General features: G+C 70.5%; 61 protein-coding genes and 1 pseudogene (2 of these 62 only partly in view). 19 read left to right on the top strand and 43 right to left on the bottom strand.

What is annotated here, in order from left to right; genetic code table 11:
• Positions 1-125 carry the start of a lytic polysaccharide monooxygenase auxiliary activity family 9 protein gene (locus ACFPZJ_RS13560; RefSeq protein ID WP_381020944.1) on the bottom strand. The gene continues 958 nt to the left of window position 1, outside the view, so the window shows 125 of its 1,083 coding nt (coding positions 1-125); its start codon is at positions 123-125; the stop codon falls past the left edge of the window.
• A 581-nt stretch (positions 126-706) separates the two neighbouring features.
• Between ACFPZJ_RS13560 and ACFPZJ_RS13555 the strand changes: the two genes are divergently transcribed.
• The 5 genes from ACFPZJ_RS13555 (at position 707) to ACFPZJ_RS13535 (ending at position 7,898) form a co-directional block, all read left to right on the top strand.
• Positions 707-3,244, top strand: coding sequence for a SpoIIE family protein phosphatase (locus ACFPZJ_RS13555; protein ID WP_381020943.1), 2,538 nt, complete (start codon positions 707-709; stop codon positions 3,242-3,244).
• Positions 3,241-4,323: a sugar ABC transporter substrate-binding protein gene (locus tag ACFPZJ_RS13550; RefSeq protein WP_381020941.1), complete on the top strand. Its 1,083-nt coding sequence runs from the start codon at positions 3,241-3,243 to the stop codon at positions 4,321-4,323. Before ACFPZJ_RS13555 ends, ACFPZJ_RS13550 begins: the two co-directional genes overlap by 4 nt.
• A gap of 15 nt (positions 4,324-4,338) precedes the next feature.
• Positions 4,339-5,118, top strand: a complete 780-nt coding sequence (locus ACFPZJ_RS13545; protein WP_381020939.1) for an ATP-binding cassette domain-containing protein — start codon at positions 4,339-4,341, stop codon at positions 5,116-5,118.
• Positions 5,109-6,431 carry a sugar ABC transporter permease gene (locus ACFPZJ_RS13540; RefSeq protein WP_381020938.1) on the top strand — a complete coding sequence of 441 codons (1,323 nt, stop codon included), beginning with the start codon at positions 5,109-5,111 and terminating at the stop codon, positions 6,429-6,431. Before ACFPZJ_RS13545 ends, ACFPZJ_RS13540 begins: the two co-directional genes overlap by 10 nt.
• Positions 6,432-6,542: 111 nt before the next feature.
• Complete coding sequence (locus ACFPZJ_RS13535; RefSeq protein WP_381020936.1) at positions 6,543-7,898, top strand: ABC transporter substrate-binding protein; 1,356 nt, start codon at positions 6,543-6,545, stop codon at positions 7,896-7,898.
• A 126-nt stretch (positions 7,899-8,024) separates the two neighbouring features.
• Here the strand turns inward: ACFPZJ_RS13535 and ACFPZJ_RS13530 are convergent, their stop codons facing one another.
• On the bottom strand, positions 8,025-10,823 hold the full coding sequence (locus tag ACFPZJ_RS13530) for an aconitate hydratase (RefSeq protein ID WP_381020934.1): 2,799 nt from the start codon (positions 10,821-10,823) through the stop codon (positions 8,025-8,027).
• A 317-nt stretch (positions 10,824-11,140) separates the two neighbouring features.
• Between ACFPZJ_RS13530 and ACFPZJ_RS13525 the strand changes: the two genes are divergently transcribed.
• Positions 11,141-11,341, top strand: coding sequence for a DUF4236 domain-containing protein (locus tag ACFPZJ_RS13525; protein WP_359188469.1), 201 nt, complete (start codon positions 11,141-11,143; stop codon positions 11,339-11,341).
• A 64-nt stretch (positions 11,342-11,405) separates the two neighbouring features.
• Positions 11,406-12,935 carry a helix-turn-helix domain-containing protein gene (locus ACFPZJ_RS13520; RefSeq protein ID WP_381020933.1) on the top strand — a complete coding sequence of 510 codons (1,530 nt, stop codon included), beginning with the start codon at positions 11,406-11,408 and terminating at the stop codon, positions 12,933-12,935.
• A gap of 190 nt (positions 12,936-13,125) precedes the next feature.
• Here the strand turns inward: ACFPZJ_RS13520 and ACFPZJ_RS13515 are convergent, their stop codons facing one another.
• Positions 13,126-13,923, bottom strand: coding sequence for a VOC family protein (locus ACFPZJ_RS13515; RefSeq protein ID WP_381020931.1), 798 nt, complete (start codon positions 13,921-13,923; stop codon positions 13,126-13,128).
• Between the two features lie 264 nt (positions 13,924-14,187).
• On the opposite strand from ACFPZJ_RS13515, the gene ACFPZJ_RS13510 reads away from it, so the two are divergent.
• Positions 14,188-14,382: a DUF5999 family protein gene (locus tag ACFPZJ_RS13510; RefSeq protein ID WP_381020930.1), complete on the top strand. Its 195-nt coding sequence runs from the start codon at positions 14,188-14,190 to the stop codon at positions 14,380-14,382.
• Positions 14,383-14,480: 98 nt separating this feature from the next.
• Here the strand turns inward: ACFPZJ_RS13510 and ACFPZJ_RS13505 are convergent, their stop codons facing one another.
• On the bottom strand, positions 14,481-14,879 hold the full coding sequence (locus tag ACFPZJ_RS13505; RefSeq protein WP_381020929.1) for a RidA family protein: 399 nt from the start codon (positions 14,877-14,879) through the stop codon (positions 14,481-14,483).
• Positions 14,876-16,024 carry an acyl-CoA dehydrogenase family protein gene (locus ACFPZJ_RS13500; RefSeq protein WP_381020927.1) on the bottom strand — a complete coding sequence of 383 codons (1,149 nt, stop codon included), beginning with the start codon at positions 16,022-16,024 and terminating at the stop codon, positions 14,876-14,878. The genes ACFPZJ_RS13505 and ACFPZJ_RS13500 overlap by 4 nt, the downstream gene beginning before the upstream one ends.
• Positions 16,025-16,136: 112 nt before the next feature.
• Here ACFPZJ_RS13500 and ACFPZJ_RS13495 point away from each other — a divergent pair, with 112 nt between their 5' ends.
• Together ACFPZJ_RS13495 and ACFPZJ_RS13490 are read left to right on the top strand one after the other, a co-directional pair.
• Positions 16,137-17,735, top strand: a complete 1,599-nt coding sequence (locus tag ACFPZJ_RS13495; RefSeq protein WP_381020925.1) for an AMP-binding protein — start codon at positions 16,137-16,139, stop codon at positions 17,733-17,735.
• Between the two features lie 43 nt (positions 17,736-17,778).
• Entirely contained in the window at positions 17,779-18,591 is an 813-nt protein-coding gene (locus ACFPZJ_RS13490) for a PaaX family transcriptional regulator (RefSeq protein ID WP_381020924.1), read from the top strand.
• A gap of 16 nt (positions 18,592-18,607) precedes the next feature.
• Here the strand turns inward: ACFPZJ_RS13490 and ACFPZJ_RS13485 are convergent, their stop codons facing one another.
• Together ACFPZJ_RS13485 and ACFPZJ_RS13480 are read right to left on the bottom strand one after the other, a co-directional pair.
• Positions 18,608-20,905 (bottom strand): bifunctional salicylyl-CoA 5-hydroxylase/oxidoreductase, encoded by a 2,298-nt coding sequence (locus ACFPZJ_RS13485; RefSeq protein ID WP_381021307.1) that lies wholly within the window; start codon positions 20,903-20,905, stop codon positions 18,608-18,610.
• 2 nt (positions 20,906-20,907) lie between these two features.
• Positions 20,908-21,735, bottom strand: coding sequence for an enoyl-CoA hydratase family protein (locus tag ACFPZJ_RS13480; RefSeq protein ID WP_381020923.1), 828 nt, complete (start codon positions 21,733-21,735; stop codon positions 20,908-20,910).
• 334 nt (positions 21,736-22,069) lie between these two features.
• Here ACFPZJ_RS13480 and ACFPZJ_RS13475 point away from each other — a divergent pair, with 334 nt between their 5' ends.
• Entirely contained in the window at positions 22,070-22,525 is a 456-nt protein-coding gene (locus tag ACFPZJ_RS13475) for an ATP-binding protein (protein ID WP_381020922.1), read from the top strand.
• Between the two features lie 55 nt (positions 22,526-22,580).
• On the opposite strand, the gene argF is transcribed toward ACFPZJ_RS13475, so the two are convergent.
• The 4 genes and pseudogenes from argF to ACFPZJ_RS13455 form a co-directional block, all read right to left on the bottom strand.
• Positions 22,581-23,588, bottom strand: a complete 1,008-nt coding sequence (gene argF, locus ACFPZJ_RS13470) for an ornithine carbamoyltransferase (protein WP_381020920.1) — start codon at positions 23,586-23,588, stop codon at positions 22,581-22,583.
• A gap of 61 nt (positions 23,589-23,649) precedes the next feature.
• Complete coding sequence (locus ACFPZJ_RS13465; RefSeq protein ID WP_381020918.1) at positions 23,650-24,873, bottom strand: arginine deiminase; 1,224 nt, start codon at positions 24,871-24,873, stop codon at positions 23,650-23,652.
• 349 nt (positions 24,874-25,222) lie between these two features.
• Positions 25,223-26,635 (bottom strand): annotated as a pseudogene (locus ACFPZJ_RS13460) (polynucleotide kinase-phosphatase); the annotation flags it as partial.
• A 188-nt stretch (positions 26,636-26,823) separates the two neighbouring features.
• Positions 26,824-27,057 carry a hypothetical protein gene (locus tag ACFPZJ_RS13455; protein ID WP_381020916.1) on the bottom strand — a complete coding sequence of 78 codons (234 nt, stop codon included), beginning with the start codon at positions 27,055-27,057 and terminating at the stop codon, positions 26,824-26,826.
• A gap of 248 nt (positions 27,058-27,305) precedes the next feature.
• On the opposite strand from ACFPZJ_RS13455, the gene ACFPZJ_RS13450 reads away from it, so the two are divergent.
• A complete protein-coding gene (locus ACFPZJ_RS13450) occupies positions 27,306-27,569 on the top strand; it encodes a helix-turn-helix domain-containing protein (protein WP_381020915.1) in 264 nt (87 codons plus the stop codon).
• Positions 27,570-27,622: 53 nt separating this feature from the next.
• Here the strand turns inward: ACFPZJ_RS13450 and ACFPZJ_RS13445 are convergent, their stop codons facing one another.
• The gene (locus ACFPZJ_RS13445) at positions 27,623-27,871 is read right to left on the bottom strand and encodes a hypothetical protein (RefSeq protein WP_381020913.1); all 249 of its coding nucleotides are present in this window, start codon (positions 27,869-27,871) and stop codon (positions 27,623-27,625) included.
• 157 nt (positions 27,872-28,028) lie between these two features.
• Between ACFPZJ_RS13445 and ACFPZJ_RS13440 the strand changes: the two genes are divergently transcribed.
• Together ACFPZJ_RS13440 and ACFPZJ_RS13435 are read left to right on the top strand one after the other, a co-directional pair.
• Entirely contained in the window at positions 28,029-28,289 is a 261-nt protein-coding gene (locus ACFPZJ_RS13440) for a GntR family transcriptional regulator (RefSeq protein ID WP_381020911.1), read from the top strand.
• A gap of 323 nt (positions 28,290-28,612) precedes the next feature.
• Positions 28,613-28,792, top strand: coding sequence for a hypothetical protein (locus tag ACFPZJ_RS13435; RefSeq protein ID WP_381020909.1), 180 nt, complete (start codon positions 28,613-28,615; stop codon positions 28,790-28,792).
• Between the two features lie 34 nt (positions 28,793-28,826).
• Here ACFPZJ_RS13435 and ACFPZJ_RS13430 read toward each other — a convergent pair whose 3' ends face one another.
• Together ACFPZJ_RS13430 and ACFPZJ_RS13425 are read right to left on the bottom strand one after the other, a co-directional pair.
• The gene (locus ACFPZJ_RS13430; protein ID WP_381020908.1) at positions 28,827-29,141 is read right to left on the bottom strand and encodes a hypothetical protein; all 315 of its coding nucleotides are present in this window, start codon (positions 29,139-29,141) and stop codon (positions 28,827-28,829) included.
• A gap of 308 nt (positions 29,142-29,449) precedes the next feature.
• Complete coding sequence (locus ACFPZJ_RS13425; RefSeq protein ID WP_381020906.1) at positions 29,450-30,226, bottom strand: hypothetical protein; 777 nt, start codon at positions 30,224-30,226, stop codon at positions 29,450-29,452.
• 114 nt (positions 30,227-30,340) lie between these two features.
• Between ACFPZJ_RS13425 and ACFPZJ_RS13420 the strand changes: the two genes are divergently transcribed.
• From ACFPZJ_RS13420 to ACFPZJ_RS13405, 4 genes are all read left to right on the top strand, one after another.
• Positions 30,341-30,616: a sigma-70 family RNA polymerase sigma factor gene (locus tag ACFPZJ_RS13420; RefSeq protein WP_381020905.1), complete on the top strand. Its 276-nt coding sequence runs from the start codon at positions 30,341-30,343 to the stop codon at positions 30,614-30,616.
• Positions 30,617-30,710: 94 nt separating this feature from the next.
• Complete coding sequence (locus ACFPZJ_RS13415; protein ID WP_381020903.1) at positions 30,711-31,019, top strand: endonuclease domain-containing protein; 309 nt, start codon at positions 30,711-30,713, stop codon at positions 31,017-31,019.
• Between the two features lie 35 nt (positions 31,020-31,054).
• A complete protein-coding gene (locus ACFPZJ_RS13410) occupies positions 31,055-31,258 on the top strand; it encodes a hypothetical protein (RefSeq protein ID WP_381020902.1) in 204 nt (67 codons plus the stop codon).
• Between the two features lie 251 nt (positions 31,259-31,509).
• The gene (locus ACFPZJ_RS13405; protein ID WP_381020900.1) at positions 31,510-31,665 is read left to right on the top strand and encodes a hypothetical protein; all 156 of its coding nucleotides are present in this window, start codon (positions 31,510-31,512) and stop codon (positions 31,663-31,665) included.
• A 66-nt stretch (positions 31,666-31,731) separates the two neighbouring features.
• Here the strand turns inward: ACFPZJ_RS13405 and ACFPZJ_RS13400 are convergent, their stop codons facing one another.
• From ACFPZJ_RS13400 to ACFPZJ_RS13390, 3 genes are read right to left on the bottom strand one after another with little or no spacing between them, the layout of a single operon-like run.
• A complete protein-coding gene (locus ACFPZJ_RS13400; protein WP_381020898.1) occupies positions 31,732-32,751 on the bottom strand; it encodes a tyrosine-type recombinase/integrase in 1,020 nt (339 codons plus the stop codon).
• Complete coding sequence (locus ACFPZJ_RS13395; RefSeq protein WP_381020896.1) at positions 32,748-32,957, bottom strand: hypothetical protein; 210 nt, start codon at positions 32,955-32,957, stop codon at positions 32,748-32,750. Before ACFPZJ_RS13395 ends, ACFPZJ_RS13400 begins: the two co-directional genes overlap by 4 nt.
• Positions 32,954-33,451 carry a hypothetical protein gene (locus ACFPZJ_RS13390; protein ID WP_381020895.1) on the bottom strand — a complete coding sequence of 166 codons (498 nt, stop codon included), beginning with the start codon at positions 33,449-33,451 and terminating at the stop codon, positions 32,954-32,956. The genes ACFPZJ_RS13395 and ACFPZJ_RS13390 overlap by 4 nt, the downstream gene beginning before the upstream one ends.
• 416 nt (positions 33,452-33,867) lie before the next feature.
• On the opposite strand from ACFPZJ_RS13390, the gene ACFPZJ_RS13385 reads away from it, so the two are divergent.
• Positions 33,868-34,206, top strand: a complete 339-nt coding sequence (locus tag ACFPZJ_RS13385) for a hypothetical protein (RefSeq protein ID WP_381020893.1) — start codon at positions 33,868-33,870, stop codon at positions 34,204-34,206.
• A gap of 58 nt (positions 34,207-34,264) precedes the next feature.
• Here ACFPZJ_RS13385 and ACFPZJ_RS13380 read toward each other — a convergent pair whose 3' ends face one another.
• The 26 genes from ACFPZJ_RS13380 to ACFPZJ_RS13255 form a co-directional block, all read right to left on the bottom strand.
• A complete protein-coding gene (locus ACFPZJ_RS13380; protein ID WP_381020892.1) occupies positions 34,265-34,426 on the bottom strand; it encodes a hypothetical protein in 162 nt (53 codons plus the stop codon).
• Between the two features lie 8 nt (positions 34,427-34,434).
• A complete protein-coding gene (locus tag ACFPZJ_RS13375; RefSeq protein ID WP_381020890.1) occupies positions 34,435-35,142 on the bottom strand; it encodes a collagen-like domain-containing protein in 708 nt (235 codons plus the stop codon).
• On the bottom strand, positions 35,139-35,489 hold the full coding sequence (locus ACFPZJ_RS13370; RefSeq protein ID WP_381020889.1) for a hypothetical protein: 351 nt from the start codon (positions 35,487-35,489) through the stop codon (positions 35,139-35,141). The genes ACFPZJ_RS13375 and ACFPZJ_RS13370 overlap by 4 nt, the downstream gene beginning before the upstream one ends.
• Positions 35,490-35,501: 12 nt before the next feature.
• A complete protein-coding gene (locus ACFPZJ_RS13365) occupies positions 35,502-35,849 on the bottom strand; it encodes a hypothetical protein (RefSeq protein ID WP_381020887.1) in 348 nt (115 codons plus the stop codon).
• A gap of 16 nt (positions 35,850-35,865) precedes the next feature.
• On the bottom strand, positions 35,866-36,405 hold the full coding sequence (locus ACFPZJ_RS13360; protein WP_381020886.1) for a hypothetical protein: 540 nt from the start codon (positions 36,403-36,405) through the stop codon (positions 35,866-35,868).
• Positions 36,402-36,950, bottom strand: coding sequence for a 3'-5' exoribonuclease domain-containing protein (locus tag ACFPZJ_RS13355; protein ID WP_381020884.1), 549 nt, complete (start codon positions 36,948-36,950; stop codon positions 36,402-36,404). Before ACFPZJ_RS13355 ends, ACFPZJ_RS13360 begins: the two co-directional genes overlap by 4 nt.
• A complete protein-coding gene (locus tag ACFPZJ_RS13350) occupies positions 36,947-37,933 on the bottom strand; it encodes a hypothetical protein (RefSeq protein WP_381020883.1) in 987 nt (328 codons plus the stop codon). The genes ACFPZJ_RS13355 and ACFPZJ_RS13350 overlap by 4 nt, the downstream gene beginning before the upstream one ends.
• 66 nt (positions 37,934-37,999) lie before the next feature.
• Positions 38,000-38,620 carry a hypothetical protein gene (locus ACFPZJ_RS13345; RefSeq protein WP_381020882.1) on the bottom strand — a complete coding sequence of 207 codons (621 nt, stop codon included), beginning with the start codon at positions 38,618-38,620 and terminating at the stop codon, positions 38,000-38,002.
• A gap of 8 nt (positions 38,621-38,628) precedes the next feature.
• Positions 38,629-39,231 (bottom strand): hypothetical protein, encoded by a 603-nt coding sequence (locus ACFPZJ_RS13340; RefSeq protein ID WP_381020881.1) that lies wholly within the window; start codon positions 39,229-39,231, stop codon positions 38,629-38,631.
• On the bottom strand, positions 39,228-40,325 hold the full coding sequence (locus ACFPZJ_RS13335) for a DUF5047 domain-containing protein (RefSeq protein ID WP_381020879.1): 1,098 nt from the start codon (positions 40,323-40,325) through the stop codon (positions 39,228-39,230). The genes ACFPZJ_RS13340 and ACFPZJ_RS13335 overlap by 4 nt, the downstream gene beginning before the upstream one ends.
• Positions 40,322-42,544: a hypothetical protein gene (locus tag ACFPZJ_RS13330; RefSeq protein WP_381020878.1), complete on the bottom strand. Its 2,223-nt coding sequence runs from the start codon at positions 42,542-42,544 to the stop codon at positions 40,322-40,324. The genes ACFPZJ_RS13335 and ACFPZJ_RS13330 overlap by 4 nt, the downstream gene beginning before the upstream one ends.
• Positions 42,545-42,554: 10 nt before the next feature.
• Positions 42,555-46,982, bottom strand: a complete 4,428-nt coding sequence (locus ACFPZJ_RS13325; protein WP_381020876.1) for a hypothetical protein — start codon at positions 46,980-46,982, stop codon at positions 42,555-42,557.
• A 27-nt stretch (positions 46,983-47,009) separates the two neighbouring features.
• Positions 47,010-47,480 carry a hypothetical protein gene (locus ACFPZJ_RS13320; protein ID WP_381020874.1) on the bottom strand — a complete coding sequence of 157 codons (471 nt, stop codon included), beginning with the start codon at positions 47,478-47,480 and terminating at the stop codon, positions 47,010-47,012.
• Complete coding sequence (locus ACFPZJ_RS13315; RefSeq protein WP_381020873.1) at positions 47,423-47,758, bottom strand: hypothetical protein; 336 nt, start codon at positions 47,756-47,758, stop codon at positions 47,423-47,425. Before ACFPZJ_RS13315 ends, ACFPZJ_RS13320 begins: the two co-directional genes overlap by 58 nt.
• Before the next feature lie 75 nt (positions 47,759-47,833).
• A complete protein-coding gene (locus ACFPZJ_RS13310; RefSeq protein ID WP_381020872.1) occupies positions 47,834-48,394 on the bottom strand; it encodes a phage tail tube protein in 561 nt (186 codons plus the stop codon).
• 84 nt (positions 48,395-48,478) lie between these two features.
• Positions 48,479-48,901, bottom strand: a complete 423-nt coding sequence (locus ACFPZJ_RS13305) for a hypothetical protein (RefSeq protein ID WP_381020871.1) — start codon at positions 48,899-48,901, stop codon at positions 48,479-48,481.
• Positions 48,898-49,119, bottom strand: a complete 222-nt coding sequence (locus tag ACFPZJ_RS13300) for a hypothetical protein (protein WP_381020869.1) — start codon at positions 49,117-49,119, stop codon at positions 48,898-48,900. Before ACFPZJ_RS13300 ends, ACFPZJ_RS13305 begins: the two co-directional genes overlap by 4 nt.
• Positions 49,119-49,496 (bottom strand): hypothetical protein, encoded by a 378-nt coding sequence (locus ACFPZJ_RS13295; RefSeq protein WP_381020867.1) that lies wholly within the window; start codon positions 49,494-49,496, stop codon positions 49,119-49,121. Before ACFPZJ_RS13295 ends, ACFPZJ_RS13300 begins: the two co-directional genes overlap by 1 nt.
• The gene (locus ACFPZJ_RS13290) at positions 49,496-49,834 is read right to left on the bottom strand and encodes a hypothetical protein (RefSeq protein ID WP_381020866.1); all 339 of its coding nucleotides are present in this window, start codon (positions 49,832-49,834) and stop codon (positions 49,496-49,498) included. Before ACFPZJ_RS13290 ends, ACFPZJ_RS13295 begins: the two co-directional genes overlap by 1 nt.
• A complete protein-coding gene (locus tag ACFPZJ_RS13285) occupies positions 49,834-50,445 on the bottom strand; it encodes a hypothetical protein (protein ID WP_381020864.1) in 612 nt (203 codons plus the stop codon). The genes ACFPZJ_RS13290 and ACFPZJ_RS13285 overlap by 1 nt, the downstream gene beginning before the upstream one ends.
• A 15-nt stretch (positions 50,446-50,460) precedes the next feature.
• Positions 50,461-50,718, bottom strand: coding sequence for a hypothetical protein (locus tag ACFPZJ_RS13280; protein ID WP_381020862.1), 258 nt, complete (start codon positions 50,716-50,718; stop codon positions 50,461-50,463).
• Positions 50,719-50,731: 13 nt separating this feature from the next.
• Positions 50,732-51,694, bottom strand: coding sequence for a phage major capsid protein (locus tag ACFPZJ_RS13275; RefSeq protein ID WP_381020859.1), 963 nt, complete (start codon positions 51,692-51,694; stop codon positions 50,732-50,734).
• 51 nt (positions 51,695-51,745) lie between these two features.
• The gene (locus ACFPZJ_RS13270) at positions 51,746-52,243 is read right to left on the bottom strand and encodes a hypothetical protein (protein ID WP_381020856.1); all 498 of its coding nucleotides are present in this window, start codon (positions 52,241-52,243) and stop codon (positions 51,746-51,748) included.
• Positions 52,236-52,406, bottom strand: coding sequence for a hypothetical protein (locus ACFPZJ_RS13265; RefSeq protein WP_381020853.1), 171 nt, complete (start codon positions 52,404-52,406; stop codon positions 52,236-52,238). The genes ACFPZJ_RS13270 and ACFPZJ_RS13265 overlap by 8 nt, the downstream gene beginning before the upstream one ends.
• A 53-nt stretch (positions 52,407-52,459) precedes the next feature.
• On the bottom strand, positions 52,460-53,431 hold the full coding sequence (locus ACFPZJ_RS13260) for a hypothetical protein (RefSeq protein WP_381020850.1): 972 nt from the start codon (positions 53,429-53,431) through the stop codon (positions 52,460-52,462).
• Positions 53,415-54,130 carry the 3' portion of a phage portal protein gene (locus ACFPZJ_RS13255; protein WP_381020848.1) on the bottom strand. It continues 697 nt past the right edge of the window, so only the last 716 of its 1,413 coding nucleotides appear in the window; the start codon falls outside the window, past its right edge; the stop codon is at positions 53,415-53,417. Before ACFPZJ_RS13255 ends, ACFPZJ_RS13260 begins: the two co-directional genes overlap by 17 nt.

Here is a 54,130-nt window from a genome sequence, read left to right as displayed (position 1 = left end):
CCCGCCGTCATGACCAGCGCGAGGGCCGGGATCGCGGCGAGGAGGGAGACCAGGACGAGGAACACGGCTCTGGCGCGGGTGGGGTGCACTGAGCGACGCGCCGCGTCGTAAGTTGTCATGATCATGACATGCCTGTCCGTTCGTGGGGTACGAACCGTGCGATGCGTGTGCGGATGAGCGGGATGGGAGCGGCGACCCCGGCGGCAGGTTCCGGTCCACCGCTATGGGAGCGCTCCCATCCCGCCTGGAGCGGAAGGTAGCGCCGCACGGCGCCCTTGTAAACGCCCGACGCAGGGAGCGGGCAGGGAGTGGGGATGAACGGGCGCGGCCATGCGGCCACCGCACCGGCCCCGGTGGCCACGCCCGCGCACACCCCCTGGCGCCAGGCGACATCGAGCATCACGCCACTCGCACACCCCGCGACCGGACGACTTCGAGCACCACGCCACTCGCGCACCCCCGACGACCGGACAGCATCGAGCACCACGCCACTCGGGCACCCCCGACGGCCGCACGGCATCCGGCACCGCACCTCGCACACCCCACGGCATCGAGCACCACGGTCGAAGACGACGCCCGATATGCGACGAAGTACCACTATTGGCCTGGTATGCGATTCTGAGTGTGGGTGCCCTGCCGCTCACGGGCGGCGCGGTCCGGCGCCGGCACGTGCCGACGGGCGGCACGGACGGGAGGACGATGCGGAATGCCCCACAACGGCGGGACCCGAGCCGCGGTCCCGGGCCTGCGGGCAGCCGGGGCCGGGGCGGCGGGCTCCGGTCCGTCTCGTCGTACTCCGAAAGCCGCCCCCAGGGAGTGGGTCCTGGCGTTCGCGGGGGCGGCGACGGCGGCCGTCTACGTGCCGGAGGCCCCAGGCGGGGAGCTGGAGCTGGTCGAGTCGGCCGATGCCGACGTGGACACCGTCGGCCACCCGCTGCCGAAGCGGATCCCGGTGACGGACGACTCGCCGGTGGCCGAGGCGTTCCGCGAGGGCCGGCCCCGGTGGCTGAGGGACGCGACGCTCGGCTCCGGCCCCGAGGAGGGGTCCGGGACGTCGCGCGGGGTGGCGCTCGGGGCGTTGCCCCTCGGGTCGGCGGGTGGCGGATGGCTCGGCTGTCTCGTCGTCGTGGGGGACACGGACCGCTTCGGCCCCGAGCAGCGGGACTTCCTGGAGCGGTACGCCGACGCGATCGCCGGCCGGCTCCGCGGCGAGGCCGACCGGGGTGCGCCCGCGCCCCTGCTGGACGCCGCCCTGCGGAGCATGGGGGTCGGCTCCTTCGCCCTGCTGCCGGGCACCGGCGTGGTGCAGACGGACCCGGTCCTGCTGGAGCTGCTCGGCCTGTCCGCGGACGACTTCGACGGCAGGACCGACACCCTGCTCTCCTACGCGGTCCCCGAGGACGCGCCCGCCCTGATGTCGATGGTGGAGCCGTCCGCGCAGCTCTCCGGCTGCCGCGAGCTGGAGTTCCGGATCCGCCGGCCGACCGGTGAGCTGTGCTGGCTGCACCTGTGCTGCCGGGTGCTGACCGGGTCGGACGACAGGCCGCGGCGCGTGGTCGGCGTGGTGACCGCCGCGCCCGTGCTGCGCCGCAGCGCCAGCGACGTCGCCCGGCTGCAGTGGCTGACCGCCGCGCTCGACGACGCCTCGACGGTCCGGGACGTCAGCCGGGTGGTGGTGGCCGCCCTGCGCGAGCCGCTGGGCGCCGACCGGGTGGCGCTGGCCGAGCTGTTGGAGGACCGGCTGGCGGTCACCGTGCTCGATCCGCCGGCGCCCGACGCCTGGCCGGCGCTGTGGCGTGCCGAGTGGCGCTCGGAGTGGCCGGACGTGCCGGTCGGCGCCCTGCCCACGCTGCAGGGGGCGCTGCGGGACGGCCGGATGAGCCTGTGGCCCGCGGGCGCCGCTCTGGAGCCCGGGCTCGCGGGCGTGGGCCCCGGCGGGCTGGCCGTCCTGCCGCTCCCGGCCCGCGGCCGGGTCACCGGGGTGTGCGTGGTGGGCTGGGACGAGCCGCATGAGTTCTTCCCCGAGGAGCGGGCCCTGCTGACCGCTACGGCGGGGCTGGTGGGGCAGGCGCTGAAGCGGGCGCACGCCTACGACGCCGAGCAGGAGCTGGCCACGATGCTCCAGCGCAGCCTGCTGCCGCGCCGTCTGCCCGAGCTGCCCGGGGGAACCGCCGTGGCCCGCTATCTGCCGGCCAGACGCGGGCTCCAGGTGGGTGGCGACTGGTACGACGTGATCGCGCTCTCCGACCGGAAGGTGGCGCTGGTCATCGGTGATGTGCAGGGGCACAGCGCCGGGGCCGCGACGATCATGGGCCAGATGCGCACCGCGGTGCGTGCCTACGCGGTGGAGGGCCATCCGCCCGACGTGGTCGTCTCGCACGCCAACCGTCTGCTCGTCGGCATGGAGACCGACCTGTTCGCCACCTGCTGCTATGTCGAGCTGGACATGGAAGAGGGCGACGCGCTGTTCGTGCGGGCCGGTCATCTCTCCCCGCTGGTGCGCCGTCCCGACGGCGGCATCGAGGAGGTCGAGGTGGAGGGCGGGCTGCCGCTGGGTGTGCTGGCCGACGCGGAGTTTCCGCTGACCTCGGTCGCGCTGGCCCCTGGTTCGGTTCTCGCGCTGCTGACCGACGGCCTGGTGGAGTCCGCCGACCTGCAAGTGGACGAGGGCATGCGGCTCACGGGCGAGGCCCTCTCGGCGGCCGACCCGTCCGATCCCGGACGGATGGCCGACGCGCTGCTCGGCGAGGACGGCCGCCGTGAGGACGACGTGGCGTTGCTGCTGCTGCGCTACGACGGGATGAAGGTCCGCCCGGTGCGGGCCGGCTGGGTGGTGTGGCGGCTCCCCGACGCCGTGATGCACGCCCGCAGGTTCGCCGCGCGCACGCTGCGCTCGTGGCGGGTCACGGAGGACGCCGACGCGGTGCTGCTGGTCGTGTCGGAGTTGGTCACCAACGCGCTGGTGCACACCCAGGGCCCGGTCCGTTTCGACCTCACCCTCGCCGCGGACCGGCTGCGGGTCACCGTCACCGACTCCTCGCCGCGCGCCCCCGCCAAGCCGGTGATCGTGGACTGGGAGGCGACCGGCGGCCGGGGCCTGTTCCTGGTGGAGGCGATGTCGGCGTCCTGGGGCTCCGTGCCGGTCGGCGGGGGCAAGCAGGTGTGGAGCGAGATCGTCCTGTCGCGGCCGGAACCGGGTCCCGGGCGGCCCGGGGACGGGCCGGGCGAGGACGGTGCGCGATGAGGGGCCGCGGGTGGCGTGTGCTGGCGGCCGCGCTGTCGGGGCTCATGGCGGTGTCCCTGGCCGGCTGCGGCGCGGACGGCGGGGACGCCGAGGACGGCCTGACCGTGGGCCTGCTGCTGCCGAGCCGCGCGCTGCCGCGCTGGGAGCAGTCCGACAAGCCGCTGATCGAGAAGCGGGTGAAGGAACTGTGCGCGGAGTGCACCGTGGTGTACGCCAACGCCGAGAACGACGCGTCGAGCCAGCGGCAGCAGATGAACTCCCTGATCACCAGGGGGGCGGCGGCCATCATCCTGGACGCCGTCGACCCCAGGGCGCTGCGCTCCTCGGTCCGGGCGGCGCACTCGGCGGGCATCCCGGTCGTGGCGTACGACCGGCTCGCCGAGGGCCCGATCTCGGGTTTCGTCAGCTTCGACGGCGGCGAGGTCGGCAGGCTCCAGGGCGAGGCACTGCTGAAGGCGATGGGTGACAAGGCGGACGGCGGCCGGATCGTCATGATGAACGGTGACCCGGCCAGCCCGAACGCGGACTGGTTCGAGCGGGGAGCGCTGTCCGTCCTGCGGGGCAAGGTGAGGGTCGTCAAGGCGTACGACACCCTGGGGTGGCGGACGGAGAACGCCCACAGCAACATGTCCGCGGCGATCAGCGCGCTGGGCCCGCGCCGGATCGACGGTGTGCTGGCGGCCAACGACGCCATCGCCGCCGGGGTCATCTCGGCGCTCAAGAGCGCCGGTGTCTCGCCGCTGCCGCCCGTCACCGGTCAGGACGCCGATCTCGACGCCGTGCGGCGCATCGTCCGGGGCGAGCAGTACATGACCGTCTACAAGCCCTTCCGGCAGGAGACCGACGCGGCCTCCGCCCTGGCGGTGGCCCTGGCGCGCGGCAACGACGTCGGCGCCGTCGTCACGACGACGGTGGACAGCCCGACCACGGACGACGTCCCGGCGGTCCTGCTCTCCCCGGTGGCCGTGACGCTCGGCACCATCGGGCAGACGCTCGTGAAGGACGGCGTCTACACGATCGACCAGATCTGCGTCCCGAAGCTCCGGCCTGCCTGTGAGCGGGCCGGCCTCACCCGGTGAGGGGAGGTGGTTCCCGTGGCGTACCCGCCCGTGCTGGCGTTGCGCGGCATCTGCAAGCGGTTCGGCGGCGTACAGGCACTCCTCGACGTCGACCTGCAGGTCCGGGCCGGTGAGGTGGTGGCCCTGGCCGGTGACAACGGAGCCGGCAAGTCCACGCTCGTGAAGGTGATCTCGGGGGTCAGCCCCGCCGACCGGGGCGTCATCGAGTGGCAGGGCCGGCGGGTCCAGATCAGACGTCCCCACGACGCCCACGCCCTGGGCATCGCGACCGTCTACCAGGACCTCGCGATGTGCGACAACCTGGACGTCGTCGGCAATCTCTTCCTCGGCCGGGAGATCGCCCGGGTGGGCGTCCTGGACGAGGTGGAGATGGAGCGCCGTGCCCGTGACCTGATGCGGACCCTGTCCATCCGGATTCCCGACGTTCGGATGCCCGTCTCCGCGCTGTCGGCGGGACAGCGGCAGGCCGTGGCGATCTCCCGCTCGCTCATGGGCTCGCCCAAGGCCCTGCTCCTCGACGAGCCCACCGCCGCCCTGGGGATCGAGCAGACCAGCCACCTTCTCGACCTCATCGAGGAGGTGCGTGACCGCGGCATGGCGATCCTCCTCATCAGTCACAACATGGGCGACATCAAGGCGGTCGCCGACCGGGTCGCCGTGCTGCGCCTCGGCCGCAACAACGGCCTGTTCGACGTGAGCACCGTGTCGCAGGAACAGATCATCTCCTCCATCACCGGAGCGGCGGACAACGCCGTGGCGCACCGCGCGACGGGAGACGGGGAGGGGTGGCCGTGAGCGGGGGCGGCGCACCCGGTGACGCCGGGCCGGGCGGCCGTGCCGGGCCCTCCGCGCCCGGCGGGGGCCCGGCCACCCGGGCCTGGCAGCGGAACCTGGCGGGTCTGAAGGGTTTCAAGAACCTGAGGGGATACACCGGCGGGGTCCGCGAGAGTGTGCGAGGTGCCGAGCGCGGGCCGCTCCCGGTCGTGCTCGGCCTGCTCGTGATCGGTGTCGTCTTCCAGGCGCTCGACGACAACTTCCTCTCGCCGCGCAACCTGTCCAACCTGAGCGTGGACATCGTCGGCACCGGTCTGGTCGCCGTCGGCATCGTGTTCGTGCTGCTGATCGGGGAGATCGACCTGTCGGTCGGCTCGGTGAGCGGGCTGGCGGGGGCCGCGTTCGCCGTGCTGAACGTCAACCAGGGCGTGCCGGAGTGGCTCGCCCTGATCGTGGGGGTGGCCGCGGGAACGGCCGTGGGGGCCTTCCACGGAGCCTTCTTCGCCTGGATCGGCGTTCCCGCGTTCGTCGTGACGCTGGCGGGGCTGCTGGTCTGGAACGGGCTGACGCTCTACCTGCTGGGCGCGAGCGGCACCATCAACCTGATGGAGGAGGGCCTGGTCGCCGACCTGACCGCCACCTACTTCCCCGCCGACGGCATCGCCTACGCCGTGGCCGCGCTCGGCACGGCCGGTTACCTCCTGGCCGCCCGCCGCACCAGCCGGCGGCTCAGGGCCGCCGGGATGCCGTACCGGCCGGAGCGGGACATCTGGGTGCGCGCCGGTGTCCTCGCCGTGGTGGCGTTCGCCGCCGCGTACACGCTGAACCGGTTCCAGGGACTGCCGCTCGCGCTGCTGATCTTCCTGGTGGTCCTCGTCACCTCGGACTACGTGCTGCGCCGCACCCGCCACGGACGGCGGGTGTACGCGCTCGGCGGCGGCGTGGAGGCGGCGCGGCGCGCCGGGATCGCGGTGGAGCGGGTGCGGATCGCGATGTTCATGGTGTCGGGAACGCTGGCCGCGGTCGGCGGTCTGTTCGTGGCCTCGGGGCTCACCTCCGCGAGCCCCACGACGGCCCGCGCCGCCGGCTCGGGCATGCTGCTGATCAACGCCATCGCCGCGGCTGTCATCGGGGGCACGAGTCTGTTCGGCGGGCGGGGCACGCCCTGGTCCGCGCTCCTCGGTGTGCTGGTCATCCAGTCGATCGCCTCGGGCATGGCCCTGCTGGGAGTGCAGGACTCGGTCCAGTTCATGATCACCGGTGGGGTGCTGCTCGTCGCCGTGGCGACCGACGCGCTGTCACGGCCCTCCGGGGCGGTGCGGGGCGGCCCCTGAACAGGGTCGCCCCCGAGCTGGACATATGACCCCATATGGGCAAGAAGTCGTAAAGTCGGATACACGCCCGTGTCCGGCGAAGGGACTTCGCCCCGTGTCCATCGGAACGCCATGAAGCGCAGCAGCCTCGTCCGGGTGGCCGTGACGGCCGTGGTCGTCACCGGCCTCGTGCTCCCCGGCTGCGCCGGCGCCGAGGCGCCCTCCGGCGCCGGGTCGCAGAGCATCAACGTGCTCACCGTGAACAATCCGCCGATGCAGAACCTGAAGAAGCTCACCAAGAGGCACTTCACCGCGGAGACCGGTATCAAGGTCAACTACACGCTGCTCCCGGAGAACGAGGTCCGGGACAGGACGAACCGTGAGTTCGCGACCCAGGCAGGGCACTACGACGTGGCGAGCGTGAGCGCGTACGAGGTGCCGATCTACTCGGAGAACGGCTGGCTCGCCCCGCTGGACTCCTATGTGAAGGCGGACGAGGACTTCCACCAGCACGACATCTTCCCCAACCTCACCGCCTCGCTGACCGGGTCCGACGGCAAGCTGTACGCCGAGCCCTTCTACGGCGAGGGCTCGTTCCTGGCCTACCGCAAGGACCTCTTCCGCAAGGCCGGGCTGACGATGCCGCCCAACCCCACCTGGCAGGAGACCGCCGAGCTGGCGGCCAAGATCGACGGCACGGAGGGCGCGCACGGCATCTGCCTGCGCGGCCTGCCCGGCTGGGGCCAGAACCTCGCTCCGCTCAACACGGTCGTCAACACCTTCGGCGGCGCCTGGTACGACACGGAGTGGAACGCCCGGCTCACCTCGCCCGAGTTCAAGAGGGCCGTGCGGTTCTATGTCGATCTGCTGCGCAGTCACGGTCAGCCGAACGCGCACCGGATGGGCTTCCTTGAGGTCCTCGACACCTTCGTGGCGGGCAAGTGCGCCATGTGGTACGACGCCACCGTCCTGGCGTCGTCGGTCGAGGCCGACGGCTCGGCGGTCAAGGGCAAGGTCGGCTACGTACCGGCGCCGTACGACCGGACCGAGAAGGCCGGCTGGCTGTGGACCTGGGCGTGGGGCATCCAGAAGGCCTGCGAGAAGAAGGACGCCGCCTGGGAGTTCATCTCCTGGGCCTCCTCCAAGGAGTACCAGGAGACGGCCGGCCGGGAACTCGGCTGGACCGCGGCGCCGGCCGGGAGCCGTAAGTCGCTCTACGCCAACCCCGAGTACCAGAAGGCGGCCGCCGCGTGGTACCGGCAGGAGCACACGGCGGTGACGAACTCCGCCGATCCGAAGAACCCGGGGGTCGGCCCGCGCCCCTACACGGGCATCAGCTTCGTCGGCATCCCGGAGTTCGCCGTGATCGGCACGGCGGTCTCCCAGCAGATCAGCGCGGCCATCGCCGGGCAGCAGTCGGTGGACCAGGCTCTGGAGAAGTCCCAGGACATCGCCCACGCGGCGGCGGCGAAGTACCGGGCGGAGTGACGCCGACACCGCCGCCGTGGACGGCGACGAACGTGACGGCAAGGCGGTGGGGAGGCGGCGGCACGGCGAGGGCCGCACCCCCGGCGTGCGGGGGTGCGGCCCTGGACGGCCGTGTCGGCGGTGTGACTACTTGCGGATCAGGCTGCGCAGCACGTACTGCATGATGCCGCCGTTGCGGTAGTAGTCGGCCTCACCGGGGGTGTCGATGCGGACGACCGCGTCGAACTCGACGCCGGTGTCGGTAGTGACCTTCACCGTGCGCGGGGTGCGGCCCTCGTTGAGCTCCGTCACGCCCGTGATGGAGAAGCTCTCCTCACCGGTCAGACCGAGGGACTCGGCGGACTGGCCCTCCGGGAACTGCAGCGGCAGGACGCCCATGCCGATGAGGTTCGAGCGGTGGATGCGCTCGTACGACTCGGCGATGACGGCCTTGACGCCGAGGAGCGCGGTCCCCTTGGCGGCCCAGTCGCGGGACGAGCCGGAGCCGTACTCCTTGCCGGCCAGGACGACCAGCGGGATGCCGGCGGCCTGGTAGTTCTGCGAGGCGTCGTAGATGAAGGAGACCGGGCCGCCCTCCTGCGTGAAGTCGCGGGTGTAGCCGCCCTCGGTGCCCGGCGCGATCTGGTTGCGCAGGCGGATGTTGGCGAACGTACCGCGGATCATCACCTCGTGGTTGCCGCGGCGGGAGCCGTAGCTGTTGAAGTCGCGGCGCTCCACGCCGTGCTCCGTGAGGTACTTGCCCGCCGGGGTGTCGGCCTTGATGGCGCCGGCCGGGGAGATGTGGTCGGTGGTGACCGAGTCGCCCAGCTTGGCCAGCACGCGGGCGCCGGTGATGTCGGAGACCGGCGTGGTCTCCATCGTCATGCCCTCGAAGTACGGGGGCTTGCGGACGTAGGTCGACTGCGGGTCCCACTCGAAGGTGTTGCCGGTCGGGATCGGCAGCGCCTGCCACTGGGCGTCACCGGCGAAGACGTCGGAGTACGACTTGGAGAACATGTCCTCGCCGATGGCGTTGGCGACGACGTCGTTGACCTCGGCCTCGGACGGCCAGATGTCCTTCAGGAAGACCGGGTTGCCGTCCTGGTCGGTGCCCAGGGCGTCCCGGGTGATGTCCACCTTCATCGAACCGGCGATGGCGTACGCGACGACCAGCGGCGGGGACGCAAGGTAGTTCATCTTGACGTCGGGGTTGATACGGCCCTCGAAGTTCCGGTTGCCGGAGAGGACCGAGGTGACGGCAAGGTCGTGGTCGTTGACGGCCTTGGAGACCTCCTCCGGCAGCGGGCCGGAGTTGCCGATGCAGGTGGTGCAGCCGTAGCCGACGAGGTTGAAGCCGACCTTGTCGAGGTACGGGGTCAGGCCCGCCTTGTCGAAGTAGTCGGTGACGACCTTCGAACCCGGGGCGAGGGTGGTCTTGACCCACGGCTTGCGGGTCAGACCCTTCTCGACCGCCTTCTTGGCCACCAGTGCGGCGGCGACCATGACGTACGGGTTGGAGGTGTTGGTGCAGGAGGTGATGGCGGCGACCGTCACGGCACCGTGGTCGATCTCGTACGTCGAGCCGTCGGGGGCGGTGACGGTGACCGGGTTCGACGGCACGGCGGCGCCGGTGCCGTCGGCGTGCTGCGGCGCGCCGGCGCCGTTCTCCTGGCTGCCGTAGGCGGGGGCGTCGGAGGCCGGGAAGGACTCGTCGCTCGCCTCGTCGACCGGGGAGGCCGCGGCGGCCGGCTGCTGCGCCATGGGCGCCTCGACGTAGTTGAGGACGTCCTTCGCGAACTGCTGGGCGGCCTCGGCCAGGACGATACGGTCCTGCGGGCGCTTCGGGCCGGCGATGGAGGGCACGACCGTCGACAGGTCGAGCTCCAGCTTCTCGGAGAAGTCCGGCTCGGCCTTCGGGTCCAGCCAGAGGCCCTGCTCCTTGGCGTAGGCCTCGACCAGCGCGAGCTGCTGCTCGCTGCGGCCGGTGAGCCGCATGTAGTTGATGGTCTCGTCGTCGATCGGGAAGATCGCGGCGGTGGAGCCGAACTCGGGCGACATGTTGCCGATGGTGGCGCGGTTGGCGAGGCTGGTGGCCGCCACGCCCTCGCCGTAGAACTCGACGAACTTGCCGACGACACCGTGCTTGCGCAGCATCTCGGTGATGGTGAGCACCAGGTCGGTGGCGGTGGTGCCGGTGGGCAGCTCGCCGGTGAGCTTGAAGCCGACGACGCGCGGAATGAGCATGGAGACCGGCTGGCCGAGCATCGCGGCCTCGGCCTCGATGCCGCCGACGCCCCAGCCGAGGACGCCGAGACCGTTGACCATCGTGGTGTGCGAGTCGGTGCCGACCAGGGTGTCGGGGTACGCCTTGCCGTCCCGGACCATGACGACGCGGGCCAGGTGCTCGATGTTCACCTGGTGGACGATGCCGGTGCCGGGCGGGACGACCTTGAACTCGTCGAAGGCGGTCTGACCCCAGCGCAGGAACTGGTAGCGCTCCTTGTTGCGGCCGTACTCCAGGTCGACGTTCTGCTTGAAGGCGTCGTTCGTGCCGAACTTGTCGGCGATGACGGAGTGGTCGATGACCAGCTCGGCCGGCGCCAGCGGGTTGATCTTGGCGGGGTCGCCGCCCAGCTCCTTCACGGCCTCACGCATGGTCGCGAGGTCCACGACACAGGGAACACCGGTGAAGTCCTGCATGATCACGCGGGCCGGCGTGAACTGGATCTCCTGCGACGGCTGGGCCTGCGAGTCCCAGGTGCCGAGCGCGCGGATGTGGTCGGCGGTGATGTTCGCGCCGTCCTCGGTGCGGAGCAGGTTCTCCAGCAGGACCTTGAGGCTGTACGGCAGGCGGGCCGAGCCCTCCACCTTGTCCAGCCGGAAGATCTCGTACGACTCGTCGCCCACCTGCAGCGTGCTGCGGGCGTCGAAGCTGTTCGCCGACACGACAGTCTCCTTCATTGATGTGCGCGTACCACCACGATCCTGCCGCCACGGCATCTCGGCCGATCCGCTAAGGTAAGGCTAAGTTAGGTAAACCTTACCGTCAGATCCGACGACGGCGTGCGACTGCGGTGCGCCTCGGCAGATATCTCGATGTCGAGATAACTCTAGTACACCGCGGCCGAATGGTCATGCCCGGGTTACGTGTCGCACCCCACGCCCCCCGCGGCGGAGTCGGCGCCGTTTCGCCATCAGTCCGCCGACTCGGGGTAATCGCACTGAGTCGGGGACAACCCGGCGAACCACGGAAGGAGGCAGGAATGCCGCTCACGTTCCGCAAGAGTTTCCGGATCCTCCCGGGCGTGCGCCTGAACATCAACAAACGCTCCTGGTCCATCACCACCGGCGGCGGCAAGAACGGGCCGCGCTACACCCGCAGCAGCACCGGACGTCGTACGACATCGATGGATTTGCCCGGACCTTTCGGGTGGCGGCGCACCCGTACCACCAGGCGCCCTTGACGGCGCGTCACCCGAATGGACCCCCCGGCGGGCGCCATCTCATATCTGAGATAACCTCAACCTCATGGCAGACGACTACCTCGTACGCATCGGCAGGCTCATCCGTGACGCCCGGCAGCACAGGGGCTGGACGCAGTCGCAGTTGGCCGAGGCGCTCGGAACCAGCCAGAGTGCCGTCAACCGCATCGAGCGCGGCAACCAGAACATCAGCCTTGAGATGATCGCCCGCATCGGGGAGGCCCTCGACAGCGAAATCGTCTCTCTGGGCTACGCGGGACCGATGCATCTGCGGGTGGTCGGCGGCCGCCGCCTGTCCGGCGCCATCGACGTCAAGACGAGCAAGAACGCGTGCGTGGCCCTGCTGTGCGCCTCGCTGCTCAACAGCGGGCGCACGGTGCTGCGCCGGGTCGCCCGCATCGAGGAGGTCTACCGCCTCCTGGAGGTCCTCAACTCCATCGGTGTCCGTACCCGTTGGATCAACGACGGCGTCGACCTGGAGATCGTGCCCCCGGCCGAGCTGGACATGGCGGCGATCGACGCCGACGCGGCCCGCCGCACCCGCTCCATCATCATGTTCCTCGGCCCGCTGCTGCACCGCATGGGCCGCTTCAAGCTGCCGTACGCCGGCGGCTGCGACCTCGGCACCCGCACCGTCGAGCCGCACATGATCGCGCTGCGGCGGTTCGGACTGGACATCGCGGCGACGGAGGGGCATTACCACGCGGTCGTCGACCCCGCCGTGCGCCCCGACCGCCCGATCGTGCTGACCGAACGCGGGGACACGGTGACCGAGAACGCGCTGCTGGCCGCCGCCCGGCACGACGGCGTCACCGTCATCCGCAACGCCTCCTCCAACTACATGGTCCAGGACCTGTGCTTCTTCCTGGAGGCCCTGGGCGTGAAGGTCGACGGCATCGGCACCACCACGCTCACCGTGCACGGCGTGCCGACCATCGACGTCGACGTCGACTACTCCCCCTCCGAGGACCCGGTCGAGGCGATGAGCCTGGTCGCTGCGGCCGTCGTCACCGAGTCGGAGCTGACGGTGCGTCGGGTGCCGATCGAGTTCCTGGAGATCGAGCTGGCCGTGCTCGAGGAGATGGGCCTCGACCACGACCGCTCGCCCGAGTACTTCGCCGACAACGGCCGCACCCGTCTGGTGGACCTCACCGTCCGGCCCTCCAAGCTGGAGGCGCCGATCGACAAGATCCACCCGATGCCGTTCCCCGGCCTGAACATCGACAACGTGCCGTTCTTCGCGGCGATCGCGGCCGTGGCCCAGGGCAAGACCCTCATCCACGACTGGGTCTACGACAACCGCGCGATCTACCTGACCGACCTGAACCGGCTGGGTGGCCGTCTGCAACTCCTCGATCCTCACCGGGTGCTGGTCGAGGGCCCGACCCGCTGGCGCGCCGCGGAGATGATGTGCCCGCCGGCGCTGCGGCCCGCCGTGGTCGTCCTGCTGGCGATGATGGCGGCCGAGGGCACGTCCGTGCTGCGCAACGTGTACGTCATCAACCGCGGTTACGAGGACCTGGCGGAACGGCTCAACTCGATCGGCGCCCAGATCGAGACGTTCCGGGACATCTGAGCGAGAGGTTCCGGGACGTCCGAGCGACGGCCATCGCAGCACCAGCCGCCGTACCCCTGCCGGCCCGCACGCGCACACGGGCCGATGGCTGAAAGGGGTGCGGCGGCACCGCCGGGACGCGCGGGGCCCGCGCTCACCCGCAGGTCACAGGTCAAGTGCTGACGGGTCCGTCGGGGGGCGGCCGGCCGGCTCAACGCTCGGCCGGGGTGAGGACCACGAAGTCCGCGTTCGACGGGTCGAGGCAGACGGCCAGCCGGCCGACCCCCTCCGCGTCCTCGGGCCCCATCTGCACACTGCCGCCGTTCCCGGTGACCTTGGCGACCGCGTCGTCGCAGTCGGGGACGGCGAAGACCGGGTGCCAGTACGGCCGTCCGTTCGTCAGGGCGAGGTCCTCCTTGCGGAGCTCCATCACACCGCCGTGCATCCGCTCCTCGGGCAGCTCGGCGGGCGTGATCAGGGAGTACGTGCCACCGCCGCCCGGCAGCTCCATGTCGCTGAACTGCCAGCCGAAGACCTCGCCGTAGAACTCCTTCGCGGCCGCCGCGTCGCTGGTGTACAGCTCGGTCCAGGACAGCGAGCCCGCCTCGTCCACCAGCTCCGCTCCCTTGTTCGTCCCCGGCTGCCAGGCGGCGAACTGGCCCCCCAGCGGGTCGCTGAACTGCGCCATCCGGCCCCACTCGCCGAGGTCCATCGGGGCCACCCGGACGGTGCCGCCCGCGCGTTCCACCGCCTGGGTCGTGGCGTCCACGTCGGTGACGCTGTAGTAGATCATCCAGGCGGAGCGCGCACCCTCCTCGGTGAGCCTGCCGAGCCCGGCGACGACCTTGCCGTCCTTCCGGAACATCCCGCCTTCCATGTCCTCCCCCTCCCCCATGGACTCGTAGTCCCAGCCGAGCACCGCCCCGTAGAAGTCCGCGGCGGCAGGGACGTCGGGGGCGCCCAGGTCGAGCCAACAGGGGGAGCCGGGAGCGAAGTCAGTGGTGATCACGGCGATTCCCTTTCGCAGATCCTGTGTGACCTCAGCGTGGCACCCGGCACTGACAAGCGCCCGTCGGCCTGGTCATCCGGGCGTCGGCCGCGCGCCGGCCGGTCCGGGCCGACCGTCGTGGAACCGTCCGGGGATCGTCCGGGAACGGTCACACTTCGCGGCGGGCCGTTCCGATGCGTGCGCGGTGGGAGCACCGTCTATGTACGAGCCGTAGGCGACGAGCCGTACGGCCGCCGGATGGCCCTACCGACGTGGAGGTGCGCCATGTGTGCCCACCAGCCTTCGTGCTCCCGGACCGACTCCCCCGCTCCGCACGTCGCCGCCGCCCACCCCGAGCAGGGCTGGAACCTGCTGTGCGACGGCACGATCGTCTTCGACGACACCGGTGAGCTGCTGCCCGACGGCCGTGTCGTCGCACCGCACCGGGCGGACGTCCGCCGCCTCACGGTCGCCGCCTGACCGGACCGCCGCCTCACGTGCCCGCGACGGCCTCTCCCGGCACGGCGGCGAGCCGCTCCGGCCGGTCGGACGTCCGGCAGGCCCAGCAGGTTCTGGCGCTAGGGCAGGACGGCGAATCCGTCGAGCTCCACCAGGGCCTGTTCGTCCCACAGGCGGACGACCTCGACGACCGCCATGGCCGGATAGTCCCGGCCCGCCAACTTCCGCCAGACGGCGCCCAGTTCCCGGGCGTGGGTGCGGTAGGCGGCGACATCGGTGGCGTACACGGTGACGCGGGCCAGGTCGGCGGGGGTGCCGCCCGCGGCGCGCAGCGCGGTCAGGAGGTTGGTCAGGGCACGTTCGAACTGTGCGGGGAGCGTATCGCCGACCACCTTGCCGTCGGTGTCGAGCGCGGTCTGGCCGGCGAGGAAGACCAGGCGGGAGCCGGTGGCGACGACGGCGTGCGAGAAGCCGGCCGGCGGGGAGAGGCCCGGCGGGTTGACGCGCTCGGCGGTCACGGGGCGGCCTCCACGGCGGTCCGGGCTTCCTGGTCGGCGTACAACTCCTCGGCGATGATGCCGCGCTGGATCTCGCTGGCGCCCTCGTAGACGCGGGGTGCGCGGACCTCGCGGTAGAGGTGTTCGAGGAGGTGGCCGCGGCGCAGCGCACGGGCGCCGTGCAGCTGGACGGCCGTGTCGACGACGTACTGCGCGGTCTCGGTGGCGAGCAGTTTGGCCATCGCGGACCGTTTCGGGACGTCCGGGGCTCCCTCGTCGTACGCCGTCGCCGCCGCGTACACCATCAGGCGGGCCGCCTCCGTGCGCAGGGCCATCTCGGCGACCTGATGCGACACGGTCTGCAGGTCCCTCAGCTTGCCGCCGAAGGCGTCGCGTCGCGCGGTGTGGGCGAGGGTCGCGTCGAGGGCCGCCCGGGCCATGCCGACCGCGAAGGCGCCGACGCTGGGCCGGAACAGGTTGAGGGTGCCCATGGCGACCCGGAAGCCGCGGTCCGTCTCGCCGAGCACGTCGTCCGCCGTCACCGGTACGGCGTCGAAGTCCAGTGTCCCGACGGGGTGCGGGGAGAGCATGTCGAGGCCGGTGCCGGTCAGGCCGGGGCGGTCGGCGGGGACCAGGAAGGCGGTCACGCCGCGGGCGCCGGCGCCCGGGGTGGTGCGGGCGAAGACGGTGTAGAAGTCGGCCTCGGGGGCGTTGGAGATCCAGCACTTCACGCCGGTGAGCCGCCAGGCCGAGGGGCCGTCCGGGTCGGCGGCCAGCGACAGCGCCGCCGCGTCGGACCCCGCTCCCGGCTCGCTGAGCGCGAAGGCGGCGACCGCGCTGCCGTCGCTCACCCGGGGGAGCCACCGGTCGCGTTGGTCGGCGGTGCCGTATGCGTGCACCGGGTGGGCGCCCAGGCCCTGGAGGGCCAGTGCCGTCTCCGCCTCCGTGCAGGCGTACGCCAGGGACTCCCGCATCAGGCACAGCTCCAGCGCGCCCGAGGTGAACAGGCGCCCGAGCAGCCCCTGCCGGCCCAGTTCGGCTATCAACGGGCGGTTCACCCGGCCGGGTTCGCCCTTCTCCGCGAGGGGCCGCAAGTGCTCGGCGGCCAGGGTACGCAGCTGGGCACACCAGGCGAGTTGTGCCGGTTCGAGCGAGAATGCGGACACAGCCGAACTCCCTCCGGAGTGATTCCTCCGACGATATCGCGCACCGTTGACTGTCGTCACCAACACGATACGCTCCAGATGCGAGCCCACCACGACAAGGGGGCGAATCGTCATGAATCCCCGGGGCACGGCCCACGTCGACACCTTCGCCCGCGATCATCTCCCGCCGCCCGGCGAGTGGCCCGAGCTCCGTTTCGACCTGCCGGAGCTGCGCTACCCCGAACGGCTGAACTGCGCGGCCGAACTGCTCCACGGACCGCCCGGCGACCGCCCGGCCTTCCGCACCCCCTCGGGCGGGACCTGGACGTACGGCGACCTGCGCGCCCGCGTGGACCGCCTCGCCCATCTCCTCACCGGGGACCTCGGCGTCGTCCCCGGCAACCGGGTACTGCTGCGGGGCCCCACCACGCCGTGGCTGGCGGCCTGCTGGCTGGCGGTGCTGAAGGCGGGGGCGGTCGCCGTCACCGTGCTCGCGCAGCAACGTCCGCACGAGCTGCGCACGATGTGCGAGATCGCGCGCGTCGAGCACGCCCTGTGCGACATCCGGGCCGTGGACGACCTCGCCAAGGCCGAGATCCCGGGGCTGCGGATCACGACGTACGGCGGTGACGCCCCCGACGACCTGCTCAACCGTCCGGCGCCCGGCACACCGTTCCCGGCCGTGGCCACGGCGGCCGACGACGTCGCCCTGATCGCCTTCACCTCGGGCACCACCGGCCGCCCCAAGGGCTGCATGCACTTCCACCGGGACGTGCTGGCGATCGCCGACACGTTCTCCCGGCACGTTCTGCGGCCATGCGCGGACGACGTCTTCGCGGGCAGTCCGCCGCTCGGCTTCACCTTCGGCCTCGGCGGCCTGGTGGTCTTCCCGCTGCGGGCGGGCGCCAGCGCGCTCCTGCTCGAACAGGCCACGCCCAGGCAGCTGCTGCCCGCCGTCGCCGAACACCGCGTCTCCGTGCTGTTCACCGCTCCGACGGCGTACCGCGCGATGCTGGACGACCTGGACGCGCACGACGTGTCCTCGCTGCGCCGCTGCGTGTCGGCGGGCGAGAACCTGCCCGCGGCCATCTGGCGGGCCTGGCACGAACGCACCGGCCTGCGCATCATCAACGGCATCGGCGCCACCGAGCTGCTGCACATCTTCATCTCCGCCGCCGACGAGCGGATCCGGCCCGGGACGACGGGCGTTCCCGTACCGGGCTGGCACGCGCGGGTGCAGGACGAGAACGGCGACCCCGTGCCCGACGGGGAGCCCGGGCTGCTCGCGGTGCGCGGGCCGGTCGGCTGCCGCTATCTCGCCGACCCGCGGCAGGGGGAGTACGTGCGCGGCGGCTGGAACATCACCGGGGACACCTACGTCCGGGAGCCCGACGGCTACTTCCGGTACGTGGCCCGTGCCGACGACATGATCATCTCGGCCGGGTACAACGTCGCCGGACCGGAGGTCGAGGACGCGCTGCTGCGGCACCCGGATGTGGTGGAGGCGGCGGTCGTGGGCCGTCCGGACGAGGCGCGGGGGCAGGTCGTGGTGGGGTTCGTCGTCGTCAGGGAGGGTGTCGGGCGGGACGCCGAGGCGCTGCGCGGCTTCGTCAAGTCCGAGCTGGCGCCGTACAAGTGCCCGCGCGAGATCGTCTTCATGGACGCGCTGCCGCGCACGGCGACCGGCAAACTCCAGCGCTTCCGGCTGCGCACCGAAGGTGACCAGCGGTAATACCGGACCCGATGGGGAACGGCGGCGACCCGCACGACCTAAGATGATCAACGTGTCCGACCAGCATGCACCACGGTCTCTCATCGTCACGCTCTACGGCGCGTACGGTCGCTTCATGCCGGGCCCGGTGCCCGTCGCCGAGCTGATCCGGCTGCTGGCCGCGGTCGGCGTGGACGCCCCGTCCGTGCGCTCCTCGGTGTCCCGGCTCAAAAGACGCGGACTGCTCGTGCCGGCCCGTACCGCTCAGGGCGCGGCCGGGTACGAACTGTCGCCGGACGCCCGCCAGTTGCTCGACGACGGCGACCGGCGCATCTACGCCACCGACCCGCCGCGGGACGAGGGCTGGGTGCTGGCCGTGTTCTCCGTGCCGGAGTCCGAGCGGCAGAAGCGGCACGTGCTGCGCTCCCGTCTGGCCGGTCTCGGCTTCGGCACCGCGGCGCCGGGTGTGTGGATCGCCCCGGCGCGGCTGTACGAGGAGACCCGGCACACCCTGCGGCGGCTGCGGCTCGACACGTACGTCGACCTCTTCCGCGGGGAGCACCTGGGGTTCGCGCCGACCGCCGAGGCGGTGGCCCGCTGGTGGGACCTGGCCACGATCGCCAAGCAGCACGAGGCGTTCCTGGACCGGCACGCGCGCGTGCTGCGGGAGTGGGAGCAGCGCACGGACACCCCGCCGGAGGACGCCTACCGCGACTACCTCCTCGCGCTGGACTCCTGGCGTCACCTCCCCTACGCCGATCCCGGGCTGCCGGCGCGACTGCTCCCAAAGGACTGGCCGGGGGTCCGCTCGGCGGCGGTGTTCCGGGGTCTGCACGAGCGGCTGCGGGACGCGGGGGCGCGTTTCGCGGGTGTGTGAGCCCTCCTCGGCGCGGTCACCGGCCCAGGCTCAGGCGGGGCTTGGGCGCGTCCGTGCGTCCTGTCTGCGGGCGGCGGCTGCCCGCCCGGTACGGGGCGGGCCAGACGACGCCGGGCCCCTCGTAGCCCTGTTCGGCCGCCGCGTGCAGCGTCCAGTGCGGGTCGTAGAGGTGCGGGCGGGCCAGGGCGCACAGGTCCGTGCGGCCCGCCAGGACGAGCGAGTTGACGTCGTCCCAGGAGGAGATGGCGCCGACAGCGATCACCGGGACGCCCACCTCGTGCCGGATGCGGTCGGCGTACGGCGTCTGGTACGAGCGTCCGAACTCCGGCCGCTCCTCGGCGACGACCTGCCCGGTCGACACGTCGATGGCGTCGGCGCCGTGAGCGGCGAAGGCCCGGGCGATCGCCACGGCCTCGTCGGCCGTGGTGCCGCCCTCGGCCCAGTCGGTGGCCGAGATCCGCACCGTCATGGGCCGCTCCTCCGGCCACACGGCCCGTACGGCGTCGAAGACCTCCAGCGGGAAGCGGAGCCGTTTCTCCAGTGAGCCGCCGTAGTTGTCGGTGCGGCGGTTGGTCAGCGGGGAGAGGAACCCGGAGAGCAGGTAGCCGTGCGCGCAGTGCAGTTCGAGCAGGTCGAAGCCGACCCGGGCGGCACGCCAGGCGGCGGCCGTGAACTGCTCCCTGATGTCGGTGAGCTGGGCGCGGGACAGCTCGCGCGGGGTCTGGGAGTACGGCTTGTAGGGGAGGGCGGAGGCGGCGACGAGCGGCCAGTTGCCCTCGTCCAGGGGCTCGTCCATGCCTTCCCACATCAGCTTGGTCGAGCCCTTGCGCCCGCTGTGGCCGAGTTGTACGCCGATCGCGGTGCCGGGGGCCTGCCGGTGCACGAACGCGGTGATCCGCCGCCAGGCCTCGGCCTGCTTCCCGGTGTACAGCCCGGCGCAGCCGGGCGTGATGCGGCCCTGCTCGCTGACGCACACCATCTCGGTCATCACCAGCCCGGCACCGCCCAGCGCCCGCGCTCCGAGGTGGACGAGGTGGAAGTCGCCGGGGACGCCGTCGACGGCCGAGTACATGTCCATGGGTGAGACGACGACCCGGTTGCGCAGGGTCAGGCCGCGCAGCCGGAACGGGGTGAACATCGGGGGCGTGCCGGGCGGGCAGCCGAACTCGCGTTCCACGGCCTCGGTGAAGCGGGCGTCGCGCAGCCGCAGGTTGTCGTGGGTGACACGGCGGCTGCGGGTGAGCAGGTTGAAGGCGAACTGGCGGGGCGGCTGGTGGAGGTGGAGGGCGAGGTTCTCGAACCACTCCAGGCTCGCGCGGGCCGCGCGCTGGGTGGAGGCGACGACGGGTTTGCGCTCCTGCTCGTAGGCGTGCAGTGCCGTCGGCACATCGGGGTGTTCCTCCAGACAGGCCACCAGCGCGAGCGCGTCCTCGACGGCGAGCTTGGTGCCGGAGCCGATGGAGAAGTGGGCGGTGTGGGCGGCGTCGCCGAGCAGGACGACGGTGCCGTGCGACCAGCGTTCGCTGACGACCGTGCGGAAGGTGGTCCAGGTGGAGCGGTTGGACTTCAGCGGCCGGCCGCCGAGCGCGTCGGCGAAGATCTTGGCGCAGTGTTCGATCGACTCCTGCACGTCGAGTGCGTCGAACCCGGCCGCGCGCCACACCTCCTCGCGCATCTCGACGATGACGGTGGAGGCGTCGCCCGCGTACGGATACCCGTGCAGCTGCATCACGCCGTGCTCGGTCTCGGCGATCTCGAAGCGGAAGGCGTCGAGGGCGAAGTCGGCGGCCAGCCAGATGTAGCGGCAGCGGTGGCTGGTGATGTGGGGGCGGAAGACGTCGGCGTAGGTCTCGCGGGTGGTGCTGTGCACGCCGTCGGCGCCGATGACGAGGTCGTACGTCTCCGCGAGCCGGTCCGGGGGCGGTGCTTCGGCGCGGAAGCGCAGGTCGACGCCGAGCTCGCGGCACCGCTCGTGCAGGATCTCCAGCAGCCGTTTGCGGCCCAGGGCCGCGAAGCCGTGCCCTCCGGAGGTGTGCCGGGTGCCCCGGTGGACGATGTCGATGTCGTCCCAGCGGACGAAGTGGCGCTGGAGGGCCGCGTAGACCGCCGGGTCGGCGTGCTCGATGCCGCCGAGGGTCTCGTCGGAGAGGACGACGCCGAATCCGAAGGTGTCGTCGGGGGCGTTGCGTTCCCAGACGGTGATCTCGCGGTCGGGGTCGAGGCGTTTGAGGAGGGCGGCGGCGTAGAGGCCGCCGGGGCCACCGCCGGTGATCGCCACGCGCAGGGCACGGCCCCGCGCCCCTGGGGTCGGCATGCTCACCGTCCGCTCCATTTGGGAGGACGCTTCTCCGTGAAGGCCGCGTGGAACTCGGCGTAGTCCTCGCTGTTCATGAGGAGGGCCTGAGTGGCGGCGTCCAGCTCTACCGAGGCCGCCAGGGGCATGTCCAGCTCGGCCGTCAGGAGCGCCTTCGTCTGGGCGTGGGCCAGCGCCGGGCCGTCGGCGAGGCGGCGGGCCAGCCGCTGTGCGGCCTCGTCCGCGCGGCCCTCCTCCGTCAGCTCGCTGATCAGGCCGATCCGCTCGGCCTCGGGCGCGCGCACCGGCTCGCCCAGCATCAGCAGGCGGGTGGCGTGGCCGAGGCCGACGACCCGGGGCAGCAGGTAGGCGGCGCCCATGTCGCCGCCGGAGAGGCCGACCCTGGTGAACAGGAAGGCGAAGCGGGCGGTCGGGTCGGCGACCCGGAAGTCCGCCGCCAGCGCGAGGACCGCTCCGGCGCCCGCCGCCACGCCGTGCACCGCTGCGATCACCGGGAACGGGCACTCCCGTACGGCCCGTACGACCTGCCCGGTCATCCGGTTGAAGTCGAGGAGCTCGGCGGTGTCCAGGGACAGGGTCGCGCCGATGATCTCGTCGACGTCGCCGCCGGAGCAGAAACCGCGCCCCTCCCCCGCCAGCACCAGGGCCCGTACGGCCCGCTCCCGGGACAGCTCGGCGAGCAGGTCGCGCAGGTCGGCGTAGGCGCCGAAGGTGAGGGCGTTGAGCCTGTCGGGGCGGGCGAGGGTGACGGTGGCGACGCCGTCGGTGAGGTCGACGCGCAGATGCTCCCAGTGGGCGGTGCGGGCGGCGGAGCCGGTGAAGGGACTCATGACGGGCGGCCTCCTCGTAGGCGGGCACTGCCTCACGGCGCTCTTCCTCACGAAGTTATCACCCTTCTTTGACTGTCGTCATGAGTGCGCTATAGCCCGTCCGGGTACGACCTGGATGTAACCCCGGGTAGGCCCACGGAACCGACCCGGGCCCGTCACATCCGTCACGGCTCGTCGACACACCCGTAACGAGGGGAGCTGTCGTGCGAGGCGGAACGTTGGCCGGGGTAAGCCGCCCGGTGCCGGGGCCGACGGTCCCGGACGGTGCCCGTCGGACGCCTCCGTCGGGCGGCCCCGTACCATTCCTGAGGTTGAAAGCAGGACAGCCTGCTCCATGAACGGACCCGCCTTGCACGAACGCCCCTCAGCTCCCGCCTCGTGGCGCATCGCGCTGCCGCACTCCGTCGCGGCCGTGCCCGTGGCCCGCGCCCTGGTGCGCACGGCGCTCGCCGACCTGGAGCACGCCACCGACAGCGACACCGCGGAGCTGCTCACGGCGGAACTGGTGGCCAACGCCGTGGAGCACACCTCCGGCAGCGCGCCGATAGAGCTGGTGGTGGAGCTGTTGCCGACCGGCTGCCAGGTCGAGGTGCACGACCCCGACCCGGAGCCGCCCGGCGACCTGACCCGGCCGGGCCTGTGCGCGCCCGACCCCTGGCAGGAGCACGGGCGGGGACTGCTGCTGATCCGCGCCCTGAGCTCGTCGTGCGGGCACCGGCCCACCGAGTCGGGCAAGGCGGTCTGGTTCCGGCTGCCTGTCGTACCGCGTCAGCGGCGTCATTCCGGGTGACCCCGCGCCGGCCGGGACCCGCGACACCCGACCCGGCCGGCCCCCTGCTCCCGCGTCAGGCGAGCGTCGCCACCAGGACGGCCTTGATGGTGTGCAGGCGGTTCTCCGCCTCGTCGAAGACGACGGAATGCGCCGACTCGAAGACCTCGTCCGACACCTCCAGGTACTCCAGACCGTGCGCCTCGTGGATCTCCCGGCCGACCTTGGTACCTAGGTCGTGGAAGGCGGGCAGGCAGTGCAGGAACTTCACGTCCGGGTTTCCGGTGGCGCGCAGCACGTCCATGGTCACGGCGTACGGGGCGAGGGCCGCGATCCGCTCGTCCCAGACCTCCTTCGGCTCGCCCATGGAGACCCAGACGTCGGTGGCGACGAAGTCGACCCCCCGCACGCCGTCCTCCAGCGACTCGGCCAGGGCGATCCGGGCCCCGCTCGACTCGGCGAGTTCACGGGCCCGGTCGACGACCTCCTGGGCGGGCCAGTAGCTCTTCGGCGCGACGATCCGTACGTCCATGCCGAGCAGGGCCGCGGTGACCAGGTAGGAGTTGCCCATGTTGAAGCGGGCGTCGCCGAGGTAGGCGAAGGCGGTCTCGGTCAGCGGCTTGGCACAGTGCTCGGTCATGGTGAGCACGTCGGCGAGCATCTGGGTGGGGTGCCAGTCGTCGGTGAGGCCGTTGTAGACGGGCACGCCCGCGTACGCCGCGAGCTCCTCCACCTTGGCCTGGCTGTCCCCGCGGTACTCGATGGCGTCGTACATCCGGCCCAGCACCCGCGCGGTGTCCTTCACGGACTCCTTGTGGCCCATCTGCGAGCCCGACGGGTCCAGGTACGTGGTGGCGGCGCCCTGGTCGGCGGCGGCGACCTCGAACGCGCAGCGGGTCCGCGTCGAGGTCTTCTCGAAGATCAGCGCGATGTTCTTCCCACGCAGGTACGGCGTCTCGGTCCCGGCCTTCTTCGCGGCCTTCAGCTCGGCGGCCAGCTCGACCAGACCGCGGAACTCCTCCGGGGTGAAGTCCACCTCCTTGAGGAAGTGGCGGCCTGCGAGGGCGGTCGGAACTGTCGCCATGGGGCGCTCCAGGGGCGGCGGGACACGGACTGGCTGGAATTCTATACGAAAATTCGCATGCCTATACGGAGTCTCGCTCCACGGGACAGCTCATGCACCGCGGCCCGCCCCTGCCCCGCCCCAGCTCGCTGCCCGGTATCTCGATCACCTCGATGCCCTGTTTCCGCAGATGCGTGTTGGTGGTGGAGTTCCGCTCGTAGGCGACGACGACGCCCGGCTCGACGGCGAGCACGTTGCAGCCGTCGTCCCACTGCTCCCGTTCGGCGGCGTGCACGTCCTGGGTGGCGGTCAGCACCCGGATCTCACTCAGCCCGAGCGCGGCGGCGATCGCGCGGTGCATGTGCTCCGGCGGATGGTCGGTGACCTTCAGCTCCTTGCCGTCGACGCCCGGCTCGATGGTGTAGGAGCGGAGCATGCCCAGGCCCGCGTACTGGGTGAACGTGTCGCCGTCGATCATCGTCATGACCGTGTCCAGGTGCATGAAGGCGCGTCCCTTGGGCATGTCCAGGGCCACGATCGACTCGGCGGAACCGGCCGCGAACAGCTTGTGCGCGAGCATCTCCACGGCCTGGGGCGTGGTGCGCTCGCTCATGCCGATGAGGACGGCGCCGTTGCCGAGGACGAGGACGTCCCCGCCCTCGATGGTGGACGGATAGTCGGCCAGCCCCTCGGACCAGACGTGGAACGTCTCGTCCCGGAACAGCGGGTGGTACCGGTAGATCGCCTCGAAGTGCACGGTCTCGCGCTGCCGGGCGGGCCAGCGCATGGCGTTGACGGAGACGCCGTCGTAGATCCAGGCGGAGGTGTCCCGGGTGAAGAGGTGGTTCGGCAGCGGGGCCAGGAGGAAGTCGTCGAGCTCCATGACGTGGAAGCGCACGGAGATCGGCTCGGGGTGCGCCTCCAGGAACTCCCGCTTGGTCATCCCGCCGACCAGCGCCTCGGCCAGTTCCCGGGCGGGCAGCGCCTCGAAGGCGGCCCGCAGGTGGTCGGTGGCCAGCGGACCGTACGCCTTCTCGTGGAAGACCCGGTCCAGGATCAGGGATCTCGCCTCCGGGATGCCGAGCACCTCGGTGAGCAGGTCGCCGAAGAGGTGGACGGTGACCCCTCTGTCACGCAGCACGTCGGCGAACCCGTCGTGCTCGGCGCGCGCCCGGCGCACCCACAGCACGTCGTCGAAGAGCAGCGCGTCCTTGTTGCTGGGGGTGAGCCTTTTGAGCTCGAGGTCGGGCCGGTGCAGGATGACGCGGCGCAGCCGCCCGGCCTCGGAGTCGACGTGGTAGGTCATGCCTCCATCCTGACCGTCCGCGCGCGTGTTCACCCCTCTCCGGAGCGGATCCGCCGGGCGGACCGCAGGCCCACCGCCGAGCCGGGCCGGCGGCCGGACGGACAGGGCCGGGGCGGGGCGGGGCCGGTGGCGTGGGGCGGGGCTGGGCAGGGCCGGCGGGCGGGCCGGGGCGTGGAGCTGGACCGGCGGGGCCAGCGGGGCCGGGCTGGGCGGGTCGGTGGCGCGGGGCGGCCTGCGGGGCGGGGCCGCGGGTGAGGAGGGCGGTCGGCGGACGGCCGCCCTCCTCAGCGCCAGGCGCTCTCACACCGGACCGGCCTCCTCATGGCCGTTGGCCCTCAAGACCCGCGGGTCACAGCCGCGGGTCCACCGGCTCCGATTCCAGGGCCAGCACCCCGAACACCGCCTCGTGGACCCGCCACAGCGGTTCGCCCTCGGCGAGGCGGTCCAGGGCCTCCAGGCCGAGCGCGTACTCGCGGATCGCCAGGGAGCGCTTGTGGTTGAGGAAACGCGTGCGCAGCCGGGCCAGGTTCTCCGGGCGGGTGTACTCCGGACCGTAGATGATGCGCAGGTACTCGCGGCCCCGGCACTTGATGCCGGGCTGCACCAGGCGTCCCTGGGGGCCGCGCACCAGCGCGCCGACCGGTTTGACGACCATGCCCTCGCCGCCGCGGCCGGTCATCTCCAGCCACCAGTCGATGCCCGACCGCACCGAGTCCGGGTCGCCGGTGTCGACGTACAGCCGGCGGGTGGTCTGGAGCAGTCCGCTGCCGTCGTGCTCGACGAGCCGGTCGAGCAGGGCGAGCTGCTCGTCGTGCGGGAGGGCGGCGAGACTGCGGCCCTGGACAGCCAGGACCTGGAACGGGGCCAGGCGGACGCCGTCCAGGCCGTCCGTGGTCCAGCAGTAGCGGCGGTAGGCGGCCGTGAAGGCGGTGGCGTCGGCGGCCCGTTCCCGCTGGCGCGCGAGCAGGTCCCCGACCTCGACGCCCCGCGCCGCCGCGCCCTCCAGGGCGGCCAGCGCGCCCGGGAAGACCGCGCCGGAGGCGGCGCCCACGGCGGCGTACTGCGAGCGCAGCAGGCCGGAGGCCTTCAGCGACCAGGGCATCAGCTCGGCGTCGAGCAGCAGCCAGTCCGTGTCGAGGTCGTCCCACAGTCCGGCCTCGTCCGTCGCCGCCCGCACCCGGCCGAGGATCTCCTCGGTGACGGACGGGTCGTCGAAGAACGGACGGCCGGTGCGGGTGTAGAGGGACCCGGTCGGCCCGTCGACGCCGAACCGCCTGCTGGCCGCCTCCGCGTCCCGGCACACCAGGGCCACGGCCCGCGAGCCCATGTGCTTCTCCTCGCACACGACTCGGGCGACCCCGTCCTGCCGGTACTGGGCGAACGCCTCCGCCGGGTGTTCCAGGTAGCCGTCGAGGTGCGAGGTGGCCGTCGGTGCCATGGTCGGCGGGAGGTACGGCAGCAGACGCGGGTCCACCGCGAAGCGGCTCATGACCTCCAGGGCCGCCGCCGCGTTCTCCTCACGGATCGAGACGCGGCCCTGGTGCCGGGTCTCGACGATCCGCCGGCCGTGCACGTCCGCGAGGTCGAGCGGCCGTCCCTCGTGTCCGCCGGGTGCCTCGGTGCGCAGCGGCTTCGTCGGCTCGTACCAGACCCGCTCGGCCGGTACGTCGACCAGCTCGCGCTCCGGCCAGCGCAGCGCGGTGAGCTTGCCTCCGAAGACGGCACCGGTGTCCAGGCAGATCGTGTTGTTCAGCCACGTGCTGGCCACTCGAAGTGCGCGTTCGAGGATCCGCGCCCCCGTCAGGCCTCTGACCAGCAATGTATTGGCTGACTTAGTCGAACATTGGAGGGAGCAACCGAGTAACCTGACGCTCCCCGACGACTCCCCCACCCCCCGGACTCCCCAGACGCTCCCCGGGAACCCCGCCCCGCCCCGGCTCCCAGCAGGCGTTATTCGAGCCCCAGCCGGCCGGGCTTGTAGCTGGCCCCTGTACGTTCCGCCGCGGCCTTCCGGTCCTCTTCCATTTGCAGTACGCACTCCGTGCAGGCCCTGACGTCCTGGATGCCGCCGGCCGGGGGCCGGATCGTCTTGACGTGTGCTGTGGGCACCTCACCCCTGCTGGGATGGCGGAAGCAGACCCCTGGACTCCACTCGTAGAGGTCGAGGATCTGCTGTCGCTTCATGTTCGGTCTCCTGAGTCTCGGTCGACTGGGTGCGTGGGGGGGCATCGCCCGAATTCCCTCTGGCTTGATCTGAACACCCAGCGCAAACACTGTTCATCCGATCAGGTGAACGTACGTTCGATTCCTGGACACTACATCGAGCCCTGCGGCATATGCCAGCTCGCCGCAGGGCTGAGAGAGCGGAACGTGAGCCAGAAGCGACAGTTTAGGTACTGACACATGATCGACTCGGCCCGTTGGTTTGTCGAGTGCCAGCCCGCCGACACCCCCGCCCCGACTGGATCCGCCAGGAACAGGTCACCCTCGGAACCCGCATCGCAGCCCGCCGCCGCGACCTGGGCCTCTCACAGGACCAGTTAGCCGACCTGATGGGGGTGGAGCGGCGCACCGTCCAGCGGTACGAGAGAGCCGTCACGGACCCGCGGTATGCGGACCTGCTGCTGATCGCCCGAGCCCTGGATGTACATCCGGCAGACCTCCTTCCTCCGCGCGACGACTCCCCTGGGCAGTGAACCGCCGACCACCCCCCAGGGAAAGCGCTTCGCACGGACCTCTATGACCACAATCAGCGCGCGGGCCGCGCGCTCTGGCCGTCGGCCACTTGCCGGTAAGCGTCGTCGGCCTTCGCCTGCCACGCCTTGTACAGCTGCTCGGACTCGCTGCATCGTCCGTCGCGGCTGCGGCAGGTGTGGCAGCGGGTGGCGTGCTGCACGTAGGCGCTCCAGGCCTTCTGCGGCGGGGCGAGTTCGCTGGCGGCTGCGGCTATGAGCGGCCTGCTTTCGCTGTCGGGTCGGCTGTCTCTACGCTCGTCCACGTCGACGCTCCGCTCGTCGGCCATGCCCCCGGGCCGTGTCCGCGGTCGCGGGGGTCCTGCATCTGCAGGCTAGCCCTACTTGTATCGCTCTGTCTCGCGACGTATCGATACGTAGCCCGAGATGCTGGTCTGTAGGGGGCTGCCTAGCGTCGGGATCATGGCCGTTGATCCTGATGCCGAGATTGACCACGAGGGTCCCGTCACCCCGTACCGGCAGCTCGCTGAGATCCTGAAGGCGCGGATCGCGCGCGGTGACTGGGCGGAGGGTCGACCGATCGCGTCCGAGACGCGGCTGGTGCAGGAGTACGGGATCGCCCGGTCGACAGTGCGGCGCGCGCTTGACGTCCTCGTTGAGGAGCAGGTCGTGTGGAAGGTGCAGGGACGCGGCACCTACGTGGGGCAGCCGCCGGAGGCGTAGTTGCCGGGAAACGCGTTCACAGTTTCCCCTTGGGAGTGGCACTCCCTGTAGTCGACTCTGGTTGCGTGAACGCGATCAACCTTGATGAGCGTGGGTCCGAGGCTGCCCAGCCCGCCTACGCCGGAGCAACCTGCACGTGCGGCGAGACGTGGTTCGTTCTCGACGGCGACAACACTGCGCCTAACGGGGCCGTATGTATGACCCCTGAGGGGGTGATCACCGGGTACGCCGGGCGACCGCGCTGCATGTCCTGCGGCCACCCGTACACCCCAGCCACGGAGAATCCGTAGCCGCTGTCAAACCGGGCTCCTAGACTGATCGCCATGCCCACCACTCCCCCGTCGCAGTCCCGTGTGCGGTCTGCTGAGCAGGTGAACGCGGAGATCCGTGCGCTGATGGAGGAGACGGGGACGTGGTTGTGGGGGCCGACGCGGGAGCGGTACGAGCGGCTGCGGGATGAGTGGGTGCAGGCCGTGCGCGAGGAGATGACGACGGCCGCGTGACGAAGCCCCGCACGCTGGCGGGGCTTCGAGAGCCTCACGTGCCCTCCGTTCCGTGCTCGCCGGGGCACTGAAAGAGGACTTCCAGGCGCAGGAAAGTGTGCGAGGGGTGCCGCTTCGCATAGCCGCAGTGCCGCTGTTCGCCCTTGTTTCCTTCGGCTTCTGTTGCGAGGTCGTCCAGATACTCAGCGGCCCTCTCCACGGCGTAGTCGCCACCCATGGAGTGGATCTGCTGGGCGCACCAGCGAATGACGGCGGCCCGGTCCGTGACAGAAGTCGTGTCGACTTGCGCCCGGGTGGAAAGATCGTGCAGGTAGTCCGCCGCGTCCCGCACCGACTCACTGTCGTCCACGGACCGTACTCGGTCGGCGCACCAGAGGACGATTCCCGCAAGATCGGTGCATTCACGGGCGAGAGTCGCCGCCGCCTCCGCCTCGGAGGGGCTGATCACTGCGGCAGTTGCCCCGGCTGCGGATGCGAGGCCATCCAAGTACTCGGCGCACGCGCAGTCGCAGGTGTGGGAGCGCCCGCAGGGGCAGGGCTCGCAGCAGTAGTGCGTGCCGCAGTTGAGGCAGAGGGCGCGTCCGCAGTCTTCGCAATCGTCCATCGGAGATTCCTTCCAGAGGTGAGGCCCCGCCTGATGACGGGGCCCGGGGCGGGTCAGACGAGGGGGCGGTGCGGGTCCTTGGCGGAGATGCGCGCCATGTCCTCGTAGTTGGCGGCCGGGCCGAGTTCGACGCGGTTCATCTCGTCGTGGACCATCCATCCGTTTCCGTCCTCGGCGGGCGCCGCGTACACGATGTGGAGGTACGGGCGCTTGGGGTCCGGGAGGGCCAACTCGGCGGCGGTGTACTTGGGGAAGACGCCGAAGACGTTCCAGCTCCTGGTCTTCGGGTCGCGGCCGATGCGAATCACCTCGTAGTCGCGACCCTCGATGTTGAAGGTGGCCACGGTCTCGTTCTTGGTCATCTCAGTGCCCTTCTTGGTGATGATCCAGCCGCGCGACTCGGCCTCGGCGCGGTCGATGCGGGTGCAGCTGTCGCAGGCGTGCAGGGTGTTGGAGCCTGCGCGAGTGAAGACGTGGGTGGCGGGCTGGTTGCAGACCCAGCACTTCGCGAATGCCTTCTTGGGGGTCTCGGTCTTGGTGGGCTCGCGGCGGCTGATGCAGTAGCTGCAGGAGCATGTGCCGCCGGGGGCGACGACGTGGCCGTGCTCGTTGAGCTCGTAGGTGCCGGGCTCGTACCAGCACTCGGTCCAGCGGCCCTCGAAGGGGCGGGAGTCGACGTCGTCGATGGTGCGCTTGGCCCACTCGATCTGCTCGGCCTGGGTGCCGAGCCATTCGCCGAGGTCGGTGCCGTTCACGAAGATCCGCGTCTTGCCGTAGGACTTGCCCTTGATGGCTTTGAGCTGACGGCCGTTGTATGTCTCGCGAATCATCCTGGTCTCCTCGTGCTCGGCGTCTCTTGCGATAACCCAAATTAGTGGGTACCCATCAATCAGTCAAGTGGGTACCCACTAGATTTCTTAACGGGTACCCACTAAGCTCCCCGCATGGACAAGCCGCCCGAGCCCTTCGCTCAGCTCGTAGACCTGACCGCTGGTCCCGAGACCATCGATCAGGCCAAGCAGCTCACCGACGCACTCAACGCCATTCCGGATCTACAGAAGTGGCTCCGCGTGCGCCGCCAGCACGTCGTCCGCACGCTCCATGAGCGCGACGGCATCAGCTACACCGACATGGCGCCGCACCTCGGCGTGAAACCCGAACGCGTCAGCGGCATCGCCCGCGGACACAGCCGATCCCCCAGGAAGGGGAGCTCTGAGTGATCGACATCAACGGGGTGGAGTTCGCCGTCAAGGACCAGAATCGCCACCACCCACGCGGCGTCACCTGCTGGCACTACAGCCGCTTCCGGCTGACGTGCGACGAGTACGACGCACTCCGAGCCGCGCCAACGGCTGCTGCGAGATATGCGGCACCCCAGAAGCAGAGACGTGCAACCGACGCCTCGTCGTCGACCACTTCGGTGGGCGCCCGGCCCAGTACATTCGAGGACTCGTCTGCGACCGCTGCAACTCGGTGATGTCCTGCCACGACGGCAACAAGAAGTGGGGACCGCGCACTCTGCCCTATCAGCAGAAGGCTGCCGAGTACGCCGCGAACAGTTGGCAGACACCCGAGGAAGGGCTACGCCTCCAAGAGTTCCGAGGACCGCTCGACCGGGTCTGAGCAGCTGCACCGACGACGCCACGTAGGATCCCGCCGTGACCGACTTCGACTTCCCCGCTGACCTGCTGGCCGCCGAGCGCGACGCTTGGGAGGCGATGCAGGCTGGGCGGCTCACTGTCGACCAGGCCGTCGCCGTGCAGGACGGCATCACCGCCTACGCGGCCGAGGCCGGGCTGTCGCGGTACGAGGTGGAGATGGCGTTGAAGCGGGCCGTGCGCCACGCGGAGCCCGAGGCCTGACAGCAGCGCGCCCCGCCTGCGTGACCAGACGGGGCGGCTTCAGCGCACGCAGCCAGCATGGGCTGATAGTGCGACCAGCTTACGAGCGCCCACTGACAACGCCGGGGCGGCGAGTCGACAGGACGTACACCCCGGCGAGCCCTTGCGGCGGCGGGGCGGGGGTCCCGAGGTGTGGGAAGACTGACAGAACGTTCTCCGCTACTTGGTCGATGGCGCTACGGTGGCTCCCTCACCGCACACCCTGGGGGACCGTGAAACTCGTCTGGCTGCTGGCCGCCCTACTGCTCACCGCGCTCACCATCGGCGGCGTCATGGCCTTCGCGAGGCGCCTCGACCCCTTTGACCTCATCATCAGCGCGCTCCTCGGCGCCGGCGCCATCGCCTGCTGGAAACGTACCAGCAGCTGACACGACAGCGCCCGCCAGGACGGGGGGACCTGGCGGGCCTGGGGTCAGTGTCGCACGGGTGGCCGCCTACAGGCCGATGTCCTCCGATGCCGCGTCGGTCCATTTGTCGGCTTCGCGGATGTAGCCCCAGAAGGCGGGGCTGTTTTCGGCGTGGCCGGACTGTTCGCGGATCTTCTCTTCTCGCTTGCCTGCGCGTCGAGAGGTGGTGATGAATCCGGCCCGCATGCTGTGGCCGGTGAGGCGGACGGTGAGTCCGGCGCGTTCGGCGTTGCGGGCGATGATTTCGCGGACGGCTTCGGGTGAGAGTGCGCGGTCGCCGAGTCGGCCCCAGACGGTGATGGGCAGGAAGGCGGGCCCCGAGCTGATGCCTGCGGCGGCGCGCCAGGTGAGCCAGGCGCGGACGGGGCAGGTGTCGGGGTTTTTGCCGTAGCCGACGACGACGTCCCGGGGCGGTCGGCCTTTGACGGCGGGGACGTGGACTTCGAGTCCTTGGCTGACGTGGACGATGGTGTCGGCGCGGAGGGCGGCGACTTCGGCGGAGCGTCCGGCGATGGCGAAGGCGGTGAGCCAGAGGGCGCGGTCGCGGAGGCCGGTGAGTCCATCGGCGACGGCGGCGTTCATCTGCCGGAGTTGCTCGGGGGTGACGGCGGCGGCCTTGCCTCTGCCGCGGGCTTGCCGCTCGGGGTCGTTCTTCAGTGGCTTGAGGGCTTGCCGCGCGGCGACGGTCGCGGCCTTGGGTACTTCGATGCCGTGTTCGTTCCGGGCGGTGACGGTGACGCCGGTGATCCGTCGGTCGATGCTGTTGGGCGCGGCGAGTTTGATGGTGTCGAGCCAGACGACGAACCCGACGAGCGTGCCCTTGGTGACGGCGGTCGACGGCAGGCGGCTGCCCGTGCGTTCGGCGAGCCAGCCGTGGAACTCCTCCCACAGCTTCCAGTCGTTGGCGTAGCCGCGTTTGGTGTTGTGGGGGCGGATGGCGTCGAGGTGCTTCTCGGCGGCCTCTTCCATGGCGGCGAGGACGGCGAGCGTCGCAGCGTCGTAGGCAGCTGGGGCGGCGTCCGAGTGGTGCGGGACGAGGTCAGTCACGGGATCTCCGGATCGATCAGGTCGGCTGCGTCTTGGTAGGCCAGGTGGATGGGTCCGACCTCTCCTGGGTCGTAGTCGTGATCCCGTATCCGCTCCGCCAACTCGTGGGCGAAGTCGGCGACCAGCTTCCGCGCTTCGCTGGACGAGCGGCCATGCCTGACGGCGGCCAGCAGATCTTCATACGCGGTTCCGCGCGGCTCGCTCATGAGCCCTCTTCCGTGCTCTCGCATTGGTCCACGAGTCCTGCCAGCCAGTCGTCGCCTTCGGTGAAGTCGGGTCGGCGTGTAGACCAAAAGGCGACGGCCTTCTCCAGATCTGGGCGCAGGCACTCGTTCCAGCCGGGTTGCTTGGCCTGGTTACGCCACGACTGACGCACGCGCTCGTAGGACTCACGGCTCAGGCTGTACCCGCTAGCGGGGTCGATGTCGTCGAGCGAGTTCCCTTGAGCCACGCAGAGCGCGATCCGGGCATCCGCCATCGAAGTCTTGCGATCGGCGACCTGCTCGGGCGTCAGCTTCGCCCGCTCTTCTCGGTGAACCGCAGCCGCCTTCAGGCGGGCTGCTGCAATCCTGCGCAGGGCGCGATCATTGAGTAGCGCCACAGACGGCCGCTGGCGAGTAGGGATGTCGTAGTCGGACAGGTCGCGAATGACGTCCGCCTGTCGGCGTCCCACCACGGGAAGTTCCAACTGGATCGACATGTTCTCTCCTGGCCGCAGCGAGTTTCTGTACCTACAGAATGCGTCTTAGTGCACCCTCTTGTCAAGCGATCCCGCCAGATGGATGCTAGTTTCTGTACCCACACACCCGAGGGGGAGAGATGGCCAGGCCAGCCACAGGCAAGACGCCACTACGGAACGTCCGCGTGCCCGACGAGCTGTGGGCCGCAGCCATGGCGGAGGCGAAAGAGGAGGGGCGGTCACTGACCGACGTCATCGTGAGCGACCTACACAGATACGTGAACCGGCGACGGCGCGAACGAGGGGCGCTCGACGGCGAGTCGCAGCCCTCCCGGGAGTCGGACAATCACCCCAAATAACGCCCGCGATATGGCATGTTATCGAGAGCGTGCGGCAGTGAACGCCCCACCTGCACGGCCCGGTGACACACTGGCGGCATGAACGAGGACCGCTACCTCCTGCTGGTACTCGCAGCAGACGCAGACGACTACGTGGACTGGTGCCGACGGACTGGGCGCGTCCCCCTGGACGGGACGAACGCCTGGGCCATCTCCAGCGGTACAGGGGCGTGCGTGACGAAGCGCCGCACGTTTCAGGTGACCGAACGGTGGCGTGAGGACAAGGGCAACCGGCGGATCCTTGAGGGCTTCCGGGACCCGCTGCCCTTCGACGAGGTTGTCCGGTACGGCGACGAGGATGGGCCGTGGCCGGAGGAGCGGGTGCCTGATCTCTCCTGGCCGACGCTGTGGCAGCGGCTGCTGCACAAGGCTGCCTGAGCCACACACAACGAAGCGCCCCGCTCCCCTGCCGAAGCAGAGGGCGGGGCGCGGTCGTTCACGCGGGTTCGTCGTCGGGCGGCGGCCAGTCCGGCTCCAGGAACGGGTTCGTGGCAGGCGCAGGTACGGGCGGGGGTTCCTCCCGGCCGAGCTGCACCAGCGACCTGACGTCGGCCGCCGTGTCGTCGCGGCGCGGCCGGAGGGGGATCGGGTCCGGCACGGTTCCTCCTACGGGTATTGGCGGCGGTGCGGGTCCATGCCCGCGGCGAGCGGGCCGGGCAGGTCGGGCTCGTCGCCTCCGCCCGTCTGGCGGCAGGTGTAGTGGCTGGAGCCGTCACTGTCGGGTGTGCACTCGTAGGTGACGCCCCGGTACTCGAACGTCCAGCCGGACGGCGGCGGGCCGGCGGGGCCTTGCTCGCCCGGCTCTCCCTTCTCGCCGCGCTCCCCCGCGGGTCCTGGTGGCCCGGCGGGGCCGGGTTCGCCCTGCGGTCCGGGGGGTCCGGCTTCGCCGACGGTACCGTCCGCGCCCGGGGCTCCGTCCGTTCCGGGCTGCCCTGACGGGCCGGGTGAGCCGGGCTCGCCGTCCTCCCCTGCTTCGCCTGGCCGTCCTGGCGACCCGGACGGCCCCGGGGACCCGGGCTCGCCCGGCGCTCCGGGGTCACCCGGCTCGCCGGGTTCGCCTTTCGGTCCGCGCACGGACTCGCCGGGTTCGCCGCGGCTGCCGGGCGGCCCGGCAACGGGGCTCTCCCCGAGGCGCTGCACCTGGCTGGCCAGGGCGTCCCGGGCCTCGTTGGCGGTGCGCAGGTCGTGCGACAGCAGCACGACCTGGATGGCGAGCCAGCCGAGGAAGACGACGAACGCGAGGGCGGTCAGGCCGATGAGCCATTCGGCGCGCGGCAGCCGGAGCGGGCGGCGCTTCTTGCGGAGGCCGGTCACTTCGCCACCACCGCCCAGATCGCGATCGCCGCAGACAGCAGCCCCAGCAGTACGGGCACGATGAGCTGGTACAGGCGGGCCTGTCGCTCTCGCTCTCGCCGGTCTCGCTCATCGCGTTGGTACTGCTCGAACGCGTTCTCCAGCGCTTCGTTGGCGTCCTTGGCTTTCTGGAGCTCCTGGCCCAGCTGGTTGATGCGCTGGTCGGTGTAAGCGGATTGGAGGGCGTACACCTCGGTGGAGACGACCTTGTCGAGGCGGGCATTGATGCCCTGCCCCATAGCTCGGATCTCCTCGCGCAGGGCGTCCACAGTGCGCCCGAGTTCGCCGACGCTCAGCTCGTCGGGCACGTACTACTCCTGTCAGACGCCCCGCGGACCGGCAGGCGGGCTGGTGGGCGAGACCTGGCTGCGGGTGAGCAGGCCGAGGACGGCGAGGACGACGGCGTTCAGGGCGCCGACCTTCTCGGCCGACAGCTCCAACCCGTAGGCGGCAAGCAGTGCGGCGACCGCGGCGACCAGGCCGGTGAACGCGGACGGTGCGATGGGCCGGGTGACGGCCGCCGTGGCCGCGGCGAAAACGGCGGAGATGACAGCGACGATCGCGCCTGCCTGCTCGGCGGACAGGCCGAACTGGAAGGTGACCAGCAGGGACAGGCCTGCTGAGACGGCGGCGATGATGAGCGCAGGCTCACGGCCGAAGATGCGCATGGGGTTCTCGTTTCTCTCAGACGGGCTGCGCGAGTGACCGGCAGCCGATGACGGTTCCGCTGCTGTTGCGGACCTCGCGGTAGGGCACAAGCAGGTCGCTACGTCGGTCGGCGAGCGCGAGGGCGACGACGAGCGAGACGATGTACTGCACGCCGTCGCGATTAGGCGGCAGGTTCTGGGCGTGCCCGAACTCGACCATCTCGAAGGCGATGCCGCCGCCCAACTCGATCGTGGCGAGCCGTGCTGGCGTCGGCTCGGGTTCGAAGACCTCGCGCAGGTGCGGTTCGAGGTCGTCGATGCCATCCTCACGCTCAGCCCAGTAGAGGCGGATCGGGTGCGGCGTCAGGTTGCGGATCACGTCCCTGCTTCCTGTTCCGGCGCGGCTCGCTTTGGCCGCGGAGAGATGTGCTGCCCCGTTCGCGTACAGCGACATGAAGGCCACCCAGAGGACGGAGTTCTTCCACACGAGCAGCGTGGGGATGAGCAGCAGGGCCCAGACGCCGGCCATGCAGTAGTGCAGGATCGCGACCCGGCGCGGGGTGAAGACGCGGCTCATCGCGGCGCCTGTTCGGCGAGCCAGCGCCGGACGGTCTGGTTGTGGCGTGCGTCCGCGAGCGCGTTGTGCTCACCGGACTCCTGCTGTGGGAGTTCGTCCCAGCGCAGTCCGAGGCGGGCGCGTTCCTGCTGGATGTCGCAGGTGAACATGGGGACGCCTTCTGGCAGGTCGATCATGCGGCCCCAGAGTTGGGCGAGGCAGACGTGGTCGTAGGCGCCATAGTTCGCCCACAGTTGGACGTCGGGTCCGGCGGCGCGAATGAAGTCCATGACATCATCGGCGATGCACTCACGACGCTTCACGACCGGGTCGGCGTAGTCGAACAGCCAGGACTTTGGGGCGTGGTTTCGACGGTCCCCGTGCCCCTTCGGCAGGTGCGGGACGACGTTCTCCATCAGCCACTTGTGCTTGCGGATCTTACGCACCGGCATGTCTCGGTTGACGGCGTAGTACTCGCGGCCGTCGTCGCAAACCATGCCGATGGAGATCAGCTCGATGTGGCGGCCGTCCTCCAGGAACTCCAGGTCGTAGTCGATGGCGGTCATGAGGCGCCGTCGGCGTCGAGACGGATGGTGACGTTCTCGATGGCGGCCTTCAGCTCGGCGACGATCGCGGCCGGGTCGAGGTCGCCGACGTTGGCGGCGAGGGTGGCGACGGCCTGAACGAGCTTGTCGTTGGTCTCCTGCAGAGCGGCGAGCTTGGCCTCGGTGCGGCGCACGACGCTCTCGATGTTGCGCAACCCGGTCGCCGGGGCGATGTACGGGTTGTCCTTCGCAGTGGCCTGGTTGGGGTTGGCGACGAACCCGTCGGACAGCCAGATCTTGCGGACGTCGTCGTTGGTGAGGGGCACGTCTTCCTCCTGGATGCTGTCGCCCTTGGCGATCTGGATGACGCGGGCAAAGTTCATGGAGCCCGGGTCGCCGTGGTCGTTCTCGGGTACGTGCTGGTGGCCGCACCAGCCGGTGAAGGAGCGCCAGGCGCTCATCGGCATTCGGGCCGGGCTGGCGCCGTAGGAGGCGGGGGTGACGCCGGGCCGGCGTGGGTCCTTGCCGTAGGCCAGCCAGTCCTTGACGCAGGTGAGGGGTACGTCGTGGTAGTCGTGCAGCCAGCGCACCAGCCATGCCACTTCGGCGAGGGCCCAGTCTTCGGCGCCGGGCCAGTAGATGTAGTCGACGCCAGCCCGTTTGCCGTCCCAGACGGTGGACTTCTTCGCGTCGCAGGTGCCGACGAGTTCGATCTGGAAGACGTTTGCGGTGTTGGTCTCGACACCGCCGAGCTTGTTGGCGAGGGCGCGGGCGGACTCGTCGACGTCGTAGTGCTGGTACCAGCGGATCCGCCGGGCCTTGATGTCGGGAACGCCTGTCACGGTGGGGGCCATCGCGCCGCCGTTGTAGCTGGGGAGGCTGCGGCCCTCGGTGGTGTGGACGACGCCGCAGTTCACCTCCATCGCCGAGCCGGAGTAGCGGCCGTCGCCGTAGAAGTAGGCCTGGCTCGCGCCGGGGATCTTCTGCGGGCCGGTTCGTGCCATGCGGGCCCCTTTCTGGGCATGAAAAAGGCCCCGGAGCTGGGGCGCGGGCGGGTTGGTGCGGGTGGTCTAGAGGCTGACGGTGACGCCGTTGAAGCCGATCCACGGCGGCTTGACGCTGCTGCTGAACCCGAAGACTTCGAGGTAGCCGTCGGTGCGGACGTCCATCTTGAGGGCGATGCGGTCGCTGCTTGTGTCCGAGCAGGGGATGAGGACTGTCCGCAGCGTGGACGGGCGGACGGCGGTCGGCAGGGCGGTGTTGTTGATGACGTAGCTGCCGGACGGGGACGACGGGTACGAGGACCGGCCGAGTCCGCCCCGGAACTGCAGGGACTCCTCGCCGGAGATGTTCAGCAGCCGGTACTGGAAGGTGCCGTTGCTGTTGCCGTTCTGCGTCCACGGCGACTCCGGCGTGATCGTCTTCCAGGTGGACTGGCCGGTGGAGACGGCTGTCCAGGCGGTGCCGTCCCACAGGTCGAGTCGGTTGACGTCGTTCAGCCACGTCAGCATGCCCTCGACAGGGGCCTGGTCGCCGGTGAGGGTGGCGCCGCGCGTGGACGCGGAGGCGAACCGCAGGACGCTGCGGGGGATGACGCCGTCGGCGAGCGCCTTGATGGCGTCGGGGATGCTGGGCGGGTCGGTCATCTGCCACAGCTGGATGCTCTGGCCCCACTTGTCCGGCGCGGTCACGGGCCCTCCTAGATGGTGTAGCTGATGCCGTCGAGGGCCACCCACGACGGAAGGTTCGAGGACTGGAAGGTGCGCAGGACACCAGCGCTGGTGATCTCCAGGCGGCACACGGCCGGCGCGACGGAGGCGTCCCGGGCTACGGCCCAGGCCACGGACACGCCGGGCCGGATCGCTGCGGGCAGGGTGGCGAGGGTGTCGCCGTCGGCGATCGTTCCGGAGGTGGGGCCGATGCGTCCCCGCATCCAGACGCGGCGGCCCTCCCGCAGGTAGGAGGCGGTGTAGCCGTGGCCCGGGTTGGTGTAGCCAGCGGCGAGGTCGAGCGGCACCCAGTCCGGGTCGACGGTGGCGGTGCGGCCCCAGGCAAGCCAGTTGCCGCTGCTGGACTGGGTGATGGCGATGACGTCGCCCACGGCGGGCTGGCTGTAGGACTCGGTGCAGCGGATGGCGGGGATGCCGTCCGCGTCGACGGTGCCATCGTTGTTGACGGCGGTGACCGTGGCGAGCCGCCAGTCGGAGCCGCGCACCGACGGGGCACGCTCCCCTGTCCGTTTGGCCTGCTGTTTGAGGGCCCAGGCGAGATCGCGGTGGACGCTTGGTGCGGGCTTGCTCACGCGTCCTCCTTGGCGCTGATCGTGGAGATGGGGAACTCGCCGCCCACGTCCAGGGGCACGGTGAACGCCGCGGCCTGATGCAGTTCGCGGCTGCCGTCCTCGTGCACGACCCGCAGAACGTCGCCCGACTCGAGCGCCGGGTTGGGCAGGCTGGAGATGTCGCCGGACGCGTTCGGCGCTTTGGCCTGGAGGAGCTTCAGGTTGGCGGCCTGCGCACATGCGTTGACCGAGGTCAGCGTGGATGAGCTGTAGAACATCGGCCGCCTGCCGAACGGGCCGCTCCAGTAGGTGGGCGAGTTGGGGTCGCTGTCGACGGCCAGGTAGGAGACGGGCGGCGCGTTCTCGGAGGTGTTTTCCCCGCGGGCGAGGACGCCGTTGTAGACGCCTTCGCTGCTCATGGCCCGGCTGGCGGAGATGTAGACGCCGCCCTCGGTCGCTTCGATCGCCCACACGGGCGTGGCCGTCAGCAGGTCGGGCAGGGTGGCGATGACGAAGACGCCGTCCGCGTTCGGGTACACCTCGCCGCCGGCCGCCGCCGCGACCTCCTGGGCGCCCGCCCAAGGGTCGGCCTCCACATCGAAGGCCCGGCTTCCGATGGGAACGTCCGTGATCTGGCTGATGACGTCGGCGCCGGGGATGCTGCGCTGGATCAGGGCGGTGACCGCGCCGACGACGGTGCCGGTGACCCGGTAAGGGGCGGTGAACTTGTCGTCCGCGACGATCGCCGACAGATCCTTGCCCTGGAGCGTGACTGGCCCTTCGGAGACGTCGCCGTCGACGGAGTCGAGGCGGAACACACCGAGCGGCACCAGTTCTTGGCTGCCGTCGCCGTAGTCGACGCCGCGCGAGATCCGCAGCCGGGCACCGTAGGTGGCGAGCTGATCCGACGGGGTGCGCGGGATCAGCGACGGGTCGGCCACGGTCACGGTGCAGGTGCGGCGGATCGCTTGCGACCGGTCCACGGTGACGCTGCCGCCGGTGTGCTCCAGGTCGATGACCTCGCCGTTCGTCAGGAACAGCTGCACCTGCGTGAGCGGCGTGTGGGGCTCGGCGAGCCGCGGCAGGAACCGGTCGGAGACGGGATACACGCTCACCCCCTCCGGCGGTCGAGCAGCAGATCCTCGCTGGTGGCGTACACGGGCAGCAGGTCGGCGCAGGTCGCGAACTCGGTGACGACGTCCTGCCACGTCCGGCCGCGGGCCCCGTTGACGCCCACGGTGGCCGGCATGTCCGCCTCGGTCAGCGGCAGCGTCCAGGCCCGCCATTCCTCCTGGGCGAGCGCGCCGACGCGGGCCTCGGTGATGCCTGCGACGTTGACGTACATGTCGTCGACGCCCAGGCCCGGGGCGGCCTGCCAGAGCAGGGTGTTGCCGGAGTCGAGGAGCAGGTGCAGTGCGGCCCGCTCTTCGGCGGAGCGGGTCCAGATGGCGAGGTCTCCTTCGAGGCCCTGGCGCCGCCCGGAGAGGATGACCTTGTTGCGGCGCCCGCGAACGACGAATGCCGCCTGCTCGATGGGCCGCTGCCAGTCCGGTGCCCGCTGCACCATTACCTTGACGTTGCGCTGCGGGTTGCCTGGGTCCTTCAGCCACGCCTCGTTGACGTCGGCCAGGGTGAGCGTGACCGTGTCGGAGGTGCGGCCGACGATCAGAGTGCCGGAGCTGTTACGCATCTCGATGCGGTAGTAGACCGGCACCCCGAGCGGCGCCTCGTGGTCCTCGACGACGAGCAGGTCCGAGGTGATGGGCACCCCTTCGAGGAGCCCCGTGCTGCCGCGGACCGGCGCCCGGCCGCCGTCCTGCGTCGTCCGGTACACCGACAGCAGCAGGTCGGCCGGCAGCTCCCGCAGGGTGAGCGTGATGTAGCCGTCGTCCGGGTGCGCTTCGACGCTGGTGAGCGGCAGCACCTGCCACAGGGTGACCGTGTCGACGTTGAGGACGCTGTCCGCCGCCGAGGCCGTCGGGATGATCTCGATGGCTGCTTGGGTTGCCGCGGCGGGGGCTGCGGCGTCGCTGGGCATGGCGTACCAGCCCGAGCCCGGCAGGGTGTAGGCGTTGCCGCTGGAGGCGCCGAGGTCGGCGTCTGCGGCGTCGTACCAGCGGACACGGACGGTGACCCCGGTCCAGGAACCGGCGGCCGAGCGGGTGACGATTTGCGCCCGCCAGTTCACGCCCCCGGTGACCGGGAACTTCGCGGAGCGGATCGTGGACGCGGAAGCTGTCGACGAGGTGACCGTCAGCGCGTAGGCGCCTGAGAACGCGGCGGCGCCCCACGGCGTGGACCGAGCCAGGGTCGCCACGCCCGAGACAACTGTCCACCCGGCGACGCCCTGCTCGAACGACGCGTCCGCGTAGCGCACGACCGACCCGGCCTGGAACTGGGGGGCGACCATGATGGCCACGGTCTCCAGGCGCAGCACCTGCCCGGCCGACGCCCCGTCCAGGCCCGCGGCGAGCGAGCAGGTCGCGGCGTTGGCGGGTGCAGTGGCCGCGACCCGCTGCCGGTACATGCCCGTCCCCGGCGGCGCCAGCGTGCTTCGCGTGGCCTGCACCTGGTTGCCGTTGGCGTCGTAGTAGCGGAGCTCGATCCACGCCTGCGCGGTGAGCACCGGCGGCTGCAGGTAGGCATAGGCCAGGTATTCGGTGCCGGGCGTGACCGTGGGCCGGTCCACGGCCAGGATCGAGGCGTTGCCGGCGGCGACCGCGGTCATCGCCAGCGTGTGCCCGCCGGCCAGGTAGTTGGTGGATGCCCAGGCGACAACCGGCACTTGGCGGCTGATCGTGGCGTTGACGATCGGCGTCCACCCGGAGGCGTCGAGCTCGGCGGACTCCGTGTTGAAGGGGAGCAGGTTGCCGGTCGTGCGGATCGGCAGGCCGAGGTAGACGTTCTCCCAGAAGTGGGGGACGTTCGCGGCGGTCTCGGTGGACGACACCACCACCATGGCGCTGGTCGCCCCCGCGGGGGCGACGGCGGCGACCGAGACGCGGTGCCAGGCGGACGAGGCCGCCATCGTGGTCAGCGACCAGGTGATGGATAGCTCGTTGAAGCCCGACAGCCAGCGGATACCGATCCGCTCCGGCACCTGCCCGGCCGTGTCCGCGAACGCCTCGTACACCGTGCCCGGCGACACGGCGTAGGAGGAGACGGTGCGGGCCTGCATCTCCCCCGCCGCAACGCTCCTGACGGACAGGCAGCCGTCGCCGTTCTGGCCCCCCGTGCCCTTGGCGAGCGTGCAGTTCGTCTTCGGCGTCCAGCCCGAGGTGTTCGGGTCGATGGACTCCGTCGTCGGGCTGAGGAAGTTCCCGGGGATCGCCACAGTGACCTCCTCAGCTCGCGTTGATGACGGCCATCAGTTCCTGGTTGTTGCGGTGGACGCGCACGTCGATGAAGTTGGCGAGCGCCCGATCCTGCGTGTGGATCTCCACCACAACGGGGCCATCTCCGCCAGCGGCGGCGAGGCTCGTCATCGTCTGCCACTGCGTCGGAGTCAGGACGGCCTCAGGCTGGCGCAGGTTGTTCACGCCGATCTGTCCCGGACCGAGCCAGCCGCCCTCGTCGTAGCCGCCGGGGCGGTTGTAGGCCCGCGGCAGGCTGCCGTACCGGCTCAGCGCATACCGCATCGAGGCGTACACGTTGGCCAGCGGATCGACGCTGACCCCGTACAGGAAGGGGCCCTTGTCGCGGAACCGCCCGGCGTAGGCGCGGAACGTCGGGCCGATGACCTGCATAAGGCCGACCGAGGGGTGCCCGGCGATCCAGTTGGAGTCCCACTTGTTGACGATCGTGGGGTTACCGCCGGACTCCTGGTTCATGCGGCGCAGAGTGATGCCGTCGTAGGAGAGCGGCTGCCCGACGAGGCCGAGCGCCTGCCGGACCACGCCGCGCCACCGGGTCACCCCAGAGCCCGGCCCGGGACCCACTCCGGCGATGGCGTCGCCGCCACCTCCGGTGACGAGATCCTTCAGGCCCTTCAGCATCGCCTTCGGCAGGCCGAGGGCCAGCTTGCCCCAGGCGCTGTACTTGATGGCCTGCAGCGGCTTGAGCAGGCGCGCCATGAGGTCGTTGAGCGCCTTGCCGGGGTTCTTCAGGAAGCCGGTCGCCGTGGAGAATGCGGAGCCCAGCTTGGCGCCGACGCCCTTGATGCCGCCGACGATGTCGCCGAGGATTCCGCCGTCCTCCATCAGCTGGCCGCCCGCGGCTTCCCAGAGGGAGAGGGCGCGGGTCCGGTAGCGGGGGTCGGTGGGGATGACGAACTCGGGGTACCGAGGGTCGCCCTCGCCGACGATGGCGGTCGGCTTGTTGAAGACGCCGGGACGGGCCGGGACGGTACCGCCCTGTGCGAGCAGCGGCAGTTCTTCCAGCTTCGGCAGGCCTGGGATCCAGTCGGTGATCTTCCGCCAGGCTTTGACGACGCCGCCGTTCCATACTGTCTTCAGTACGAAGTTGATGGGGTCCTTCGTCGCCTTCTTGATCTTGTCCCATGCCTTCTTGATGGCGTCCTTGGCGGTCTCGAACGCGTCGCCGACCTTGCCGATGGCGCCCTTGAGTGCGTCGAAGGCGGGCCTGATGCCGTCCTTCCACACGGTGTTGATCTTGCCGCTGATGTAGTCCCACACCGGCTTGACGACGTGGTCGCGCAGCCAGCGGAACACATCACCGACGCCGCGGATACCGTCCCGGACGGAGCGGAAGGTGGGTCGGATGATTTGGTCCCACGCGAACCTCACCGCCTCCCGGATGGCCCGCCACACCGGCTGCACGATCTTGTCGTTGAGCCAGCGGAACGCCGGGCCCAGATGCTTCGTCACCCAGGTGACGAGCCCAGCGATCGCGGTGACGATGCCGGAGATCCAGCCGATCGCGGTGGACAGCGCCGACGCGAACCCCGACACCAGGAACCCGGCGAGATCGAGCAGTGGCGGCAGCAGCCACGACAGCACGTTGATCGCCAGCTCCAGCACCAGCCCCACGAGCTGAGCCAGCGGCGGAACGAGCGGCAGCAGAGCCACCGTCAGGTCCACGCCCGCCTGCACCAGCTGCATGATCGACGGCAGCAGCTGCACCAGCACCCCGGCCGCCATCTCCAGGATCATCCCCACCAGTTCGCCGAACACCGGGAACAGCGGTGTGAACGCCTCGACGAGGATCAGCAGGGCATCCGTCAGCGGCGGCAGCACCTGCGCCAGAGTGGTCGCGAGCATGGCGACGAACTCCCCCAGTAGGGGGGCGATGTCCGCGAGGATCGGGGCGAGCTGCTGGGCGATGGAGGCAGCCATCTCGGCGAGCGGCCCGACGATGCCGAGCAGCGCGGTGGAGATGGCGACGAACGCGTCCGCCACGGTGGGCAGGACGGGCAGCAGCGCCTCCAGCACGGTGGTGACGAGCTGCACCCCGATCGGGATGAGCGGCGCCAGCCCCGCAAGCAGGGTCACGGCGGCGTCGGCGACACCGGTGAGCGTCGGCAGCATGGTGAGCAGTGCGTCGCCGATCGCCTTGAACGCCGCGCCGATGACCGGCAGCAGCGGCTCCAGCGCCGCGAAGACGACGGTGACCAGCTGCATTCCGATGTCGACGAGCGGCGTGAGCACCAGCATCAGCTGGTCCAGTGCCACCGCGAACACGCTGGCGATGAGCTGGGCGACCTGCGCGAGCAGCCCGACGAGGGGCTGCAGCATGGGCTCCAGCGCCTGGAACACCCGCGCGACGAGATCCGCGATGACCATCAGCGCAGGGGTGAGCGCCTGGATGACCTGCGTGAGGGGGCCGATCAGCAAGTTGATGAGCTGGGCGGCGACGCTGACGATCGGTTGCAGGGCAGGCGCGAGCGCCGCGATTACGCTGCTGATCAGCGCCGCGATGGGCTGGATCAGCGGCATGACCGCCTGGACGAGCTGGACGATGGCCGTGCCCACCACGACAACGGCGGGGGCGAGCGCCTGGATGATGGGCAGCAGGGCGGCACCGAGCGTGGTGGCCAGCTGCTGCAGCACCGGTCCGAGGGCTTTGGCGAGCTGAACGAAGGGCTGGGCGATCGCCGCGAGCAGCGGCACGACCGCCTGCACCACGGCGCCGATGACGGGGACGATCGCGCCGACGATCTGCGCCACGCTGGCGAACAGGGACCGCATTTGGGCCTGCATCTGCGGCGAGGCGAGGATCTTCTCCAGCTCGCCGAAGACCTGGCCGAGGGTGCCGACGATCTGCCCGCCCGCATCGGAGGCAGCCCGGAAGATCTCCTGAACAACGCCGAGGACGTTGCCCAGGAGGGTGCCGAACTGGCTGAGGATCTCGAACGCCGAGGTGATTGCCTTCTCCAGGCCGCCTGACTCGAAGCTCGCGGCGATGCCGTCCGTGAAGCTCTTGATGGCCCCGGCCATCTGCTGCATGAGGGCGTTGAACGCCGGCTGCGCCGCAACGGCGAGCTGGCCCCAGGCGGTGACGAGCTGCCCCGGGGTGTCAGCGAAGGCCCGCAGGTTGTCTGTGGCCCCGGCGAGGATCTTGTCGAGCATCCCTGACTGCGCCATCTCCGTGATGGCGCCGGCCGCAGACTTGGCCATCTCGTTCCAGACGCCCGCCGTGGCGGTGAGCTGCCGCTGCAGGATCGGGATCGTGGTGCGGCCCAGCGTGGCGACCGTGGAATCCAGGCCGCGGAACAGCTCGTTCTGCACGGACAGGCGCATCGCGTCCCAGGCGGGGGCGAGGCCCTGAACGGCCCGCACGAACGACTGGGCGTTCGGGGCCAGCTTGCTCATGGCCTCGTCGAACTTGCTGGTCTGCGCGGCAGCAGCGGCCTGCGCGTCGGCTACCGCGGCGGCAGCGTCGGCGACAGCCCGCTGAGCGTCCTCGATCTGGCGGGCGCCCTCCGCGCGCGCCTCGTCGACACCGGCCTGCGCCTCGGCGAGCGCACGCTCCTTGTCGGCGACGGTCTCGTTCGCCTCGGAGATGCGCGCCTTGACGGCCAGCACCTGCTCGGAGCCCTCGACGCCAGCCTTGTTCGCGGCCTTGGTGTCCTCGGCGAGCCGCTTCGTCTCCCGCTGCTGCTCCTGCAGGTTGAGCTTGGCCCGCTCGTAGCGGATCTGGAGTTCCTCCAGCTCCTGCGGGGTGACGCCGGGCTTGGCCTGAGCTGCCTTGAGTTCCTCCTGGGCTTCCTTCAGGCGGAGCACGGCCTCGCGCTCGTCGAGGTGGGACTCGGCGAGCCGCTGGTTCATGTCCTGCAGGGCGCGGGCCGCCTCACGGCGGGCGTCGTTCAGCTCGCCCTGCACCTCGCGGGCGTCGCGCTGCGCGTCGGCGAGGTCCCGCTCGGCGTCCGTGACCTGCCTCTGCGCGTCGGCCACGCGCTTGGCCGCGTCCACGCGCGCCTGCGCGAGCGCGCGCTGCGCGTTCGCGAGACCCCGCTGCGCCGACTCGACCGCCTTCGTGGCCGATGCGGCGGCGTTGGCGTCCGCACTGCTGTCGGCGAACGCGGCCTTGAACGCCTCGCCCACCCCGGACAGGCCCAGCTTGAGAGCGCCGGCCGCCGCGCCGGCGGTCGTCAGGGCGGGGGCGAGGGCGGCGGCGCCAGCCGCGGCCGACGACAGGTTCGCACCGATCGCGATACCGGCCAGCGCGCCCAGCCCGCGCAGCCCTGCCCCGAACGCCTTGGAGAAGGCGCCCGCCCCGGACTTACCCGCAGAGGATGCGCGAGCACTGACGGAGCGGGACCAGTCCCCCTCGAACTCGGGCCTGATGGAGACATATCCGCGTCCAACGAGCACACCACCAGCAGCCACCGCGCACCCCCGTTACTGGTTCGCGGCGGGCCTCCCGAACACGGCCGCCAACTGCTTCGCCCCGGAGCCGTGACGGCCTCCGAAGCGGATGACGTTGCTCTTCTTCTGCTCCACGCCCGGCCGCGGGATCGGATCTGGCGGCTTCAGGCGACCCGTCTTCTTCGGGTCACCGCCCAACTTGACCGTGGCGAAGGTGTTCTCCCGGACGGCGTCCACCACGCTCGCCAGCAGCTGCCTGTCCAGCGTCCACGCCTCTTCTTCCGGCGTGGACCCGCGCACCGCCCTGGACGTAGCCGAGTCCGGCGGCAGGAACCGCAGGAACACGCGCAACTCACGCCACGACATCTCCCCGCGGTACAGCTCCAGCAGCGACCGGCCCGGCCAGTAGCGGGCGATGTCCCACTCGACGGCCTCCCCGTACTCCGCTAGGAAGCGGCGGAGGCCAGAGATTCCCCCGGCTCGACACCGGAGTGCTTCTGCCACTCCTGGCCGATGAGCTCGATGTCGCTGAACGTGTACCCGGCCCTGTACATCTCGCGGACCTTGCCCTCGCCGAGAACGTCCTTGAGTACGCCGGTGATGTTGTTGAGGTCGCCGACGCGCTCCTGCAGCTCGAAGGGCAGCGCGCGCATCGGCGGCAGGGTGAACTCGACGCCGTGCAGTTCGAACGTCGTGGGCTCGGGCAGCGCATCGCTGCGCTGCTTCGCGATCGAGTCGAGGGAGACGACTTCGCGGCCGGCGGGCTTCTTGCTGGTGGTCATGTGGTTCTCCTCGCGGGTGTAGCGGGTTAGGGGCCCGGCAGGCGCGACCCGCATGGCACGCCTGCCGGGAGTTCGTTACGCCGCGGCCCAGGCCGGGTCGTTGGACAGCCACACCGCGATCTCGGGTGCGGTGTCGGCGTAGGCGGACACGGTCATCGGCAGGGCGACCGCACCCGAGCGCGCCAGAGTGATCGAGTCGCGGTTGGAGACCTCACCGCGCGCGATGATCAGGCGGTTGATGATGTCGCCGTCGACCCACTCCAGGCCGATCGCCCGCTCGTCCGGGTCCGGCGCCGCAGGGATGGACAGCTTGTGCACCCCGGCAGCCACGTCCGTCATCGTCGAGCTGGGGAAGTAGAGCGTCACCGTCGACGTCGTGAGCTCGATCGCGGTGAAGCCCAGCGTCATGTCGACACCGGTCAGCACCTTGCGCACCGGCGACAGGGACTGCCAGGCGTTGATGTCCTCGGTGTCCGTCGAGTAGGACATCTCGACGCCGTCGTCGGACAGGTAGCCGAGATCCACCCAGCCGGCCGGCCACGCCGTCGTCAGGTCGGCCGGGGCGGTCGTGCCCTTGGGGGCGATGTAGATGCTGCCGTTGGTACCAACGCGCACGTTGTCGGCGTCGTTCGCCATCGGGTTGCCTCCAGGCATAGCGAGGACCCGCACGGCCAGACGCCGACGGGTGAATGGGTGAAGGGGGTGCGGGTTGGGGTGCTGCTACGCGGGGCGGACCACCATGCTCATCACGAGCACGTAGCGGGGGATCGCGTCCGTCTCAGCGGACGGCTTGTACGGAAGCCAGATCAGGGACGTCTCGTCCACGCCGTAGATCCGGGCGCCGTACTGAGTCGTGCCCTGGGCGGCGATCAGCTGCGCCGACACCAGGGCCGCCAGGTCGCGAGCCTGCTTCTTCGTCGCGCCGAGGGCGTCGATGTCGAGGGTTCGGTCGGCGGTCACGGGCTTCTGCCGCGACCCGCCTCCGCCCAGCGTCACCGACACAATCCCGGCCGCCAGCTTCGAGTCCCAGCCGTCGGGCCACTCGGTGCCGACGATCGTCCCCGCAGGCAGCAGGGGCTTGAGGTACTTCACGGCGACCTGCTCGACGTCCGGCATGGCCACCGCCTGCAGGCCGCCGCTCACCGGCGCTTACGTCCCGACTCGGGCTGCGCCGCAGGCTCCTGCGCTGGCGCGGACACCGGCTCCGGGGCAGGCTCGTCGGCCTGCTCCTGAGTAGGGGCGTCCACGACCTCGGCCACGCGGCCGTCACGGCGCAGGGCCTTCAGCAGCACGTCACCGACGTCGATCTCCTCACCGGGGGCCTTGTCCCCGTACCAGTTGGCGAGCTTGATCCGGGGCATCAGGTACTCCTCAGCGAGTCCAGGGCACGCCCGAGCGGACGGGCCTTCGGAGACCAGCCGGTTTGCGGCCGGTCGCGGGAAGTGGCGGGACGGCCGGTACCGAACTCAACCTGCAGCGTCCACTCGGCGGTCGCCCCGAACTCGGCGCGCCAGCCGTTCGGCCGCATGCTCGCCGCCGAATACACGCTGGCCGCGTACTCGCCATGTCGCTGCACGGCCGGGTTGTAGGTCGGGCCCGTGTACTTCGGGGCGATCGCCCGCGTCACGTCCGCACCACGGTCCGCCACGTCCTTCAACGCATCCCGCATCTGCGGCTGCCGGGCCAGCTCGTCGTACAGGTTCGGGTTGGGAACGAAGCGGAAACGGCCAGCAGGCATCACGCCACTTCCCGCAGATCCGCTTCGACGTGGTGCACGCCCCCGCCCGGCGCGGGCCAGCGAGCCACCTTGCCGATGACCTGCATCGTCGTGCCCCACGCCTCGACCCGGTCGGTCTCCCGCAGGTCGATGTCCATGCCGCGCGGCGTGTACAGGCGCCACCCGGTCACCGTGACCTGCCGGTCCTCGGTGTCTTCCGTTGACCCGCCGGCAGGCTGGACGTTCACCCCGGACACCGGGATACGGGTGGCGGCGTCGCCCCAGTCGTCCTTCTCGTTGCCGTATTCGTCCTCCACCTTGGCGGGCCGGACGATGACGATGTCCTGCAGGTACAGCATCAGCGGCTCCGCAGGTTCACGGAGGCCGCAGTGCGCCGGTAGCGGTCCAGCACCTTCTGCTCGGTGCGCGACAGAAGCACGCCCAGGTACTCGCCGACCGCGGGGATCAGGTATGTGACGGACTCGCCGCCCACCGTCTCCGAGCGGACCCCGGAGGGGTTGACCAGCACCCGGTTCGCGGCCTGCATCACGATCGCCTGGATGTCGGCGGGAACCGGGTCCCAGCCGTGCGTGTAGGTGACCGTGACCTGCGGCGGCCGGTGCGCGGCCGGAGGCTGGTCCCACGCCCACGACCGCAGTAGCAGTTCGTTGCCGTCCTGCCACCAGTCCTGCGTTTCCGTGCCGTCGACCAGCACGGTGGTGATTTCGACGACCGGACGCTGCGGCAGCGTCACCGCTCCGGCGCACCGGTGCAGGATCGGGTCCACACGCCGCATCGTGAACGTGTCCGTCGTCGTCGCCTTGGTGATGTCCTGCCGGACGTAGGCGCGGACCACAGCCGACGCCTGATCCAGCAGCGCCTGAGCCTGCGCCTCCTGCTCCGGCGTGAACGTGCGGCCGAGCAGGGTGGCGAGGTCGGCCACCGTCGCCAGCGAAGGAAGCACAGCCACGGCAGCCTCCCTTCGTCAGCGCTGGCGGGCGTCGTCGTCGAGCTTCTGCCGCACCTCGCGCGCGTACTCCGGGTCGGTCTCCGGGGTCGGTGCCCCGGACGTCACGCCGGCCACCGAGTAGTTCTCGTTCGGTGTGGGATCGGTTTCCACGCCGAAGAAGCCCTGCGCCTGAGCCTCGTCGTTGGCCTTCTGGATCTCCTCGGCCACCTCGTCGCCAGCGGGAACCTGCTGGTTCTCCGGCTCACCTGAGGACTTGCTGCTACGTGTCGCCACGATCTCTCCTCTGTTACGCGCCGACGGTCTTCAGGACGCCGACCGGGTATCGGGATGCCTCGGTGGGCTGCTCGTTGTTGATCCGGTTGCTGACCTGCCAGCCGACGCGGAACGTGAGCCGCACGGCGGTCATGTCCTGTTGGGCCAGGTTGTAGATGATGGCGCCGGTGTTGTCCTGGATGACGGCCTGGTCGAGGATCTTCATGCTGATGTCGGAGCGCACGCCGACCACGAACTCGGACCAGTCACCTGCGAAGAGACGCACGCCGTCCACGCCGGCGCCGCCCGCCACCGGGAACATGCCCTTCATCGCGTAGCGGATGGGGTATCCGTCCAGGGTGCGCAGGTCGCCGCTGGTACGGGCCTCGTCGAGCTTGCGGCCCTGCGTGTCGCGGGCCTTGCGCAGCCGGGACTTCGCCGACGTTGCGGCGACGAACCCGTTGACCTCGAAGCCGTCGGCCTCAACCTTCTCGTAGACGTTGTCGATGTCGCCGTAGAAGCCGCCCTGCGCGACAGTGGCGCCCTCGTTGACGCTGTTGCCGGCGTTCGTGGCCGCGGTGAGGATGTTCGTTGGGAAAGAACTGGGAGCGTTCGTCCCGAAGAACACGGTCGAGTCCAGCAGGCGCCCGAAGGCCTCGCGTACCAGCGGCTCAGCCTCGTCCCAGATGTCGTCCTCGGTGTCGGCGAGGACGTTGTCGGGGAACGGGACGATCGTCGCCATCTCCTCGACGTTCAGGTACTTGTTGGCCCAGTTGACCTCGGTGGTCTGCTTCAAACCCGTGTCGCCGTTCACCCAGTACGCGACGGGCAGGGCCGACAGCACGGGGAGGCGGATCTGACCTCGGGCCACGGGGATGCGGCGGAACATGCTCAAGACGGCCGAGTCCTCGATGGCCTTCCCGAGCATCGTCTTGGAGACTTCCTCCGGGATCAGAGGAGCCGCATCGGTACGGCTGATGACGTTGTTGTAGGCCATAGTCCGGCCCTTCCTCTCGTAACCGGCCGGACCGACCCGTGCCGGAGTTGATTAGTAGCCAGCCGCCCGACGGATCAAGGCGCTCATGCTGGCGGGCTGCTGCGCCGTTTGCCGCACGCCACCGTCGTAGTTCGGCGTCTGGCGCTGCTGTTGGGCGGTGAACAGAGCGAGGAGGGAATCCGCGTCCTCAGACATCTCTTCCTCGGTCGCACCCCTCAACCGGCCCGCCAGTTCGACGGGCAGCTTCTTCGCCGCCGCGACCCGAAACCGCATCAGCTCCTGCCGCGTCTCTGCGGCTTCCTGTTCCGCCGCCGTCTTGGCTTCGGCAAGCTTCTGTGTCTCGGTCTTGCCTCGGTCCTCGTATTCCTGCAGTCGCTTCTGCAGTTCACCGAGCTGCCGTTCTGCGGCCCGCGCCTTGCGGCGCTCTTCCTGCAGCGCCTTCTTGCCCGCGTCTCCCAGGCCTTCGTCGGCCTGGCTACGGATATCGGGCGTCTCGGAAGCCGTCGCGGCATCCTCACTCTCAGCAACGCTGGTGTTCTCGTCAGCCATCGCGGCCGACCTCCTTTACATAGAGCCCCTCCGACTGGATGAGCTCGCGGCCAGCGACCTGGACCATGTACGTGACGTTGTCGGGCTCAATGCCCTCCGCTTCCAGCTCCCGCTGGAACGCACCGATCCACTCGGCCGTCGTCTTGCGTGACTCGTCAGCCATCGCGGCTGCCTTTCGGTTCACCCCGCCCTCGCGGCAGGGACACTCAAGATCGGCTAGACGATGTAGCCGTAGCGGCGCAGCAGCTCAAGCTGCTCTCGACGCCCGGGCGCCTGCCGGAAGATCGCCTCCGGCGTCAAGCGCGGCGTCGTGGAGCGGCTGTAGCGCTGCCCAGGAAACCGCGCGAAGTCGCCGCCCGCCCGTCGCATGCGCCGCCCGTACAGACCACGCCGCGTGATGCCCTCAGTAGTGGTCGAGGCGCCCGGACGAGACATGCCCCGGCGGGCATTCACGACCTGTCCAACATCGGCGCCCTCACCGATCGCGCGGGCCCCCGCAACACCAAAGACCCGCCGCTGATCACGCTCCGACATGCGGTCGAACAGCTTCTGCGGCGACGGCACGTTCGGCCACTCGTGCTCCCGCAGCGGCAGGGTCTGGCAGTCGCAGTTCGGATGCCGCAGGAAGCCCTCGCTGTAGCGGTACATCTGCCCGGACAGCACGATGCAGCGCGCGCACGCGGGCAGCTGTACGACCCGCACGTAGGCCACGCAGTTCCGATGGGCCGCCATCCCCACCTGGTCTGCGGAGCGGGCCGCGTCCGCGATCGCCGTGGACGCGTACCGGGCCATGTCGGCGAGTCCGCCGAGCATCGCTTCCTCCGGCGGCATCCCGGCCGCCAATCGCCGCCGCACGCCGATCGCCGGCAGGAACAGCAGCGTCTCCAGCGGGCCTCCGTCCGGAGCGATCCCGGCGAACGCCGACGCCACGAGAGCGGCCTCTGCAACGGCCGAACCGCCCTGGGCGGCCATCTGCGCGGCAATGTAAGCCTGCGCCGCGTCCGCCACCGTCAGCTGCCCCTCGGCCACGGCCGCCACGATTGCCGCGCCGGCCGCGCCCTCCAAGTCGTCCTCTACAGTGGCCGCGGACATGCCCTTCCACAGAGCCTGCACCTGCTGCACCACAGACTGGATCACTGACGTGACCTGCGTGTAGCGGGTGCGGCCCAGCTCAGTTGGCGTCGCCATCAGGTTCAGCCGTGTCGGTCGGCGGCTTCGGCCCGAACAGCGCCGCCGGGTCGCCGCCCATCACCCGGGCTGCCGCGTCGGTGCGGAGCTGCTGCCATTGCGCGATCTCCGTCTGCGAAGCGCCCCAGCGCTCCCACAGCGCCTCGTGCGGAACACCCAGGGTGCTCATCTTCACCAGCGCGTCGACAAGCTCGCCCTCGGTACGAAACTCCGGGTTATGCCAGATCACTTCGATGCTCGCCAGATCCCGGGTGTCGCCGGCCGCCTTCAGATACAGCCTGACGACCTCCTCCAGGCCCTCGCCCAGTGGACGGCAGCGCTGGCGCACCTTGGCCACCAGGCCAGACTCGGTCGCTTTCAGCGTCTCGCCGTTGACGTTGGACAGCTTGCCCAGCAGGTACTGCGCGGGGGTGCGCGTGCGCGCGGCCATGTGCTGCACGTCCGCCTCGATCGACGCCAAATACGGCCCCAAGTCGGTCGAAGAGAACTCTCCGACCTTGACGTTCTCGTCCTCGATCACCCACAGCCGGTCCACCGCGGCCTTGAACGGCTCGATCGGCTGCCCGGACTCGTCGACCGGCACCTCGTACCCGGTCATCCACCGCTGACGGAACGCGGAGAACTCCTGCGCCATCATCCGGTCGATCAAGGTCTTGTTGATGCGGTCCTGGACGTCGAGAACGTCCTCGATCTCGCTGT

Source organism: Streptomyces bullii (genome assembly GCF_042657145.1).
Taxonomy (GTDB): Bacteria; Actinomycetota; Actinomycetes; order Streptomycetales; family Streptomycetaceae; genus Streptomyces; species Streptomyces bullii.
The sequence above is the reverse complement of the archived record's forward strand: the minus strand, read 5'-3'. Positions and strand labels throughout refer to the sequence as shown.

Coding starts and splice junctions, on each gene's coding strand:
- ACFPZJ_RS13555 (WP_381020943.1), top strand. CDS start 707: ATGCCCCACAACGGCGGGACCCGAGCCGCGGTCCCGGGCCTGCGGGCA.
- ACFPZJ_RS13550 (WP_381020941.1), top strand. CDS start 3,241: ATGAGGGGCCGCGGGTGGCGTGTGCTGGCGGCCGCGCTGTCGGGGCTC.
- ACFPZJ_RS13535 (WP_381020936.1), top strand. CDS start 6,543: ATGAAGCGCAGCAGCCTCGTCCGGGTGGCCGTGACGGCCGTGGTCGTC.
- ACFPZJ_RS13525 (WP_359188469.1), top strand. CDS start 11,141: ATGCCGCTCACGTTCCGCAAGAGTTTCCGGATCCTCCCGGGCGTGCGC.
- ACFPZJ_RS13520 (WP_381020933.1), top strand. CDS start 11,406: ATGGCAGACGACTACCTCGTACGCATCGGCAGGCTCATCCGTGACGCC.
- ACFPZJ_RS13510 (WP_381020930.1), top strand. CDS start 14,188: ATGTGTGCCCACCAGCCTTCGTGCTCCCGGACCGACTCCCCCGCTCCG.
- ACFPZJ_RS13495 (WP_381020925.1), top strand. CDS start 16,137: ATGAATCCCCGGGGCACGGCCCACGTCGACACCTTCGCCCGCGATCAT.
- ACFPZJ_RS13490 (WP_381020924.1), top strand. CDS start 17,779: ATGATCAACGTGTCCGACCAGCATGCACCACGGTCTCTCATCGTCACG.
- ACFPZJ_RS13485 (WP_381021307.1), bottom strand. CDS start 20,905: ATGCCGACCCCAGGGGCGCGGGGCCGTGCCCTGCGCGTGGCGATCACC.
- ACFPZJ_RS13480 (WP_381020923.1), bottom strand. CDS start 21,735: ATGAGTCCCTTCACCGGCTCCGCCGCCCGCACCGCCCACTGGGAGCAT.
- ACFPZJ_RS13475 (WP_381020922.1), top strand. CDS start 22,070: ATGAACGGACCCGCCTTGCACGAACGCCCCTCAGCTCCCGCCTCGTGG.
- argF (WP_381020920.1), bottom strand. CDS start 23,588: ATGGCGACAGTTCCGACCGCCCTCGCAGGCCGCCACTTCCTCAAGGAG.
- ACFPZJ_RS13465 (WP_381020918.1), bottom strand. CDS start 24,873: ATGACCTACCACGTCGACTCCGAGGCCGGGCGGCTGCGCCGCGTCATC.
- ACFPZJ_RS13455 (WP_381020916.1), bottom strand. CDS start 27,057: ATGAAGCGACAGCAGATCCTCGACCTCTACGAGTGGAGTCCAGGGGTC.
- ACFPZJ_RS13440 (WP_381020911.1), top strand. CDS start 28,029: ATGGCCGTTGATCCTGATGCCGAGATTGACCACGAGGGTCCCGTCACC.
- ACFPZJ_RS13435 (WP_381020909.1), top strand. CDS start 28,613: ATGCCCACCACTCCCCCGTCGCAGTCCCGTGTGCGGTCTGCTGAGCAG.
- ACFPZJ_RS13425 (WP_381020906.1), bottom strand. CDS start 30,226: ATGATTCGCGAGACATACAACGGCCGTCAGCTCAAAGCCATCAAGGGC.
- ACFPZJ_RS13420 (WP_381020905.1), top strand. CDS start 30,341: ATGGACAAGCCGCCCGAGCCCTTCGCTCAGCTCGTAGACCTGACCGCT.
- ACFPZJ_RS13395 (WP_381020896.1), bottom strand. CDS start 32,957: ATGAGCGAGCCGCGCGGAACCGCGTATGAAGATCTGCTGGCCGCCGTC.
- ACFPZJ_RS13390 (WP_381020895.1), bottom strand. CDS start 33,451: ATGTCGATCCAGTTGGAACTTCCCGTGGTGGGACGCCGACAGGCGGAC.
- ACFPZJ_RS13385 (WP_381020893.1), top strand. CDS start 33,868: ATGAACGAGGACCGCTACCTCCTGCTGGTACTCGCAGCAGACGCAGAC.
- ACFPZJ_RS13365 (WP_381020887.1), bottom strand. CDS start 35,849: ATGCGCATCTTCGGCCGTGAGCCTGCGCTCATCATCGCCGCCGTCTCA.
- ACFPZJ_RS13360 (WP_381020886.1), bottom strand. CDS start 36,405: ATGAGCCGCGTCTTCACCCCGCGCCGGGTCGCGATCCTGCACTACTGC.
- ACFPZJ_RS13355 (WP_381020884.1), bottom strand. CDS start 36,950: ATGACCGCCATCGACTACGACCTGGAGTTCCTGGAGGACGGCCGCCAC.
- ACFPZJ_RS13350 (WP_381020883.1), bottom strand. CDS start 37,933: ATGGCACGAACCGGCCCGCAGAAGATCCCCGGCGCGAGCCAGGCCTAC.
- ACFPZJ_RS13315 (WP_381020873.1), bottom strand. CDS start 47,758: ATGACCACCAGCAAGAAGCCCGCCGGCCGCGAAGTCGTCTCCCTCGAC.
- ACFPZJ_RS13310 (WP_381020872.1), bottom strand. CDS start 48,394: ATGGCGAACGACGCCGACAACGTGCGCGTTGGTACCAACGGCAGCATC.
- ACFPZJ_RS13300 (WP_381020869.1), bottom strand. CDS start 49,119: ATGCCCCGGATCAAGCTCGCCAACTGGTACGGGGACAAGGCCCCCGGT.
- ACFPZJ_RS13295 (WP_381020867.1), bottom strand. CDS start 49,496: ATGCCTGCTGGCCGTTTCCGCTTCGTTCCCAACCCGAACCTGTACGAC.
- ACFPZJ_RS13290 (WP_381020866.1), bottom strand. CDS start 49,834: ATGCTGTACCTGCAGGACATCGTCATCGTCCGGCCCGCCAAGGTGGAG.
- ACFPZJ_RS13275 (WP_381020859.1), bottom strand. CDS start 51,694: ATGGCCTACAACAACGTCATCAGCCGTACCGATGCGGCTCCTCTGATC.
- ACFPZJ_RS13270 (WP_381020856.1), bottom strand. CDS start 52,243: ATGGCTGACGAGAACACCAGCGTTGCTGAGAGTGAGGATGCCGCGACG.
- ACFPZJ_RS13265 (WP_381020853.1), bottom strand. CDS start 52,406: ATGGCTGACGAGTCACGCAAGACGACGGCCGAGTGGATCGGTGCGTTC.
- ACFPZJ_RS13260 (WP_381020850.1), bottom strand. CDS start 53,431: ATGGCGACGCCAACTGAGCTGGGCCGCACCCGCTACACGCAGGTCACG.